Consider the following 57,671-nt stretch of genomic DNA (forward strand, 5'->3'; position numbering starts at 1 on the left):
TGATTGAACTAGTTGCTTATACTCAAAATAGATCCAAACCTAACCAGCTATAAAAATTACCGAATAGAGTGTTAGAAGCCTTTACTCTTCTTTTAGATAAGAAAATATTTAATTGCAGTCGTTCACCTCTTTCAGTTTTTTTCTTGTCATTAAACCACAAATAATGCAGTTCACTATGCATATTAATTGATGAGTTTATTTACTTAAATTCTATTATTTTATTTTTAATATATTGCTCCAAAGTGGTCTGAGTAAGTGCTGGAAAGCTATCTGTTAGCAAGAGTATTACGTTTTAGTAAGAGAGATTGACGAAGTCCGATATCTGAGAATATAGGGCTAGTTTTTATCTGAATTCATTCTCTTTTTGCCAGGTTATGAATTTAATTCATAGAGTAATGATAATAATCAATTTCAAAAGAGAAGATAAAATCGGTAAGTTAATTACAAGAGGTTGAAAGGACTATTAGTTAGTCCATAGAAACTAAGTCGCTATTACATTTAGCATGGTGATTATATGACCTAAATTATAGTTGAATAAACTGAATTCTATAACAAGTTATATATTTTACATTGACGTAACATATTATTAGACAAGGAGTTAACATGAAATTTATTAAAAAAAATGCAGCGATGGCTATATTGACTAGTGGGCTCTTAATGAGTGCGACAAGCTCTGCTGAAGAAGTATTACACATGTATAATTGGTCTGATTATATCGCTGAAGATACCTTAGCAAATTTCCAAAAAAGACCGGTATTCGTGTTATTTATGATGTATTTGATAGTAATGAACTATTAGAATCAAAGCTTTTATCCGGTCGTTCCGGCTATGACCTCGTTGTTCCTTCGCAGAGCTTTTTAGCTAAGCAGATTCAAGCGGGTGTTTTTATGAAGTTAGATCGCAGCAAATTAACCAATTATGGTAATTTGGATGCGCAATTAATGAAGCAATTACAAGCTTCTGATCCTGGTAATGAACATGCTGTCCCTTATTTATGGGGAACCAACGGTATTGGTTATAACATTGATAAAGTAAAAGCGGTACTAGGTGAAGATGCGCCCGTCGATTCATTAGATCTTATTTTTAATCCAAAATATGCAGAAAAACTATCACAATGCGGTTTGGCTGTCTTAGATACCCCCGATGAAATGATCCCTCAAGCGCTTCTTTACTTAGGCTTAAATCCGTTAAGTAAATCTCCTGCCGATTATAAAAAAGCAGGTGAGTTATTCGCTAAGATTCGCCCATATATTACCTATTTTCACTCGTCTAGATACATTACTGACTTAGCTAATGGTGATATTTGTGTCGCTTATGGTTTCTCGGGTGATGTTTTCCAAGCTGCCGCTCGTGCAGAAGAGGCTGGTAATGGCGTTCACGTGACCTATTCTATCCCCAAAGAAGGGGCTAACTTGTGGTTTGATATGTTAGCGATTCCTGCCGATGCAACGAACAAAGAAAATGCGCTGACTTTTATTAACTATTTATTACGTCCAGAGGTTATCGCTGGAATAACAAACTATGTTGCATATGCCAATGCCAATACTGCATCGCAAAAAATAGTTGATAAAGAGATCATTGAAAATCCTGCTATTTATCCTTCACAAGAGACTTTGAATAGCCTTTATATACAAGATGTTCGCCCTCTTAAAGCACAACGCGCATTAACACGCGAGTGGACTAAGATAGTTTCGGGTAAGTAAGTCAAAAAATAGAGGCAATATAGTTATTTGCCTCTTATTTGCATAACGTAAGATTTAGATGCCGGCTAAAAGTTTGCTAAAGGAGAAGGCATATGTACCCCAATATTGAAATGGAAAAACCTCAGAGAGTACACGAGGTGGAGAAAACTAAAAATGTTACTCCGGAAATATTGTTAGAGATTAAACAGGTCAGCAAAAAATTTGATGATGTCAGAGCCGTAGATGATGTGTCATTAACTATTAACAAAGGTGAAATTTTTGCCTTATTAGGTGGTTCTGGCTCTGGTAAATCGACGTTGTTACGAATGTTAGCTGGTTTTGAAAAGCCGACAGAGGGGCGCATTTTTCTTGATGGAGTTGATATTACCGATATTGAACCATACAAACGTCCTATTAATATGATGTTTCAATCTTATGCTTTATTCCCACACATGACCGTAGAACAGAATATTGATTTTGGTTTAAAGCAGGACAACATCGGCAAAGCTGAGCGTAAAGAAATTGTCGATGAAATGTTGAAGCTTGTCCATATGCAAGCGTATGCGAAACGTAAACCAGGACAGCTTTCTGGAGGGCAACGACAACGTGTTGCTTTAGCTCGTTCCTTAGCTAAAAAACCCAAATTATTGCTACTAGATGAGCCGATGGGGGCATTAGATAAGCAGCTTCGTACACAAATGCAATTAGAGGTCGTAGAAATTCTTGAGCGTGTAGGGGTAACTTGTGTGATGGTGACGCATGACCAAGAGGAAGCGATGACTATGTCGGATCGAATCGCGATTATGAAAAATGGTCGTATCATTCAAACGGGATCGCCAACAGATATTTATGAAAGCCCTAAGAGCCGAGATATAGCAGAGTTTATAGGCACAGTAAATTTATTTGAGTCACAAATCGTTGCCGATGAGGTCGACCATGTGATTGTTCAAGCTGAGAATATAAGTCAGCCATTTTATATCGGGCAAGGGGTAACCACGAGGGCTAAAGATAAGCGTGTTTGGTTGGCCATTCGCCCAGAAAAAATGGTTATTAGGCGAGAAAAACCGACCGCTAAATATAATTGGGTAGTAGGTGTTGTCGATGATATTGCTTATTTAGGGGGAATATCTATTTACTACATTAAGATTGAAAGTGGACAAATAGTGCAGTGTATTTTTACCAATCGTCAGCGTCGATTTGAGCCGCCTACATGGAATGATAGTTTATATATAAGCTGGGAGCCCACTGCGGGTGTGGTATTAACATCATGAAATATATTACTGGTTATCTCAAAGGGAAGTATATGACCATTGGCATTCCCTATATGTGGTTACTCTTATTCTTTGCAATCCCTTTTACCATAGTCTTGAAAATTAGTTTTTCTAGTGCAGCCATTGCGATTCCGCCTTACGAACCGATCTATTCCTATGTCGATGAAACTTTTCAAATTTTATTGAACTTGGGAAATTATCTGCTGTTGCTCGATGACGCAATGTATTACCAGTCTTATTTAAATTCTTTACAAATGGCCTTTTTTTCGACTTTAGGTTGTATTTTAATCGGTTATCCGATGGCCTATGCCATTGCTAGAGCGCCGGCTTCGAATCAAGGCGTGTTATTGTTATTAGTTATGTTACCGTCATGGACATCCTTTTTAATTCGTGTCTATGCCTGGATGGGGTTGCTGAGTAACAATGGCATCATCAATAATTTCTTAATGTGGTTAGGCATCATTTCTGAACCCATTGCGATGCTGAATACTAATTTTGCTGTGTATGTCGGTATTATTTATACCTATCTCCCTTTTATGGTTTTGCCTCTTTATTCAACGTTAGTTAAGCTTGATATGAGTCTGTTAGAAGCCGCTGCTGATTTAGGTTCACGTAATATTAATAGCTTTTGGAAAATAACCTTACCGCTTTCAAAATCTGGTGTTATTGCTGGCTCAATGTTGGTATTTATTCCCGTTGTTGGCGAGTTTGTTATTCCTGAATTGTTAGGGGGGCCAGATACATTGATGATAGGTAAGGTGTTATGGAAAGAGTTCTTTAACAATAGAGATTGGCCTGTTGCATCTGCTTTAGCGATTGTCATGCTAGCCATATTAGCGATACCAATAATTTTATTTAATCGTTATCAAGCACGTGAAATGGAGAAGTGAATATGAAAAAGTTATCCTTTTCTAATGCAATGCTATGGCTTGGCATGGCATTCCTTTATCTACCGATGTTAATAATGATCATTTACTCTTTTAATGGCTCAAAGTTAGTCACCGTGTGGGGGGGATTCTCTGTTAAATGGTATGGCGAGTTAGTAAAAGATCAGCAACTCCTTGATGCCGTTTTTACCAGTTTGCAAATTGCTTTTTTTAGTGCCTTCACTGCGGTTTTTCTAGGTACATTAGCTGCATTTGTTATGGCTCGTTTTAAGCAATCATTTGCAAAGTTAACTCTATCTAATATGATAACGGCCCCATTAGTTATGCCTGAAGTGGTCACGGGTTTATCACTTATGTTGCTATTTGTAGCTATGTTTGATTTGTTGGGCTGGCCCGCAGAACGAGGCGTGATAACTATTTGGATTGCGCATTCCACGTTTTGTGCTGCCTATGTAACAGTTGTTGTATCGGCACGATTACAGGAATTAGATCGCTCAATTGAAGAGGCTGCTTTAGATTTAGGTGCGACACCTTTGGTGACCTTTATCTTTATTACTTTACCGATGATTCTTCCTTCATTAATTACTGGCTGGTTTCTTTCTTTTAGTCTTTCTCTTGATGATTTAGTTATCGCTAGCTTTGTTTCGGGACCAGGCTCCACCACATTACCTATGACGGTTTTTTCCTCGGTACGTATGGGTGTTTCACCTAAAATAAATGCCTTAGCTGGTATTATGATAATGATCGTATCATTGCTTGCTTTATTATTCTGGTATTTAAGTCGTCGCAAAGAGAAGCTCGATAGGATGCAAGTGAACATGGTTTAACTCATCGATATAATGCTTTGCTTAAAAAAGAGATTTATAGATCTCTTTTTTATTGAATAAGTAAACGGAAAACAGCCTATAAAATTGCTGATGCATATGAGTTTTTTAGTTAGTAAATTCTGCTTTTATTATGCAACGGCAGATAGGTTAATTTAGTTGTAATATCGCGCCATATGTCTACAACACCAATTGATTGTTTGCAAGGGACTATTTCTGACTGCTTCCGTTTCACGGAAGCGCTCGTTCGGCTCACACAACAATATGTAAATGCAGTGTCCTATCCTCTATCTACTCTATTTTATTTCATTAGATCAAATACTTAATCCTAATAGCATTCGATTTAGTGTTATTAGTCTTGGTAATTGATTTAAATTCATCTTTGTAGCCTTTTATGAATTCAGCTCATGTATTCATGACTATAATCCATTTCAAAACATAGTATAAAACAGATAACGTTAAAGGACTTTAAAATTGAGGGGGTAATAAATGGATTATTCGAAAAGAGATATCAATGAAGCTTCATTAGAAGCAAATAAGATGGTGAGCCTAATCACCAAAAATGAACAGGATATTAATCAAGAAGAGCGTATTTGGATAGCGCAAAGTACCTATGAAAATTTTGAGAATCATATCAATAAGGGATTTCTTGAATATCGTAAGTCTGTGACTGAAACAGAGGGGATTGCATTAACAGATTGGACAGGACAAGGCTCTATCCTAAAAGATGTTCTCGGTCGAGAATTTATCGATATGCTAGGCGGTTATGGTCTTTACTCTCCAGGTATTAAACATCCTAAAATTGTTGCAGCAGCTAAAGCTCAGCTTGAACGTAGTCCTCAATATAGCCAAGAAATGCTAGATCCATTGCGTGCTCATTTAGCTAAGGTTATTGCCAAATTGACACCTGGAGATATTCAATACGGTTTTTTTGCTAACTCAGGTACAGAAGCTGTTGATGGTGCGATGAAGCTCGCTAAAATGTATACCGGAAAAAAAGGCTTCATTTCTACTTTGAAAGCTTTTCATGGTAAGTCTTTGGGTGCATTGTCTCTTTTAGGAAAAGCGGTATACAGAGAGCCCCTTGGGCGACTTCTTGATGGTGTTAGACATGTTCCATTTGGTGATGCAGATGCTGTCGAAGCACAGCTAAAAGCTGCAGAAGAGGTAGGAGATGGGATTGCTGCGGTTATTGCAGAGCCAATCCAGGGTGAAGCTGGAGCAATTGTTCCTCCTGATGACTATTGGCCAAAATTACGTCAGATCTGTGATAAATATGATGTGTTGCTTATTGCCGATGAAGTACAGACTGGTTTTGGGCGTACAGGTAAAATTTTTGGTGTCGATCATTGGGATGTGACGCCAGATATCATGTGCTTTGGTAAAGCGCTTGGTGGCGGTGTGATTGCCATGTCAGGATTTTTCGCCAGTGCAAAACTATGGAAAGTATTAGAGCCAAATCCATTTATGCATACGACAACGACAGGTGGTAACCCGATTGCCTGTGCTGCTGCGCTTGCCCAAATATCTGTATTACTTGAAGAAGATTTAGCCGGTCAAGCTGCTGAAAAAGGTACATATATCAAGCAGAAACTGGCAAAAATACAAGAATTGTATCCTGAAGTATTAACTGATGTAACAGGCAGAGGTTTGTTGTTAGGTATGGTTTTTGCCAACGATGAAGTTGGTTTTGAAGTGGTTTCAGGTCTGTTCAAGCGTGGAATTTTAATTGCTGGAACGCTGAATAACTCAAGAGTCGTACGTATTGAACCCGCATTAAATGTACCATATCCATTGATAGATAAATTCTTGGTTGAATTGGAAGACGTTATCAAATCTCTTTGATATGCCGAGCAAAATAGATAGCACGATATTATCTAGCGTTATTGAAATAGATAGAAATGGTACTGGCAATAAGATGAGTCTTTATGAGGAATAGATGATGAAATATAAATTATGGATCAACGGTAAGGCTTGTGATGCCGTTAATGGCGAAATATTAGCAGTAGAAAATCCAGCAACGGGTGAAATTATTGATTCAGTACCAGATGCGGGTAAAGAGGATGTTGATTTAGCTGTTGCTGCTGCAAAAAGCGCTTTTGATGATGGTCGATGGTCTAAAAAAACACCTGCAGAGCGGTCTGCTGTTTTATCTAAAATGGCAGATATCATTGAAGCGCGCAGTGATGAAATCGCACGCATAGAATCAGAAGATACAGGTAAGCCCTTTGACTTTGTTAGCTTGGGTGGAGATATTCCTTTTGCCGTTGATAACTTGCGTTTTTTTGCCGCCGCAGCACGTGATATTAAAGGCTCCGCGAGCGGTGAATATGCACAAGGATATACCTCTATTTTACGTAACGAACCTTGTGGTGTTACGGTTGGTATTGCTCCTTGGAATTACCCATTGTTAATGGCGATATGGAAAATTGGTCCAGCGTTAGCTGCGGGTTGTACTTCGATTATAAAGCCTGCTCCGATTACACCTCGTACTACGCTATTACTCGGTGAGATTGCAAAAGAAGCGGGTTTACCTGATGGCGTATTGAATATTTTAAGTGGTGGTGCTACACCGGGGGAAGCGTTAACTGCGCATCCAGACGTACAGATGGTCAGTCTTACCGGCTCTAGTCGCACAGGTAAAGCGATCATGAAATCTGCTGCTGATACTTTAAAACGAGTCCACTTAGAGCTTGGTGGCAAGGCTCCATTAATTATTTTTGATGATGCAGATATTGATCTTGCGGCTGAAAAAGCTGTTTTTGGTGGCTTTTTAAATTCCGGGCAGGATTGTACTGCTGCAACACGAATATTGATTCATGAGTCTGTTTACGATCAAGCTGTTGCTACATTAGTCAAAGCAACAGAGGCCCTTAAAGTTGGCGATCCTTTTGATCAAGAAACGGTGATAGGTTCGATGATTTCAAAAATACAGCAACAAACGGTGGCAGGGTTTGTTGACCGTGCTCGAGCAGCTGGCGCTAAGATACTTACTGGCGGTAAGGTGCTTGATAAATCAGGTTATTATTACCCACCTACACTTATTGCTAATGTTGAACAAGACTCGGAAGTTGTTCAAGAAGAGATCTTTGGTCCTGTATTAACAATCCAATCTTTCGCTAATGATGAAGAAGCGCTTAAAATGGCAAATGACGTTAAATATGGTTTGGCTTCATCTGTTTTTACTAAAAATTTAAGCAGAGCGATGCGTTTTTCTCGTGATCTTACGTTTGGTACTGTGTGGATAAATGATCATTTACCATTAACCTCGGAAACCCCACATGGTGGTTTTAAACAGTCTGGTTTTGGTAAAGATCTTTCTGCAGAGGCTATTTCTGATTACTTAGTCACAAAACACGTTATGGTCGCACTATAATAGCAACCCGCATAAATATCTACTCTATCTTGTGGCATTTAATTGTAATAGCCGGCAATTATACCAATCGGAGTAAATAGCTGATTTATTTTGCTGGTTAAAATAACTTACTTTTTTGTTGTAAGTTTCGTAAAACGAGCAACCATTTACGAAACTTACGTCTCAAATTAAGCCATTTTTCCTGCGCAAAATTTAGATCACATACTTAATCCGATTGTTATTACGATTGAATGCACCTTGCTCTCCCTCATTTTTCCTCAACAAGCCCTGACCATAATGTTATGTGGATCGGTATAACATAAATATTGTGAATAAGTATTGACTACATATTTATAAATTTATCAGGTGTTATGGTGCCGATAGCATCTTAGAAGTAATGCGCTAGTAGCTTGTCTTTAAAAACCTTTTATTAAATATATTCTACGGTGTTACTGATCGGTTATTGTAAAAAAACTTCAATGAAATCAGTTGTCATTTCAATAGGGGATTTGTAAAAAAAACACCTAACGGGTTGTTAAATTTGGTAATAATTTCGCATCAACAAAATCAACTTGCGTTAGGTGTATAAGCATATTGAATTATTTATTCGGCGTTAGAATGGTTGGCTTTGGTCTGTGCAATTGTTCTGGATAATCTAAATTGTAATGTAAACCTCGGCTTTCTTTACGTTGTATCGCACTCTTGATGATGATCTCAGCCACCTGAACAAGATTCCTCAATTCAAGTAGGCTATTGCCTACTTTAAAATTACTGTAATAATCATCAATTTCTTGTTGTAATAATTGCACTCGATGTAATGCTCGTTGTAAACGCTTATCTGTACGGACTATGCCAACATAATCCCACATAAATAAACGTAATTCATGCCAGTTATGCTGAATAACAACCTCTTCATCGGAGTTTGTTACTTGGCTATCATCCCAATCAGGAATGTCGGCAAATTTTCTCTCTTTATAAAAAGGTAAGTGGTTGATAATATCTTTAGCACAAGCGTGGGCATAAACCACACATTCTAGTAGGGAGTTAGATGCTAAACGATTCGCGCCGTGCAATCCGGTATAGCTCACTTCTCCGATAGCGTAAAGTCCATCAATATCGGTCTGTCCGTGGTGGTCGATCATTACTCCTCCACAACTATAATGTGCAGCAGGAACGATAGGGATAGGTTGGTGAGCGATATCAATCCCAAGCGCTAAACAACGCCGATAAATAGTCGGAAAATGTTTCACGAGAAACTCTTTCGATTTATGGCTGATATCCAAATACATACAATCAGCACCAAGACGTTTCATTTCATAATCAATCGCACGAGCCACTATATCTCGTGGTGCAAGTTCACCTCTGTCATCAAAATCAAACATAAAACGGGAGCCATCAGGTCGCACAAGATGCGCCCCCTCTCCGCGCAATGCTTCGGTTAACAGAAAGTTTTTTGCATCAGCATGGAATAAACAGGTAGGGTGAAATTGGTTAAATTCCATGTTGGCTATACGACAGCCACTACGCCAAGCGAGTGCAATACCATCGCCACTTGATACATCGGGATTACTTGTATATTGGTATACTTTACTGGCGCCGCCAGTTGCGAGTGTTACAAAATGTGCTTTTATGGTTTCGACACGTTCTTCATTGCGATTCCAAACATAGGCACCAAGTATACGGTTCGCGGGTAAATTTAATTTTCGACTTGTGATTAAATCAATCGCATTATAACCTTCTAATAAGGTTATGTTTGCATGTTTTTGCACCGCTTCGAGTAAAGTTGTTTCAATTTCTTTTCCGGTTGCATCTGCTGCATGTAAAATACGACGATGCGAATGGCCCCCTTCGCGGGTAAGATGATATTGAGTTTTCCCATGGTCATCTACTTCAGTATCGAAATTAACCCCTGTGTCAATTAGCCACTGCATACTTTCTTTGGCATGACTAAGTGTAAAGCGAACCGCATCTTCATCGCATAAGCCAGCACCGGCAATGAGGGTATCTTGAACATGTGATTCAATATTATCTGAATCTGAAAACACTGCTGCAACACCGCCTTGAGCATATAGCGTTGAGCCTTCAGATAGTTTACCCTTACTAAGCACCTTTATTTTTGCAAAAGGAGCAAGTTTTAAGGCAAGAGAAAGTCCAGCTGCGCCAGCGCCAATAATTAAGACGTCACACTCTTGTTGATGTTCAGTTATTGATTTACTTTCAGTCATGACACTATATGCTCTGTTATTAATGTATATAATTGATTAAAAATTCATTATATACATAAGCGACTTGATAATAAATGTGAAGTTCATCGGAAATATAAGCTCTTTCTATATTTTCGGGAACTTTTTCTATTATTCAAAGTCTTAACTGTGAACGCCACAAGGCTCACCATGATTATAGGTAGAAAAGCTCAATGAATGAGCGTGATTTAGATTTTCAATTAATTCAGCGTATTCAAAATGGGGAGCAGCAAGCTTTTACATTGTTGGTGAAAAAGTACCAGAATAGGGTCGCCAACATTTTGACTCGTTATATTCGTAATAGCGGTGATATTGCTGATGTAACACAGGAAGTGTTTATAAAGGTATATCACTCATTAGAGACGTTTAGAGGGGATAGTGCGTTTTATACTTGGCTATATCGTATTACAGTAAACACAGCTAAAAATTATTTGACGAGCCAAAGTCGTCGGCCATCGTCATTAGATATCGATACACAGACCTTCGAAAATGAAGGGTATGATGGAGGGGAGGCGTTAAGAGAGCCTGATGATCCTGAGTCGATACTACATGCACAGGAAATAAAACATGTTATTTTAAATACAATTGAACAATTGCCTGATGAATTAAAGAGCGCAATAACGTTAAGAGAGCTCGATGGGATGAGCTATGAAGAAATTGCTAGCATTGAAAATTGCCCTATTGGTACTGTCCGTTCCAGAATATTTAGGGCTCGAGAGTATATCGATAAGCAATTACAACCTTTATTAGAAAATTAGTTGGGAAGATAATGAAAGAAAATAATGAACAATTGTCAGCCATGATTGATAATGAAGCTATTGATAATAAATTAATAGACGAGCTTCTTTTGGGTGAGCAACAGCAAGCTCTTTTTTCTCGCTATCATCTAATGGGTGATGTAATACGAGGTGGTGATGACGCTTTTATCAATATTGACGTCAGCGATAAAGTGATGGCTGAAATCAACACAATTCCTTCTGTTTCGTTTGCTAAAACTAATGTTGAATCAATCTCTCCGCAAACAAAGAAGAGTAATGTGCTCTCTTTTGGTAAACGTTTTGCTCAGTATGCGATTGCAGCCTCAGTAGCTGGTGTTGTTTTACTTACAAGCTTTATCAGCTCTCAACCACAATTTAGTGATAATGGTAATGGTATAGAAGTCTTAAATACCATTCCATTTGGTGGCGGAGCTGCTCCTGTTAGTTTGCAAACTAAATATAAGTACTCTCAGGAAGAGATAAAAAAATATAATGAGCGACTCGATGCTTTATTACAAGATCATCAATTACAATTGCAAACTCAACCTTAACTATAAGCATATAAGTAAGAATTGGTGAGTGACATAAGGCAAATAATGAAGTTACGGCGTTTTATTTCAATTTATCTTGCAATTTTTTTTGTTATTAGCCATACCGTGAAGGCTGATGAGTTGCCAGAGGTCGATAGTGCGAAAACTCAAAAAGAAGAGCTAACGGCTATAGAGTATTTGCAACTCATGCAAAAAGCATATAAAGAGGGCAATTATGAAATTATCTATGTTAATAGTGTAAATAATAAAATTGAACCTAAGCAGCTTATACATGGTGTGGTTGATGGACAAGAAATTGCGTATTTTCGTTTTTTAAATGGTGCAATGAGGGAGTCCTTACAATATTCACAAAAAATAAGTTATTTCGAACAGGGTTCCCCATCATACACGTTACAATCGAAGCATAATCGTAGTGTATTTGCTAGTATTGCCAATTATGATTATGAAAAAGGCAAAAATAGTTATGATTATCTGATATTAGGCAAAGGAAGAATTGCAGGTAAACAAGCCGTTGCTATTCGTATGATTAGCAAAGATGAATACAGATATAGCTATATAGTCTGGTTAGATGTTGAGACATTTTTACCATTACGTTTAGATACAATCAATAACGCGAATATAATATTAGATCAAGTAATGGTTGTTTCGTTGTTAACATCAGATACAGTGAATCCCTGGTTAGAAAAATTAAGTCATCAGGAATTACCACAATTATTGGAATTACCAGTGGTAGCACAAGCAGAGCTATCTCAATGGGATTTAAATTGGCTCCCAACTGGTTTTGATATCATTAAAAGCGATCGACATAAACTCATTATGCATGAAAATGAGCCTGTATCGTATTTTATGCTAAGTGATGGAATAGTTAATGTTTCTATTTATATATCAGCTAAGCAAATCAATTTAGATGGTAAAAAACAAATAGTTAAACGTGGAGCTACTATTTTATATACCTATCAACAAGATGATTATGAAGTAAATGTAGTTGGAGAAATTCCAGTGGTAACTGCAAATAAACTCATTAAGTCAATTTCAAGGAAGCATTGATGGTTAAAGAAACAGCTCGAATAATTGCAGTTGAAGAGCATCAAACAGGTAAAGTGGCCATTTTAGAGTGTGTATCTAAATCAGCCTGCTCGGCTTGTAGCAACAAAAGCAGTTGTGGGGTCGGGGCAGTTTCAAAAGCATTTACAGATAAAACGCACCGATTTACAGTGCCATATGCAAGCGGCATGAAAATTGATGAATATATTGATTTAGAAATAAATGGACGTGATTTAATAAGTAGTGCCATTTATGTTTATTTATTACCAATCGTATGCTTCATTGCAGCAGCATTGATCGCACAATTTTTTTTCCCTACGGATGAAGGAAAGGTGATACTAAGTGCATTTTTAAGTGCAGCCACTGTTTTTATGGTTATCAAACTAGTATCTCCATTTATTTTTACAGAGAAAAAAATGAATAACGTAATAGAAGCAAAAATAAAGCAAGGTGATTAAAACTATTAATATGGATAAGTATCCGATTGCCATGTTGGTTAAATAATAGATAATAGCGCGGCATTCAATCGCAATGCCATGCTATTATTCAATCATGCACATTGCACTTCTTTGCTTTTTTCCTCGTTAGTTATGACCACAATATCATGAGTATTGTGCGAATTAGTATAACAAACGCTCATCTTGATTGGTAATCATACAAACGGTTGCTTGTTTTGAATAATCTCTCAAAAAACGCTTGCCAATGTGATCGAAACCCCTATAATGCGCATCCACGGAAACGGGCTGGCAACTGCGCCAACAGTGATTCCTAAAACAATTTAAGGTGCTTTTTAATGACTCATCGAGTTGATTAAAAAGAAATTAAAATCTTGACATTGTTTGCAGGTGGCGTAATATGCGCACCTCGCCGCAAGGCAGCTCTTTAACAATTTAATCAAACAATCTGTGTGGGCACTTATTGTTGATGTGATTTCAAATAATCAAAAAGTAACGTTTCTGCTTGCAGAAAGTTACACCTAACTTGTTTAGGTAACATCAATAGAAGTGACACACGAATTAATTCATTAATTCAGAATAACAAAAAGAACGTAAGTTCTTTAGTTTTAGTCAGTAATATTGAGTCGTATCGAAAGATACAAATTAAACTTTAAATTGAAGAGTTTGATCATGGCTCAGATTGAACGCTGGCGGCAGGCTTAACACATGCAAGTCGAACGGTAACAGAGAATAGCTTGCTATTTTGCTGACGAGTGGCGGACGGGTGAGTAATGCTTGGGAATTTACCTTGTTGTGGGGGACAACAGTTGGAAACGACTGCTAATACCGCATAATGTCTTTTGACCAAAGGTGGCCTCTATTTATAAGCTATCGCGACAAGATGAGCCCAAGTGGGATTAGCTAGTTGGTAGGGTAAAGGCCTACCAAGGCGACGATCCCTAGCTGGTCTTAGAGGATGACCAGCCACACTGGAACTGAGACACGGTCCAGACTCCTACGGGAGGCAGCAGTGGGGAATATTGCACAATGGGGGAAACCCTGATGCAGCCATGCCGCGTGTGTGAAGAAGGCTTTCGGGTTGTAAAGCACTTTCAGCGAGGAGGAAAGGGTGCAGGTTAATACCCTGTATCTGTGACGTTACTCGCAGAAGAAGCACCGGGCTAACTCCGTGCCAGCAGCCGCGGTAATACGGAGGGTGCGAGCGTTAATCGGAATTACTGGGCGTAAAGCGCGCGTAGGTGGTTAATTAAGTCAGATGTGAAAGCCCAGGGCTCAACCTTGGAACTGCATTTGAAACTGGTTAACTAGAGTTTTGTAGAGGGTGGTAGAATTTCAGGTGTAGCGGTGAAATGCGTAGAGATCTGAAGGAATACCAGTGGCGAAGGCGGCCACCTGGACAGAGACTGACACTGAGGCGCGAAGGCGTGGGGAGCAAACGGGATTAGATACCCCGGTAGTCCACGCAGTAAACGATGTCTATTAGAAGTTTGTGGCTATATGCCGTGGGTTTCAAAGCTAACGCATTAAATAGACCGCCTGGGGAGTACGGCCGCAAGGTTAAAACTCAAATGAATTGACGGGGGCCCGCACAAGCGGTGGAGCATGTGGTTTAATTCGATGCAACGCGAAGAACCTTACCATCCCTTGACATCCAGAGAATCACCAAGAGATTGATGAGTGCCTTCGGGAGCTCTGAGACAGGTGCTGCATGGCTGTCGTCAGCTCGTGTTGTGAAATGTTGGGTTAAGTCCCGCAACGAGCGCAACCCCTATCCTTATTTGCCAGCGGGTCAAGCCGGGAACTCTAGGGAGACTGCCGGTGATAAACCGGAGGAAGGTGGGGACGACGTCAAGTCATCATGGCCCTTACGGGATGGGCTACACACGTGCTACAATGGCAAATACAAAGGGTTGCTAACCTGCGAGGGTATGCGAATCTCATAAAGTTTGTCGTAGTCCGGATCGGAGTCTGCAACTCGACTCCGTGAAGTTGGAATCGCTAGTAATCGTGGATCAGAATGCCACGGTGAATACGTTCCCGGGCCTTGTACACACCGCCCGTCACACCATGGGAGTGGGCTGCACCAGAAGTCATTAGCTTAACCTTCGGGATGGCGATGACCACGGTGTGGTTCATGACTGGGGTGAAGTCGTAACAAGGTAGCCCTAGGGGAACCTGGGGCTGGATCACCTCCTTACGTAAAGAAATTCACAATAATGAGTGCTCACACAGATTGTTTGATTAGACTGAAGAAGTGCAGAAGTTCTATGTCCCCATCGTCTAGAGGCCTAGGACACCGCCCTTTCACGGCGGTAACAGGGGTTCAAATCCCCTTGGGGATACCACTACGATAAAAAAGATATTCAATCTTTTTAACCATCCATTGGTAGGAACTGAGTTTACGTTTTAAGTGAAAGTCACTTTATAAACATTAAGTTTTAATGCTTATAAAGTGTTTTTTAACACTGCTCTTTAACAATTAGGAAAGCTGATAAAGTTCTGTTTGAACGTATCGATATAGATATCAATATGTTTAAACGAAACGAAATTGTTCTCAATGATTAATTTATTAATCATTGTAATCAAGCAAAAATAAAAAGTTCATTTTTCACGTAGTGAAATGTGAACAGTACGTATCTACTCAATCATATGATTGATAGGTGCACGAAAAACGAATGTTGTTTTTTGTATTGTAAAATATGAGAAATCGCAAGCGTCTTGGAAACGACATACAAAACAAAAATCAGTATTAAGTAGTGATGCCAAATGGTGTTGCCCACTCAGACATTGACAAAAAGACGTCAATCTCTTGTTGGGAACAACACCTAAAACGCGTCACTGCGTGACACTTTTTAGGTGTTGTATGGTTAAGTGAATAAGCGTGCACGGTGGATGCCTAGGCAATTAGAGGCGATGAAGGACGTGGTAATCTGCGATAAGTCCAGGGGAGTTGATAACAAGCGTTATATCCTGGAATTTCCGAATGGGGCAACCCGGCACTTAGTGTCATCGTTAAGTGAATACATAGCTTAACGAAGCGAACGAGGGGAACTGAAACATCTAAGTACCCTTAGGAAAAGAAATCAACCGAGATTCCGAAAGTAGCGGCGAGCGAAATTGGAACAGCCCTTAAGCTGTTTAGAAGTTAGTAGAATGGTCTGGAAAGTCCGACGATACAGGGTGATAGTCCCGTATATGACAACTTCTTTGCAGTGAAAACGAGTAAGACGGGACACGAGAAATCCTGTTTGAATATGGGGGGACCATCCTCCAAGGCTAAATACTCCTAATTGACCGATAGTGAACCAGTACCGTGAGGGAAAGGCGAAAAGAACCCCTGTGAGGGGAGTGAAATAGAACCTGAAACCGTGTACGTACAAGCAGTAGGAGCCGACTTAGTTCGGTGACTGCGTACCTTTTGTATAATGGGTCAACGACTTAATTTCAGTAGCAAGGTTAACCGTATAGGGGAGCCGTAGGGAAACCGAGTCTTAACTGGGCGAATAGTTGCTGGGATTAGACCCGAAACTTGGTAATCTAGCCATGAGCAGGTTGAAGGTTGAGTAACATCAACTGGAGGACCGAACCCACTAATGTTGAAAAATTAGGGGATGACTTGTGGCTGGGGGTGAAAGGCCAATCAAACCAAGAGATAGCTGGTTCTCCTCGAAAGCTATTTAGGTAGCGCCTCGTGTATCACTGTTGGGGGTAGAGCACTGTTTGGGCTAGGGGGTCATCCCGACTTACCAACCCCATGCAAACTCCGAATACCAACAAGTGCAATCACGGGAGACACACGGCGGGTGCTAACGTCCGTCGTGGAAAGGGAAACAACCCAGACCGCCAGCTAAGGTCCCAAAGTATATGTTAAGTGGGAAACGATGTGGGAAGGCTTAGACAGCTAGGAAGTTGGCTTAGAAGCAGCCATCTTTTAAAGAAAGCGTAATAGCTCACTAGTCGAGTCGGCCTGCGCGGAAGATTTAACGGGGCTAAACATATCACCGAAGCTGCGGATGCTTATTTATAGGCATGGTAGAGGAGCGTTCTGTAAGCCGTCGAAGGGAAAGCTGTAAGGCATCCTGGAGGTATCAGAAGTGCGAATGTTGACATGAGTAACGATAAGGGGGGTGAAAAACCTCCCCGCCGGAAGACCAAGGGTTCCTGTCCAACGTTAATCGGGGCAGGGTGAGTCGACCCCTAAGGCGAGGCCGAAAGGCGTAGTCGATGGGAAACGGGTTAATATTCCCGTACCCTTATATTTTGCGATGGGAGGACGGAGAAGGCTAGGTGGGCCTGGCGATGGTTGTCCAGGTTTAAGTATGTAGGTGGAAGACTTAGGTAAATCCGGGTTTTCTTAACACTGAGATACGATGTCGAGTCACTAAGGTGATGAAGTCATTGATGCCATGCTTCCAGGAAAAGTCTCTAAGCTTCAGAAATATAAGGATCGTACCCCAAACCGACACAGGTGGTCAGGTAGAGAATACCAAGGCGCTTGAGAGAACTCGGGTGAAGGAACTAGGCAAAATGGTACCGTAACTTCGGGAGAAGGTACGCCGCTGACGGTGAAGTCCCTTGCGGATGGAGCTATTGGCGGCCGAAGATACCAGATGGCTGCAACTGTTTATTAAAAACACAGCACTGTGCTAAATCGCAAGATGACGTATACGGTGTGACGCCTGCCCGGTGCCGGAAGGTTAATTGATGGGGTTAGACTTAGGTCGAAGCTCTTGATCGAAGCCCCGGTAAACGGCGGCCGTAACTATAACGGTCCTAAGGTAGCGAAATTCCTTGTCGGGTAAGTTCCGACCTGCACGAATGGCGTAATGATGGCCATGCTGTCTCCACCCGAGACTCAGTGAAGTTGAAATCGCTGTGAAGATGCAGTGTACCCGCGGCTAGACGGAAAGACCCCGTGAACCTTTACTACAGCTTAGCAGTGAACTTAGAGCCTACATGTGTAGGATAGGTGGGAGGCTATGAAGCGTTGTCGCCAGATGACGTGGAGCCGACCTTGAAATACCACCCTTGTATGTTTTGAGTTCTAACCATGGCCCCTGAATCGGGGTTTGGGACATTGTTTGGTGGGTAGTTTGACTGGGGCGGTCTCCTCCCAAAGAGTAACGGAGGAGTACGAAGGTTGGCTAATCACGGTCGGACATCGTGAGGTTAGTACAATGGTATAAGCCAGCTTAACTGCGAGACAGACACGTCGAGCAGGTACGAAAGTAGGTCATAGTGATCCGGTGGTTCTGAATGGAAGGGCCATCGCTCAACGGATAAAAGGTACTCCGGGGATAACAGGCTGATACCGCCCAAGAGTTCATATCGACGGCGGTGTTTGGCACCTCGATGTCGGCTCATCACATCCTGGGGCTGAAGTCGGTCCCAAGGGTATGGCTGTTCGCCATTTAAAGTGGTACGCGAGCTGGGTTTAGAACGTCGTGAGACAGTTCGGTCCCTATCTGCCGTGGGCGTTTGAGAATTGAGAGGAGCTGCTCCTAGTACGAGAGGACCGGAGTGGACGAACCGCTGGTGTTTGGGTTGTCATGCCAATGGCATTGCCCAGTAGCTACGTTCGGAATCGATAACCGCTGAAAGCATCTAAGCGGGAAGCGAGCCTCAAGATGAGTTCTCACTGGGACTTTAAGTCCCCTGAAGGGCCGTTGGAGACTACAACGTTGATAGGCAAGGTGTGTAAGTGCGGTAACGTATTGAGCTAACTTGTACTAATTACCCGTGAGGCTTAACCATACAACACCTAAGACGTGTTGATGTAACCAAGAAAAAGTACGTTTGCGACAATATATTTTACAACTTGCAAGATTAAAGAATAATAGACAGCTTTTCTAATTAACTTTTTGTCTAGCAACCATAGCGCTGTGGTCCCACCTGATCCCATTCCGAACTCAGAAGTGAAACGCAGCTGCGCCGATGGTAGTGTGGGGTCTCCCCATGTGAGAGTAGGTCATTGCTAGACGCCTATTTAGAAGAAGCCCTGATAGAAATATCAGGGCTTTTTTGCTTTTTAGAGACGATAAAAGTGGCCCATCAACGTCAAGTAAGGACTAACGGACCTTACTCTCCTTCCCATTCCGAACTCAGAAGTGAAACGCAGCTGCGCCGATGGTACTTAGTTGCATTGAAGTCTCTTGAACCTCGTTCAAGGGACTTCAATGCAAAAGGGTCTCCCCATGTGAGAGTAGTGCGAGTATCGCGATAGCGATGTGTCACGAGCTTCGGTGTTCTGCGCCGACCTTCCATCGCCAAGCGCTTAAACGAAAAATCCCTGTTGACGATGTCAGCAGGGATTTTTTCGTTTAAGCGCTTGATGATGACCACTTGAACATGGGGATTATAAAAGGCATGCCGAAGGCATTTCCTTTCATGTTAGGGCTGCGAATTTGGCGTTAGCCAAGGTCTATGAGCGGGCTAAGCGTGCTCTGGTTGTTTGCCGACAGGTAAGTGTCACGAGCAGTGTTCACTCATCGCTCAAGTAAAAAAGCCCACTATGTGGGCTTTTTGTTATTAAGGGTATATTACAACTTGCATCTATTCTTCGAAAAGCTCTTTGATATTTGCAAAATCACTTTTACCATTTTTGATCTCATCAATCGATAAGCCCGTTACTTCATGTGGAAACACTAACCACTCTTCTGATTCATGGATATAGTAATCAGGTACGATTGATACTGCTTTATTCTTGGGTTTGTAATATGGCGTTGCGATGCGTACATCTTTTGGCATATTTAAGCGCATAAGTTCATTGAGTTTTTCTGTAAGAGCAACGACACTGCGACCAGAATCAAATACATCATCAACGATTAGTAAACCATCATCCGCATTAGCATTTTCTATTATGTAGTGTAAACCATGTACTTTAATTGTTTTGCTCTGTTTACCAATTCCATAGTATGAAGAAGTTCGTACTGCAATGTGGTCTGTTTCAACTTTTTTATAATCAAAGTATTCTTGGACAGCGATGCCTATAGGTGCGCCTCCACGCCAAATTCCAACAATAAATTGTGGGCGGAAGCCGCTTTCGTAAACTTGTGCGGCAAGACGAAATGAGTCTTCTAGTAGTTGCTGAGCAGTGATAAATACTTTGTCAGACATTTTGTAACCTCTTCTAGTTAATTTAGGCGGAATTTTAGACTAACCTGTTAAAATAACAATCTTAAAGATACTTTTTTATTGTTCTTTAAAAGTAAACTATTTACCAATTTGTGGTCCATCGATAAGCTTGTGAGCAGGATAATATTGCACATTATTATCCTGAAACACGGCAATATAAATTTTAAACTCACCTTTTATAGTCATACTACTTCTATATACATGTCAGGAGGAAGAAAAGCCCCTGACAAAGTATATTGAGGTAGTGTGGCATGCATTTTAGAAATATGAGCACGACCATTTTTATTAATGTAAAGAATGAGCAGAGTAAGTTAGCAACTATAATTTATTCTATTGTAGTTGTAGCAAAAGTTTTAATTTACTTTATTACCATTATCTTTGCCTACTTTATAGCTTTCTAGATTATTGAGAGTTGTTTGCGCAATGCTTGCCAATGCCTCATGTGTTAAAAATGCTTGATGCCCCGTAAATATCACGTTATGACAAGCCGATAGGCGTCTAAATGTATCATCGCCAATAATTTCATCGGAATGGTCACCAAAAAAGAGTCTATCTTCTTCTTCGTATACGTCTAAACCTAAGCTACCAATACGCCCGCTTTTTAGTGCCAAAATCGCCTCTTCTGCATTAAGTAATGCACCGCGACTTGTATTAATAATCATCACACCATCTTTCATTTGCGCAAAGGATTTACTACATAGTATATGATGATTTTGTTCAGTAAGAGGGCAATGTAGAGTAATAATATCACTTTCTTTAAAGAGTGTTTCTGCTGTTACATACTCAGCTCCTAATGCAATAGCTTGTTCTGATGGGTAGGGGTCAAAAGCGAGTATTTTACAACCAAAACCTTTTAGTATATTCATGGTTGCAATACCGATTTTACCCGTACCAATAACGCCAACTGTCTTGCCATGCATATTGAAGCCAACTAAACCTTCTAAGGAAAAATTTGCATCGCGGGTACGTTGGTAAGCTTTATGAGTTCTGCGATTAAGCGTTAACATTAATGCGATAGCATGTTCTGCAACAGCTTCCGGTGAGTATGCGGGAACACGCATCACTGTTTGTTGCAAATTTTTGGCGGTATCAAGGTCGACATTATTAAAACCTGCACAACGCATCAGGATTAATTTTACACCGATCTCTGCTAGTGCTGTTAGTACGGGAGCGGATAAATCATCATTAACAAAAGCACAAACGGCGTCATAACCAGAGGCAAGTTGACAGGTGTGGATATTGAGTTGGGTATCGAAATATTTTATCTCTGCATCAGTCTGTTCTATATGTAGGTTAAATGAGTTGATGTCATAACTGCGTGAACTGAACATGGCTATTTTCATTGTAAGCTCCAATTTTATAAGTATATTAGCCCCATGTTACCTTAATATGCTTGGTCAGGCACTAGCTCGTATACCTGAGCAAGGCACAACGTAAGGTTATTGCTCTTGCTGATTTTCTGACTTTGCATCTTGAAGTATCATGGGTATAACATCTTATAAACATTTTTGTTTCAATGAGCAATCCATTGCTATATAAGCCGCAATTATGGAAACTTACGGCTTCGGTTCACTTAGTTGTTATAGACAACAGGTCTCTTTCAGTTGTGGTCCAGCAGCAACTAACGCTTGCCCTTCGCTTTTATCGGTATAACGCGCAAAGTTTTCAATAAATAGTGTGGCTAGCTGCTCAGCTTTACTTTCCCATTCCGCCTCACTAGCATAGGTATCTCGCGGATCTAATATGTTGCTATCTACGTTTGGTAAAGCTAATGGCACTTCCAGATTAAAATAAGGGATTTGCTTGGTGTTGGCTTGCTCAATTGAACCGTCTAATATGGCATTGATTATGCCGCGTGTGTCTTGAATTGATATACGTTTACCTGATCCATTCCAACCAGTATTCACTAAATATGCTTCTGCACCACACGCTTCCATCCGTTTTACTAGTTGTTCAGAATATTGAGTGGGGTGTAATGTAAGAAAAGCAGCACCAAAACAGGCTGAAAATGTTGGTGTTGGTTTCGTAATGCCTCGCTCAGTACCGGCAAGTTTGGCTGTAAATCCTGAAAGGAAATGGTACTGCGTTTGTGCTTTAGTCAGTTTCGCTACTGGTGGTAAGACGCCAAATGCATCGGCGGTTAAAAAGATAACTTTTTGTGCGTGCCCACCCTTTGAAATGGGTTTGACGATATTTGTAATGTGATTGATTGGATATGAGACTCGTGCATTTTCTGTTTTGCTGGCATCATCGTAATCGACCACACCGTCCTCATCTATCACCACATTTTCCAATAGCGCATTACGTTTGATTGCATTATAGATATCGGGCTCAGCTTCTGGGCTTAATCGGATTGTTTTCGCATAGCAGCCACCTTCAAAGTTAAATACGCCTTCATCGTCCCAACCATGTTCATCATCACCTATTAAAGCGCGCTTTGAATCGGTTGAAAGGGTTGTTTTACCGGTTCCTGATAAGCCGAAGAAAATCGCGGTATCACCAGCTTCCCCCATATTCGCCGAGCAATGCATCGATGCCATGCCATTAATCGGTAACAGATAATTCATCACTGAAAATAGCCCTTTTTTCATCTCACCACCATACCAGGTACCACCGATGACTTGAATTTTTTCAGTGAGATTAAAGGCCACAAAGTTCTCTGAATTCAGGCCCTGTAGTTGCCACTGCGAATTAGTGGTTTTAGCGCCATTGATAACAACAAAATCCGGTTCAAAATCGATAAGTTCTTCTGCTGTTGGGCGAATAAACATATTTGTTACAAAATGCGCTTGCCATGCAACTTCCATGATAAATCGTACTTTTAAACGTGAATTTTCGTTGGCACCACAAAAAGCATCAACAACGAATAGGCGTTTATTACAAAGGTCTTCTGTAACGATTTTTTTTAAATAATTCCAAGTTAATTGATCAATTGCTTTATTGTCATTTTTGCCTTGATCGCTCCACCAAATAGTGTCGCGAGTTGTATCGTCTTTAACGATATATTTATCCTTTGGAGAGCGACCTGTGAATATGCCTGTATCGACTGCGACAGCCCCGCTTTGAGTAATGATTCCTTTCTCAAAACCTTCTAAGTTAGGGCTCATCTCTTCGGTGAATAGTGTTTCATAGCTTGGGTTGTATACAATTTCTGATACACCCGTGATGCCATATTTACTTAACGCATTGCTAGATAAAATTGCCGCTTTTGTCATATTCAGTTCCTCTTAAATGATTAATAATTTTTAAAGATCCTACATAATGCCAATATTTAGAGTAGGGGATTAATAAAATCACATCGGAGATCTAGTTCAAATAATCGAAGTAAAGGTATAAAATATGTCATTGCTGTGCGCATTGTCATGAAATTTATTGCTGGTTGCTATTATGTTAACCAAGAGATTATGCTAATAACTAGGCGGTATAGGTACACTTGCGTGTACCTGATTGTGGCACTAATGTTCGGTATTGTGTTGATCGTTTAGCAATATTTGTAAGTCATTTAGTTCAAAATGGTAATCGCTGCCGCAGTATTCACAGTGCATATCAATGGCGCCATTTTCATGTAACATCTCGCGTATCTCTTCTGGCGCAATAGAAGCAAGCGATGATAAACAACGTTCCTGTGAACAGTTACATTTAAAAGAGATACTGTCAGGTTCAAATAAGCGCACTTTTTCTTCATGGTATAAACGATATAGTAGCGCTTCATTGTTTAAGTTAAATAACTCTTCGGCTGTTATTGTTGCTGCTAATGTTGTGACATGCTGGAATTGTGCTTGGTGATTTTCATCCACCGCAGGTAGTGTTTGAATTAATAGTCCGGCAGCTTTTGTTTCATCAGTATTGCTTGCATGGAGAATAATACAGGTTGGTAATTGTTCAGATTGTTTAAAGTACGCTTCTAGGCAACTACTAAGCGAATCATTATTAAGCTCTACAATGCCTTGATAGCGTTCGCCATTATCCGGTGTAATTGTTATCACCAAATGGCCTTTACCCACTAATTCTTTAAAGGAAAGACCTGTCGTTTCACCTTCAACTCGTGCTGCACCGCGTAACTGTAAATCTTTATTGCCATTCACCACTGCAAACTTTAAGGGGCCATCGCCTTGTATTTGTACTGCGATTACACCTTCAAATTTTAATGTTGCCGTCAATAGGCTGGTTGCAATTGCAAGCTCACCAATAATGTTTTCTACTTCTGCGCCGTAGTGGTGGTTTTTGATTATTTCATGGAAGCTATTATCTGCATGGGCAATTTCGCCGCGAATTTGGTAATCATCAAAAATGAATCGTTGTAATTGATCACTCATATCTTTATCTCTCTGCTCTATTTAATTTAATCGTAATTTGCGCTATTACGCTGTGTTTTTGCCTGTATTAACTCTCTACGCTCTTTCTTGTTTGGTTTACGATCCGGATGAGGGGCATTTTGTAAACTTAGTTTACGTAGTGTTTGGTATTGTTCTCGTTTGCTGATACTTTCTTGAGTTTCATTATACAGCGTCTCCGCAATAGGGGCACCGCAGCGCTGCTCAGATAAAACCTCAATGCGGACTTGTTTGATTATATCGCCCTGACGAATAGATAGAATTGCACCTATTTCGACTATTTTACTCGCTTTACTGCGTTGACCGTTATAATGAACTTTACCACCTTGAACCATTTCTCGGGCGATACTACGTGTCTTATAAAAACGAGCAGCCCATAACCATTTATCTAAGCGAATCTTTTTATCTGTCATTTTCACTCTTCTTTTTATGCGTTTGAATTAAGTTTGATATTTTGATGAAGACAAACGATGTTTATTTATGACAACATGGTAGCGAGTATAGCAAATTGCCTTGCCAAACCCGCAGTAAATATCGAATCAAATGTTTTGCTTGGGTTGTTTTTGATTCGTGTTTTTTCTTTAATGTCAATCCTCAAGGGGGTTTATTGTTCACTCACGAGCGATATAGCGCAGAATTGTAACTCTATACTTGTCGCAATTAGATGGCTATTGTAGCATGCTCAAATACTTCGTTAATATGCTTACTGAGTTTAGTGGCATATTGAACTAAAATTAAGCAGGCAGCATGGTCGTTCCATTATCAATTATATTACAAAAGGCATTTAAGCCCGTACTGATTATTTTATCTGCATTGATTGCGTATCAAATTGCGCTATTAACATGGTCGCTATTGCCACAAAAAGAGCCGCAATCGCAATGGATTGCGCCGCTGGTAACAAGCGCAACTGTGGATAATAAAGTTTCAACCGTTCAACTACAAGGGCTGCACCTTTTTGGTAAGGTGGCGATTGCAGAAGAAAAGATCAAACCTACAGAAGAAGTCCGGGATGCGCCTAAAACCAAGTTAAATTTAACATTAGTCGGCGTGGTTTCAGCCAGTAACCCATTATATTCCAGTGCAATTATTGTTTATCAGAATGCACAAGATAGTTATTTTATTGACTCTATTATTGAGGGGACGAAAGCTAAAATTTCTAAGATACATCAAGACCGGGTTTTGCTTGATGTTGATGGCGAATTACAAACGTTAATGTTAGATGGCGTCGAAATGTTAGAGCAAAAACAGCAAGAGCATGGGGCCGTGGTATCTGCGCCTTCTGCTAAAATTTCCAGTAATCGTAGTAAGTCTGAAGTGAAAACGATTTCCATCGATAGGGAGGCTCTGCTAAAGATCCTGGGAAAATAACAGACTATATTCAAATATCTCCCGTTCGTGAAGATAATGAAATTAAAGGGTACCGTGTTTCTCCTGGTAAAGACAAAGATTTATTTGAAGAAGCTGGTTTACAAAGTGGCGATCTTGCAGTTGAAGTAAATGGTGTTGATTTAACGGATATGCAAGAAGCTTTGGGGCTAATGAAAATGCTTCCTACAATGAGTGAAATCACCCTAACAGTAGAAAGAGGGGGCGAGTTGCATGAAATATATTTCACTGTTCCATAGTTATGCCCATATAACCTCAAGCTGCATTGTCAGATGCTAGTTCAGATAGCAGAGCAAGACGTAATATGGGTATATGAAATAATATTGATCTGTCGCATTATGAATAATCATTCAGATTCATCACAGAAAATCATGGAGTGTTAGTTAATATGATGTTTTTAAGGATAAAAAAGCAGTTAAGCAAACTTCTGCAAATTAGTTTGTGTGCTTTTATGATTCACGGCTTGGTGAGTGAATCGGTATTAGCAACAGAATATTCTGCGAGCTTTAAAAATGCTGATATTAAAGAATTTATTAATATCGTTGGTAAAAATTTAAATAAGACGATTATCTTAGATCCTGCGGTACGAGGTAATATCAATGTACGTAGTTATGATCTATTGAACGAACAGCAATATTATCACTTTTTCTTAAATGTGTTAGAAGTGTATGGTTTTGCCGTTGTAACTATGCCAAACAATATTATCAAAGTTATCAAATCAAAGGATGCGAAAACATCGGCCATTCCCGTTGTTGATGACGGTATGCTTAGTGGCGATGAGATGGTGACGCGTGTTGTACCTGTTCTTAATGTTTCCGTGCGTGAGTTAGCCCCTTTGTTGCGTCAACTTAACGATAATGCCGGTGGTGGTAATGTTGTGCATTATGATCCCTCTAATATAATTATGCTCACTGGCCGTGCTGCAGTGGTCAATCGTTTAGTGAAAATCATTCAGCGGGTTGATAAAGCGGGCGACCAAGAAGTTGATATTGTTAGGTTAAAATACGCCAGTGCATTAGAAATGGTAAAAACAATTACCGCCATTCAAAAGCCTGCAGCGGGTTCGAAAAGTAACACGCCGAGTATTTTAGAGCCGCGCTTAGTGGCTGATGAACGAACCAACTCACTGATAATAAGCGGAACCCCAAACTCGGACACGCATTGTGGCATTGGTTAAATCGCTCGATGAAGAGTTGAAAAATGACGGTAATACGCGTGTTTTTTATCTCAAATACGCGAAAGCCAAAGAGGTGGTTGATGTATTAAAAGGGGTAAGTAAAAACCTTGAAAAGGCAACGGGACAATCGAATAGTAAAACTGGAACGGATTTGAGTATTGAATCTCATGAAGGCACCAATGCCATTGTTGTCTCTGCGCAACCTGCATTAATGGCATCCTTGGGGAGCATTATTCGTCAACTTGATATTCGCCGTGCACAGGTTTTAGTTGAGGCGATTATTGTGGAAGTCTCGGAGGCTGACGGTATCAAGCTTAGTACACAATTTGCGACGAGTTCTGGTGGCACATCATTTAATGACAATGGCGTGAGTACAGGCGAAGTGATTGCTGCAATCAATGATGATAGTAGTGATAATGAGGCTGCACTAAACGTACTCAACAAACTATCAGGTGGAATCATCGGCATTACCGGTTCTGATTGGGGGGTTTTATTGCAGGCTATCAGTACGAGTAGCAACTCTAACATTCTTGCAACACCGAGCCTGACAACCTTAGATAACCAAGAAGCGAGCTTTATTGTTGGTGATGAAGTACCTGTTCTTACTGGCTCTGCTGCTAGTTCAAACAATGATAATCCATTCCAAACCATTGAACGTAAAGAGATTGGTGTAAAACTGAATGTAACACCGCAAATCAATGAAGGTGATGCAGTGCAAATGGTGATTGAGCAAGAGGTTTCAAACATCAAAGGGCAAACCTCGGTCGATGTTATATTCGCAACACGAGCCGTAAAAACAACGGTGCTCGCTAAATCAGGGGAAACGGTCATTATTGGTGGTTTAATAAATGAATCCGTTAATGAAACTGTTGATAAAGTACCATTACTGGGTGATATCCCCTACTTGGGGCAACTATTTCGTTCAACTAAAAGTAGTACCGAGAAACGTAACTTAATGATCTTTATACGTGCAACGATTATACGTGATGATCAAACGATGAATAATTTGAGTACTCGTAAATATAGTCTAATCCGTGAAGTGCAAATGGGGGAGCGAGATCGCGGTATTAATTTAATGCCAAACAGCTTAGCGCCAGTATTACCTGCGTGGGGGAAAGTCATGAAATTAATATTGAGAGTTTTATGAATAAAGAAGGTTTACGTAAAGTTAAAAAAGAGCTACAAGAAATGGACAGGTCGGCGCAGGAAGATAAGTAATGGATGAGCTGAATGTAAATGCACCAGTGACTGATGAAGAGGCGGTTGAGTTTACACCTCGAGGGCAGTTACCTTTTACTTTCTCTAAAAAGTATGGGTTAGTAATGGGATTTTCAGACCATGCAACGGAGCTTTGTTATAAACTTCTTCCTAGCGCGGATCTATTATTAGAAGTGCGTCGTGTCATTGGGCATCCGTTTACCTTAAAAAAAGTGGATAATGAACACTTTGAAAGTTTAGTGACCATTGCCTATCAGTCTTCTTCATCGGAAGCACAGCAATTAATGGAAGACATTGGTAGCGATGACTTTTTTACCCTGGCGGAGGAGTTGCCTAAGGATGAAGATCTTTTAGAGACGGAAGATGATGCCCCCATCATTAAATTGATCAATGCGATGTTGGGGGAGGCGATTAAAGAGGAAGCCTCAGACATTCATATAGAAACCTTTGAAAATTCACTGGTTATTCGTTTTCGTATCGATGGTGTATTACGTGAGATTTTAAAACCGCAGCGTAAACTCGCTGCATTATTAGTGTCGCGTATTAAAGTAATGGCGAAGCTTGATATTGCAGAAAAACGTGTCCCTCAAGATGGTCGTATTTCACTTCGAATCGGTGGGCGAGCAGTAGATGTACGTGTATCAACGATGCCTGCAAGCCATGGTGAACGTGTGGTGCTACGTCTATTGGATAAAAATGCGATAAAATTAGACCTTGCTACACTGGGTATGACCAACAAAAATCATAAACTACTACAAGAGCTTATCCACAAACCCCATGGTATTGTTTTAGTCACTGGGCCAACGGGGTCGGGTAAAAGTACGACTTTATATGCCGGATTATTAGAAATCAACTCTAAAGATCGCAACATTCTCACCGTAGAAGATCCAATTGAATACGCTATTAGTGGTATTGGACAAACACAGGTAAACAGCAAAGTCGATATGACCTTTGCGCGAGGTTTGCGTGCCATTTTACGTCAGGATCCTGATGTGGTAATGATAGGTGAAATTCGTGATCTAGAAACTGCGGAAATAGCAGTACAGGCAAGTTTAACAGGGCATCTCGTTTTTTCAACATTACATACGAATAGTGCCGTTGGTGCGGTAACGCGTTTGCGAGATATGGGAGTCGAGCCATTTTTGCTCTCATCGAGTCTGTTGGGAGTGCTCGCACAACGTTTAGTGCGTCGTCTATGCTCAAGCTGTAAAGTGCCGCATAATTGCACCGATAGAGAGAAACAGATCTTAGGCCTTGGCGAAAATGAGCAAGCAGTTGTTTATCGCCCGGTTGGATGTCCGCAGTGCAATCAAACAGGTTACAAAGGAAGAACGGGAATACATGAACTGTTAGTCGTTGACGATAATGTTAGAGAATTAATTCATACGGGAGCTGGTGAGCAGGCCGTTGAAAAAGTGATTCGTCAGCATACGGCGAGTATTCGAGATGATGGTTTAGCTAAAGTATTGCGTGGTGAAACGACCCTTGAAGAGATTTTACGTGTGACCAGAGGAGATTAGCGTGGCGACTTTCTCTTATAAAGCAATTGATGCACGGGGAAAACCCAAAAAAGGGACATTAGAAGCGGATTCAGCGCGTTTGCTTCGTCAACAATTACGTCAGTCAGGTTTAACCCCTTTGACGGTTGAAGCTGTTGCAAATAAAAGCTCCAAAAATTCAACATCATTATTTAGTAGTAAAATTAAAACTGCTGATTTGGCATTAATCACTCGTCAACTATCTACATTAGTTGCTTCCGCTATTCCCATTGAAGAGTGTTTGTATGCGGTTGCAGAGCAATGTGACAAGCCGAAAATAAAAGCCATGTTAGCCGCGGTTCGTGGTGGTGTTATTGAGGGGCATAATTTAGCAGATAGTATGCGCGCTTTTCCGCTTATTTTTGATGATTTATTTTGTGCTATGGTTGCCGCTGGCGAAAAATCGGGGCACCTTGATAAGGTCTTAGAGCGTTTGGCGGATTACGCCGAGCAACGCCAAGAGATGAAAAGCAAAATGATGCAGGCTTTAATTTATCCTACAGTATTAACCTTAGTGGCCATTTCAGTAGTGGCTATTTTGCTAACCTCCGTGGTACCTCAAGTTGTCGGACAGTTTGAACATATGGGCGCGGATTTACCGGCTTCTACACGATTTTTAATCGCCAGTAGCGATTTATTAAGTGCCTATGGCCTCTATTTGGTGTTATTTATTATTGTGGCTCTGTTTGCCTTTAAGCAATGGTTAAAGAAACCCGCTAATCAACTTCTATTTGATAAGAAACTGCTTACCATTCCTGTTATTGGAAATGTTGCCAATGAACTCAATACAGCCCGCTTTGCGCGCACTTTGAGTATTTTAAATAGCAGTGCTGTACCGCTTCTTGAAGCATTAACCATTGCCGGACAGGTATTAAGTAACCTTTATATTCGCCAACAAGTCGGTGAAGCAAGTGAACGAGTGCGAGAGGGGGTTAGTCTTGGGCGGGCATTAGAAAGTACTAAGCTATTCCCTCCGATGATGTTACATATGATAAGCAGTGGCGAACGTAGTGGGGAATTGGGTAATATGCTGGAACGCTCAGCGGATAACCAAGATAAACAGTTCTCGGCACAGGTAACCATTGCATTAGGGGTGTTTGAACCCGCATTAGTTATCTCAATGGCAGGCGTTGTTTTGTTTATTGTTGCCGCTATTTTACAACCTATTTTAGAGCTTAATAATATCGTTGCTGGTTAACATCAAGGTGATATGCTTAAGTGTCTCAAACAAGAAAAATTTATAATTAGAAACTTAAGGGGAATATAATGAAAAGTTCACTGCAAAAAGGTTTTACCTTACTAGAAATCATGGTGGTAATTGTTATTTTAGGTGTATTAGCTTCAATGGTTGTGCCGAACTTAATGGGCAATAAAGATAAAGCTGATCGCCAAAAAGTAATCTCAGATGTTATTGCTTTAGAGAACGCCTTGGATATGTATCGATTAGATAACAGTGTTTATCCAACGACAGAGCAAGGGTTAGAAGCATTGCGAGAAAAACCAACTAGTTCTCCTGAGCCACGTAACTATCGTGAAGATGGTTATATCAAACGTTTACCACAGGATCCATGGGGTAATGATTACATCTTAAATAGCCCTGGTGAAAACGGTAAAATTGATATTTTATCCGTTGGGCCTGATGGTGAAGAGGGGACTGATGATGATATTGGTAACTGGAATCTTGATGGTAAAGAATAGACTGTAACTCAGTGTTTATTGGTGTGAATAAGAAGAATAACCAGCAAGGCTTCACGTTACTCGAAGTGATGCTGGTTTTATTACTAATGGGAATGATATCGGTTGGCGTTGTCATGACCATACCGAGTAATTTAACTTCAGAACAGAGCGTCCAATGGCAAGCACAACGTTTTAGTACCCTATTACAGTTTGCTGAAGATGAAGCGATGATTTCCGGTGTCGAATTGGGTTTGTTGTTTACGGATAATAATCGCTATCAATTTGCTTTCTATGATTATCAAAGCAAAAAGTGGTTACCGATTGTAAGTAAACAGATCCAGAGCATTTTTTCTCTGCCTGAATCGATAGAGATTGAGTATGCCTTATCGGGATCCGTTTGGGATGAAGTGGAAACGCAAGATAACGATGATTTTATAGACGATACATATCTAGTCGATGTTGATATAGGAGAGCCGAGCGTCGTTTCCTTGAATCCTCAGGTTTATGTTATGTCTAGTGGTGAGGTTACCCCCTTTACATTGACTTTTTCTGCCTACGATGGAGAGCATAAAAAAGAGACGTTAACTGTTTCAGTTAGCATGAGTGGTGCGATTACTTTTTCCGAGTTAGTCAAGCCATGAAAAAAGTAAATCGAGGAATGACCTTACTAGAAGTGATGCTCGCCCTAGTGATTTTGGCAACGGCAGGTTTAGCGGTGATGAAATCGGCTTCGGAATCATTAAATAACCAAGCCTATCTTCAGGATAAAACCTTTGCACTGTGGGCTGCAAGCAACTATTTAGTCGAGCTTAAATTACAAAAAAAATGGCCCTCAAGTAGTTGGCAATCCGATACGCAAGAGCTTGCCGATTGCACTTGGTATATCCGTTATCAGGGTGTACAAACTGGTGATAGCAATTTTATTGCTTTAGATATCGAGGCGAGTGAAAAATTAGATGGCCCCGTATTAGCAGATATTAGGACTTACCTTGCAAAATAAGCGACATATTTTATCTCGCAGAGTAAATCAAGGCTTTACATTACTCGAGGTCTTAATTGCTATTGCCATTTTTGCACTGTTAAGTCTAACCGCATACCAAGTGCTGAAAGGCGTGATTGAAAGCGGACAAATTAGCAAAGAACACAGCGATTCATTAACACAATTGCAACGGGCAATGTTAATTATTGAGCAGGATTTTAGTCAGATAGTGGCTCGCACTTCCCGAGATGATGGAAATATAGAGGAGACGTTATATGTCATTCGAGCTGCTAAATCGTTATTTGAATCCGATGATCAAGGTATCGAATTCAATCGTTTAGGGTGGCAGAATCCGCTGGGGTTATTGCCCCGTTCAAATATTTTACGCGTACGCTATCGCTTGCAAGAGGGGCAATTACAACGTTTATACTTTCTTCATCCCGATATCGTTGCAGGACAGGAGCCGGAAGTACAAGTTTTATTAGAGGATATTGAAACACTTAGCTTTCGTTTTTGGCTCTCTGGTTGGCAAAACAGTTGGAATGATAGTAAGAAGCTACCCCAAGGGATCGAAATTAGCTTTACTAGCAAGCATTACGGGGAACTTCACCGAACATTTATTATCGCAGCTGGGGAGGTGTTGTGATCATGACGGCTGTTGGTAAGGGAAAGCAAAATGGCATTGCGTTGATTACCGTCTTGTTGATTTTAGCGATAATGGTGACCATCGCAGCAACAATGACAGGTCGCTTAACATTAAGTTTGAAACGCACCGAAGGGCTCGCTTTTTCACAAAAAGCCTACTGGTATGGGCAATCCGCCATTAGCTTAGGGACGATGATTTTAAATCAAGATATTGGTGACAGTGACGTTATTAGTCTCGATCAAATTTGGGCGACGCCCGGTATGATATTTCCACTTGAAAACGGTAATTTTGCTGGAGAAATTAAAGATTTACGTAGCTGTTTCAATATTAATTCACTTGCAGAACAGGATAAAAACAACATCACTGCTTTAGGAGTGCGCCAGTTTCAATCATTATTAGAGGCGATTGGCTTAAATGATTATAGTGCCGAGATGATAGCTCAATCAACACGTGATTGGATTGATAGTGATGATCAAGCGAGTGCTTTACAGGGGGCGGAGGATAGTCATTATCAAGGACTTGCCGTTCCACTTTTGGCGGCTAATAATTTTATGGTCGACCTTACTGAGCTTCGCTCTGTACAGGGGGTGAGTAAAAATATCTATGAAAAAATTGCACCTTATTTATGCGCAATTCCAGCAAATGAACAAAATATAAATGTGAATACGGTTAGTCTTGACCATCCTGAAATTTTATATGCGCTATTTAAACCAGATCATGATTTTACCATTTCTGATTTTAAGCAGCTCTTAGAAGATAGACCAATCAGTGGCTGGAATAATATTAGTGATTTTTTCGCGATGGATCTATTTAATGGGGTTGCCATCTCTGAAAAACAAAAAGGTCAACTTTCAGTTTCCAGTGATTTTTTTCAACTGAATGGGGTGGTTGAATATGAAGAGCGACTTTTGGCGATTAAAATTTTATTTCAGATGAAAGATAAAAAAGCAAACGTGATCCGTTACCAGTCCGGCGGCTTTAGTGGGGGTAATATTAGTGATTAAGGCAAGTGTAATTAAAAGAGATGGAGATTGTCAGTGACGGAACGATTAATTATTCGCTTAGCAAGTACAGCTTCGCAAAAAAATCATTGGCTAATATGGTCTGACAGTGAAAATGAGATTATTGCCTCTGGGCAAGTCGACACCGCTAAGCAGCTAGATTTATTAACGGAGAAAGCACAACAGCGCAAAGTTATCTGTTTATTACCAAGCGTTGATGTGTATATCAAGGACATTAAGATTAATGGTACTTTTAATCGTCAAATGCAGCAGGCGTTGCCCTATATTGTTGAAGAAGAATTGGCGACAGATGTTGAGCGTTTGCATTTTTCCGTGCTCGCGAAGCAAACGGATTTAGTCACCGTTGCTATCTGTAATAAACGCAAAATAGAGGATTGGTTAAGTTGGTTATCCGCCGCGCAAATTAATTGCCAACAATTTATTCCTGAGGGGTTAGCATTGCCGATTGGTAATGACCAAACATGGCAAGCGCTGCAATTAGATGATCAATGGTTAATACGAGAGGACCCATATCACGCATGGGCTTGTGACAGCAGTATGCTTGAGATCCTTTTAGAGAGTAAATGCCAAGCAGCAAGTCAACAAATTACCAGTTATAGCCCTCGACCTGAAATAACATTAGCAGAGTGGCTTGAGGCTCCGCCGATGTTACCCATGGAACTGCTTGTAAATGGAACTTTAAACAATAAGATTAATTTGCTCAGTGGGGAATTCTCACCTAAAAAGCCACCGAATAAACATTTAAAAAAATGGCGAATAGCAGCCATTATGGCAGGATTTTTATTTGTCTTGGTGGCGACGAATCGTTATTTGCACTATCTACACATAGAAAAACAGATACAAAATGTGAAGCAGCAGGTTGAAGTGGTCTACCAAAAAGCATTCCCTTTACAAAATAAATTGCAATATACCCGTATCAAGAAAAAAATTAAGAGCATGCTTAATGAAACTCAGGGTGGCAGTGACGATTCTCAATTCTTACTCATGCTTAATGAATTGGTGCCAGCATTTGCTGCAAATTCAGAGCTTCAAACCAATAGTTTGAAGTTTGATGCGAGTAAAAATGAGCTTCATTTACAAATATCAGCGAATAATTTCCAAGCATTCGAAAAATTTAGTAACTCATTGCCGAAACATTTTGATGTTCAGCAGGGCGCATTAAATAGTAGCAAAGATCGTGTTAGCGGTTTGCTGACCATAAGGAAAAAATAATGTTAGAAAGATTTCAAGCATGGTGGCAGAGCATTTCTCAACGCGAACAACAATTATCATTGTTAAGTGCCGTGTTTTTACTCGTTGCCATGGTCTATTGGGGCGGGTGGCAGCCATTAAATAAACAATTAGATGAAAGTGAAATGCAGTTGCAGCGTACCCAGCAGACACTACGTTGGGTGGAAGACAAGTCCTCGGAATTAGTGCAAGCAGGGATGGGTGAAAGCAGTAAGCCCCTGCGTAAAGCAAGTTTAAGCAATGTGCTTAATGTGAGCGCTAAGCAATATGGCATTGAATTTTCGCGTATAGTAAATAAAAAGGATGAAGTCGAAGTGTGGATTGATGATGTAGCATTTGATCGCTTCATTGCTTGGCTAACTGAGTTAAATAACCGCTATGGGGTAGTCGTTATGAAAAGCGATGTCACCAGTTTGGATGATTCAGGTAAAGTTAAAATCAACCGTTTATTAGTAAGTTATTAGGGCAAGCAAAGAGACGTTTCCATCTATGAAAATTAAACTTATTTTATTATTTATTTTTTTCTATGTACTTTCCCTATTGCTAACTCTCCCAGCGGCAACGGTTGCGAATTTTATTCCGACCAATGCAAACGTGACGGTTGATAATGCACAGGGGGCGATTTGGCATGGTAAAGCGAAGCAAATTTTAGTACAAAAAAAATATAAGCTAGAAAATGTAAAATGGCAGTTTGACTGGGCTGCGTTACTTAAACTGCAGGTGAAAGTCGCGCTACAATTTTATAACCCAAATGGTGTCTCTGGCGAGGGAATGATTGGTTGGGGTGTTGGTGGATTGTTTGCTGAAAATCTAATGGTAGATTTAACCGCCCCTGAATTGCTTTCATATATCTCCTTACCTGTTCCAGTGGATATTAATGGTTCGATCTCTTTATTGATTAATCATGCCACACAAGGTAATGCCTATTGTGAGCAACTTGATGGCTATCTGATTTGGCGAGATGCCAATATAATTAGCAAGGCAGGCAATGTTGATCTGCAAACGGTAGATGTCAATTTAAGCTGTGTTGATGGCAATATTAATGCAGATTTAAAACAACTGTCAAAACAGATGAATAGCTCGCTGAACTTTTTATTACAGGAGGGGAACGCTTACCATTTGCAAGGTTCAATAAAAGAGTCACCATCCGTTGCCCCTGCTATTAAAAATGCTTTATCTTGGCTTGGCGGTAAAAATAGTGAAGGTGCAACCATTATTAACTTTAAGGGCAAGTTGTAATACCAATTCGGATAATACTATGGTCATAGCTTGTTGAGGAAAAATGATGGAGAACAAGGCGCATGATTGAGTAATAGCGCGCTATTACGATTGAATGCAACGCTGTTATCTATTATTTTACTGGTTAAAATAACTTACTTTTTTGTTGTAAGTTTCGCAAAGGTAACAACCATTTGCGTCAACTTTCGCCTCAAATTAAGCCATTTTTCTGCGCAAAATTTAGATAACATATTTAATCCGATTGGTATAAATTATTTTTGCATGAAAAATAATGAGACTTCAATTGTATGCCTCGCATCTCGCTACGCTTGTTCTTATTGACTTTGCTTCTTGAAGTATCATGGGTATAGATATACACTGTTATTATTTACAGTTCATAGGTGATTTATGAAAGAGCTAACTAAACGTCAGAGCGAAGTTTTGGCGGTTATTAAAGATTGTATCAATAAAACGGGTATGCCTCCGACGCGTGTTGAATTAGCTAAAATGCTGGGATTTCGCAGTGCAAATGCCGCAGAAGAGCATCTCAAAGCCCTCGCTCGTAAAGGGGCTATTGAAATATTATCGGGAACTTCTCGGGGTATTCGCATTTTAGGCGAAGATAAAGCCGACCCCACCGAGTACGAACAGGGATTACCTTTAATCGGTCTAGTTGCCGCGGGTGAACCTATTCTTGCACAGGAGCACGTTGAAGCGCATTACAATGTAGATCCTTCTTTGTTTCATCCTCAGGCCAATTTCCTGTTGCGGGTACAAGGTGAGAGTATGAAAGACATTGGCATTATGGATGGTGATCTACTGGCTGTGCATAAAACGCAAGATATTAAAAATGGCCAAGTCGTCGTTGCCCGGGTGGAAGACGATGTTACTGTAAAGCGTTTTTATCGTGAAGGAGATCAAGTGCTATTAAAAGCGGAAAATAGCTTATTTGATCCCATTAAAGTAGATTTACAATATCAGCCGTTTGCAATCGAAGGTATCGCTGTAGGCGTGATCCGTAATAGTGACTGGATGTAGAAAATGAAATTAGGGATGATTTTTTTTGTAGCGGTTTTGTTGATTGCTAGCTGTATTGCTGGTGGTCTTCAAAGTTATTTAATAACGACATCTAATGCAGATGTTGAGTTGCAGGAAAAAGGAAAACGAGTTCCTCCCTTTTCATTTACTGCTTCATCGGGTGGATTTTTTTCTAATAACGAGTTAGCGGATAAATGGACGCTTTTTTTTATCGGTTATACTTTTTGTCCCGACATTTGTCCGACAACATTAGCAGACCTCGATCGTATCTATCCTAAATTGGTCGAAGCGCAAGGTAGTCAGACTCAAATTGTTTTTATTTCCGTTGATCCCAATCGCGATAAAGCGGCCCACCTCGCTGATTATATTCATTATTTTAATCCGAACTTTATCGCATTAAGTAGCACTCATGAACAACTTATCCCCTTTACACAAGCGCTTGGTTTAGTCTATAGCATAGTTGATGAAGGATATGAAGGTCCCTTTTATTTGATTGACCATAGTGCTTCTTTGGTACTTATTAACCCCAATGGCGAGCATCATGCGACCTTTAAGGCGGGGGTGAATGAGCAAGGGATTGCGCACGTTGATATGGATGCAATGGTTGACCATATTCATCGCTTTCAGCAACAGTGGTAGTCACCTTTTTACATAACGAATAACAAAGTAAATGTCTTTATTTGATTTTTCGATACATAAAAAAATATTCGCTATCGCTCTGCCGATGATGCTTTCAAATATTAGTGTGCCACTGCTTGGACTGGTGGATACTATGGTTATAGGGCATCTGCCTGAATCATATTATTTGGCGGGGGTTGCTGTCGGCTCCATGATTGTTACGCTGCTGTTTTGGATATTAGTATTTTTACGAATGTCGACGACAGGTTTAGTTGCACAGGCCTATGGGGCAAATGATTTTTCACTTATTTTACGTTTATTAATGCAATCAATAGCCATCGCATTACTATTAGCGATGGTAATTCTATTATTACAGTTTCCCATTGCTGAACTTGCTTTTTATTTTGTTGATGGCAGTGAGCAAGTGCTGCGCTATGCGCGCCAATATTTTGATATCCGAGTTTGGAGTGCGCCTGCGGCATTAGTTAATATGGTGCTATTGGGGTGGTTATTAGGCATGCAGAATGCGAAAGTCCCCATGTTTTTATTGATTGTTACCAACCTGGTTAATATGCTGCTAAGTGTCTTATTCGTTGTCGTTTTTAAATGGCAAGTCGCAGGGGTTGCCTGGGCATCATTAAGTGCTGATTATATCGCCTTAATGTGTGGTTGTTATTTTGTTTTTAAGCGACTTAGACCGCACTACCAAAAGGGAGATCTTACAAAATCCTACCATCTATTAATGCAATTCACCTCCTTAAAACGCTTTATCACATTAAACATGGATATATTTATTCGCACACTATGTTTGCAGATAACCTTTGCCTTTATGACGATGCAAGGGGTGAAGTTAGGTGATGATATTGTCTCTGCGAATGCTGTTTTAATGCAATTTTTACTAATCATCTCATTTTCTATGGATGGCTTGGCCTATGCCGTAGAGGCATTGATAGGCAAAAGTATTGGTCAGCGTAATTTATCGTCATTAAAACAGAGTATCAATGCGACCTTATTTTGGGCCTTTCTATTTTGTCTCATTCAATTTGTTGCTTTTTATAGCTATGGTGATTGGATTATTGCGCAAATAACATCCATTAAACATGTGCAAGATGAAGCAAATCACTACTTGCCATGGTTGATTATTGTTCCAATAACGGCGATGTTAGGATTTGTTTTTGATGGTGTCTTCATCGGTATGACACGCGCTAAAGAGATGCGCAATAGCATGATATTTTCCTTGGTCGTAGTATATTTCCCCTTTTGGTTGCTTTTTTCAGGGCAAGGTAATCACGCGCTTTGGATCGCGATGAATGCTTTTATGTTATCGCGAGGGGTAAGCTTGTTGTGGATATATAGACGTATTGATAGGCAGGGAAGGCTTTTGCTTCCCACCTAAATTTATTTGTTGAGAGATTTAGTCCAAAAAATAGCACTTCCATAAGCGGGATCTAATTGATAACCTGAAAAGCCTTGTTTTTCATAGGCTTTCTTTGCTATCTCGTTTCCTTCTAGTACTTCTAAAGTAATTTTGCAGCAATCTCGAGAATGGGCAATGCGCTCTATTTCAGAAAAAAGCAGTGAGGTTAACCCTTGACCGCGAAAATCATTATGCACTACGACATCATGGATATTAAATAGCGGTTTGCAGGCAAATGTTGAAAATCCTTCGATAGCTGTTAATAGTGCCGCGGGCGTTTTATCCTTAAAGACTAAAACAATAAAAATATCAGACCGTTTTAATAGTGCAGCAACCAGATTCTGTTTGGCAAAATCAGATAAATCTTCACCGCCACCCATAGGATCAGAGGCATAGTGAGACATCAGTGTTAAATAAGCTTGTGCATGGTCAGCATTGCTCAAATCAGCTTGCATAGTGGTAAACATTGACAATCCTTTACTAATAAATAGGTTAAATAGTTTTTCATAATATCATTAAATTTAAAGCTTTGTTGTATTGGTCATATTGAGTTAGACTTCTAGATGTCTAAAACTATTACATCTATTCTGTGGAGGTTATATGCCTATTCGTATTCCTGATGATCTGCCTGCGGCGGGCATTTTAAAGTCTGAAAATATTTTTACTATGTCTGAATCACGTGCAAGTCACCAGAATATTCGTCCATTGCGTGTGCTGATTTTAAATTTGATGCCAAAGAAAATTGAAACCGAAACACAGTTGATGCGTTTGCTCTCGAACACACCATTACAGGTTAATATCGAGCTTATTCGTGTCGATGCGCGCGCATCAAGAAATACACCGACAGAGCATTTAAATAAATTTTATAGTGATTTTGAGCGAGTCAAAAATCAGAAATGGGATGGTTTTATTATCACAGGTGCGCCCTTGGGTAGCGTTCCCTTTGAAGAGGTTTACTACTGGGATAAATTTAAAGAGATAGTTGAATGGTCTCGCCATAATGTAACCTCAACCATGTTTTTATGTTGGGCGGCACAAGCTGCACTTAACTATTTATATAATTTAGAAAAAGTAACGCGTAAAACAAAGCTTTCTGGTATTTATCAACATACGACTTATAACCATCACCATCCTTTAGTACGAGGATTTGACGACCAGTTTTGGGCGCCATTATCACGTGTTGCTGAATTTGATTCGGAGTATATTTCAGATCATACTGATTTAACGATATTTGCTGATGCCCCCGGTGCTGGTGTCTATTTAGCGGCGAGTCCAAAATGTCAGCAAGTGTTTATTACAGGCCATCCAGAATATGATGCCAATACCTTAAATAATGAATATTTACGAGATCTGGATGAGGGATTGAACCCTAATTTACCCGTTAATTATTACCCTAATGATGACGAAAATGAATTACCACGGGCGACTTGGAGAAGTCATGGTAATTTACTTTATAGCAACTGGTTAAATTACTGTGTTTATCAAGTGACCCCTTACGATTTTGGTAAACACAATAGCGATTAAATTAATTGTGATCTTGCTTTGGAAATTTTAATTAAAGTTACTTGAAATAGTAGCAATAGAGAAAATCAAGACTACACTTACAATGTTAGAGTAGAGGAAAAAAGAGTACCTTTAGCGCAACAAGCGTGAGAGTTTGTTGATTATCTTAAAACAGTTTTGGAGGGATTATTATTACTTCATATCGTTTTTTGGTGAGATTGTTATCCAATCAGGAGTTGCGTTAGGTAGCTCGTAGGCCTGAGGGCAATAGGATAAAATCTTTTATTTTGACGCTTTTATAACAGTGATAAGGTGGAAAGTAAGAGTAGAACGCTAGTTGTAGATTTTTTCATAAATAGGGAGGAATTAAATATTATTACTTCGTATCAGTTTATTAAAGATGGTAATCAAATCAGGAGCTTGTGATTAACAACAGCTCATTGCCAGAATGGCGCCTAGGTTAACCGTCTTTTACAACGTGATAGTCGATGGCATGTTAAGTTTATTTTTTATTATCTGTTTAGGTTGTTAAAGCTCTTTTTGATTGAAAGTCTGTTTCTTAATAAGCCGTTGTTGTTTGTATTTTAGGTTTATACAGATAATGGAGTAGCAAGCTGATGGATGGCGGAAGAGTCAGTCCGATGATATTAAATAATATTTATAGTCATGACATTACAATGCTCTTTTAAGTTAAAAGCGAGCCCCTGCGGTTCGCTTTTTTTATGTTGATAGAAAATAACTCATAGAACTATTTTGTTAATACCAATTGGATTAAGTATGTGATCTAAATTTTGCGCAGGAAAAATGGCTTAATTTGAGGCGTAAGTTGATGTAAATGGTTGCTCCCTTTACGAAACTTACAACAAAAAAGTAAGTTATTTTAACTAGAAAAATAGATCAGCCATTTACTCCGGCGGGTATAACCATTTGATTTTATGTTGTAAATTATCTCCGTTATCTCTTTCGATAAATATAACCGTATTTCCCCACAATTAATTCTTCGGTTTTTGGCTTGATGTTGCTGCCACTCTGTATTACTTCTAATAATTTATTCATTATTTATAACAAAAAATTTCAATTAGTTATTACTTTTATGGCGTAAATCCAGACGGCTTTTATGTTAACATGCTGTTCAATTATTGTTGTTGCAGGGAAATATATGTCAATTAGTGATCGCAGTGCGCTTATAAAAGCGCAATTACAAAAACAGATTCTTCTTATTGATGGTGGCATGGGCACCATGATCCAAGATTATAAATTTGCAGAAGAAGATTATCGTGGTGAACGCTTTGCTGATTGGCCCTGTGATGTTAAGGGAAATAACGATCTTCTCGTCTTGTCGCAACCTGATGTAATTGCAGACATTCACCGACAATATCTTGATGCCGGTGCAGATATTTTGGAAACAAACACCTTTAATGCTACGACGATTGCGATGGCTGATTATGAGATGGAATCTCTTTCGGCTGAAATTAATCGTGAAGCCGCACGTATCGCTCGCCAAGTGGCAGACCAAAAAACAGCAGAAACGCCAGAGCGGCCGCGCTTTGTCGCTGGCGTACTTGGGCCTACAAATCGCACTTGTTCTATCTCTCCCGATGTTAATGACCCCGGTTTTCGTAATGTTAGCTTTGATGAGTTAGTCGTTGCTTATACTGAATCGACACTGGCGTTAATTGAGGGGGGGTGTGATCTGCTGTTAGTGGAAACCATTTTTGATACCCTTAATGCCAAAGCGGCTGTTTTTGCGATTAGTGGTGTTTTTGAAAAGATAGGTTATAAATTACCAGTAATGATCTCTGGGACGATTACCGATGCCTCTGGACGCACGCTTTCTGGGCAAACGACAGAAGCTTTTTACAACTCATTACGTCATATTGAACCTCTCTCATTTGGCTTGAATTGCGCTTTAGGGCCCGATGAATTGCGCCAGTATGTGCAAGAAATGTCTCGCATCTCAGAAACCTACGTGTCGGCACACCCTAATGCAGGTTTACCTAATGCCTTCGGTGAATATGATTTAGAAGCTGATGAAATGGCTGAGCATATTAAAGAGTGGGCTGAAAGTGGTTTTTTAAATCTAGTCGGTGGTTGTTGTGGTACGACTCCTGCGCATATTAAAGCAATGGCTGATGCGGTTGCAGGTGTCAAGCCTCGCGAAATTCCTGAAATTGAAGTTGCTTGTCGTTTAAGTGGTTTAGAAGCATTAACCATTAAAAAGAGTTCATTATTTCAAAATGTGGGTGAACGGACCAATGTGACCGGTTCGGCACGTTTTAAGCGTTTAATCAAAGATGAACTCTATGATGAAGCGTTAGAGGTTGCGCTACAGCAAGTGGTTGCGGGTGCTGATATTATTGATATCAACATGGATGAAGCGATGCTTGATTCATTGTATGCGATGCAGCGTTTCCTTAATTTATGTGCTTCTGAGCCAGATATTTCTCGTGTACCCATTATGGTCGATTCGTCAAAATGGGAAATATTAGAAGCGGGTTTAAAGTGTGTGCAAGGTAAAGGAATTGTCAACTCCATTAGTATGAAAGAGGGGGTTGATAAGTTTATCGAACAGGCAACATTGATACGTCGTTATGGTTTTGCTGTGATTGTCATGGCCTTTGATGAAGTGGGGCAGGCCGATACGCGTGCTCGTAAATTTGAAATTTGTCAGCGCTCCTATGATATTTTGGTGAATCAAGTTGGTTTCCCGCCTGAAGATATTATTTTCGATCCTAATATATTCGCCGTAGCGACTGGGATTGAAGAACATAATAATTATGCCGTTGATTTTATCGAAGCGGTTAAGGATATTAAAGATAACCTGCCCCATGCGATGATTTCCGGTGGTGTTTCGAATGTCTCTTTCTCATTCCGTGGTAATAATCCGGTGCGTGAGGCTATTCATGCCGTCTTCCTTTACTACTGTTGTAAAAACGGGATGGATATGGGGATCGTTAATGCTGAGCAGTTAGCAATTTATGATGATATTCCCAAAGAGTTAAAAGATGCCGTTGAAGCAGTGGTGCTTAATACTAGCCCCGATGCTACCGATGCACTACTCGACATTGCTGAAAAATATCGAGATTCCGGTGTCGAAAAAGTGGACGATGGCAAGGCGTTAGAGTGGCGTACACTCCCTGTTAATGAACGTATTGCCCATGCCCTAGTCAAAGGGATCACTGAATTCATCGAACAAGATACCGAAGAAGCTCGTCTCTCGTTTGCTATGCCGATTGAGGTTATTGAAGGTCCTTTGATGGATGGCATGAATATTGTGGGGGATTTATTCGGTGCGGGTAAAATGTTCCTCCCTCAGGTTGTTAAATCCGCTCGCGTAATGAAACAAGCGGTTGCCTACCTCAATCCCTATATTGAATTGACTAAACAGGCTGGAGAGAGTAACGGTAAAATAGTCATGGCAACGGTCAAAGGCGATGTCCACGATATTGGTAAAAATATTGTGGGGGTTATTTTGCAGTGTAATAACTATGAGATCATTGACTTGGGTGTGATGGTGCCGACGGACAAAATAATCAAAACGGCGATCGCGGAAAATGCCGATATTATTGGATTGTCGGGCTTGATCACTCCTTCTCTTGATGAAATGGTTTATGTTGCCAAAGAGATGCAACGTCAAGGATTAACATTACCTCTACTCATTGGTGGTGCAACAACTTCCAAAGCCCATACCGCAGTGAAAATAGAGCAAAATTATGACCACCCTGTTGTCTATGTTTCGAATGCTTCGCGAGCAGTAGGGGTATGTCAAAAGCTATTAACGCCGAAACATAAAGAAGAGTTTGTTGCCAAATTAGATGAAGATTATCGCCGTGTACGCGAGCAGCATGCAAATAAACGGCCACGTAGTGCGCCTATTTCACTACAACGCGCGCGTGCCAATAGCGCTAAAATTGATTGGGCAAATTACCAACCACCTGTACCGAATAAACTTGGTGTACAAGTGATCACTAAAATGCCGATCGCGGTACTGCGTGACTATATTGACTGGACACCTTTCTTTATGACTTGGGGCTTAGCGGGAAAATATCCGCGTATTCTACAGGATGACGTTGTTGGTGAAGAGGCTACGCGTCTGTTTAACGATGCGTTAGCGATGTTAGATACTATTGCACAACAAGGTGAGATTTCTGCGAGTGGTATTGTTGGTATTTTTCCTGCCAATAGTAATGGTGACAGTATTGAAATATATAGTGATGAATCGCGTCGTGAAATATTACAGGTGAGTCATCAATTACGTCAACAAAACGAGAAAAAACCGCCTTTTGTTAATCACTGTTTAGCTGACTATATTGCGCCAAAATCATCGGGTATCGCCGATTACTTTGCAGCCTTTGCCGTAACCGGGGGGATAGGTGAAAAAGAGGTGGCGAATCGTTATAAAGAAGCACATGACGATTACAATGCAATTTTAGTACAAGCGGTCTGCGATCGCTTAGCCGAAGCATTTGCCGAGTATTTGCATCAAAAAACGCGCAAAGAGTACTGGGGCTTTGCTGCCGATGAGACTTTGCAAAACGATGATTTAATTAGAGAAAAATACCAGGGAATTAGGCCCGCGCCTGGTTACCCTGCTTGCCCTGAACACAGTGAAAAGCAGGTTATTTGGGATCTGCTTGATGTTGAGGAGCAGATCGGTATGCAGTTAACCTCCAGTTATGCGATGTATCCGGGAGCGGCTGTATCTGGGTGGATATTCTCGCATCCAGAGAGTAAATATTTTGCAGTTGCACAAATCCAGCAGGATCAACTTGAAGATTATGCGACTCGTAAAGGTTGGGATTTGGCGACCGCTGAACGTTGGCTTGGTCCTAATTTATCGTAAAGATTAAACTTCGATTTAGCTACGCTTACTTATCGACAGTAAGCGTAGCTTTGTTGTTATACCCATACTACTTCGTTAATTTCCCTTATCGCCTTTGCTGTTTAATCATTTCTCGACAAATTTTAGAATTATCCTTCCCTTATTGAGTTGACCTCTTTATCATTAACGATCCATTTTTTAGAGTTGAGTAGACAAATGCCCAAGATAACCGCGCAAGATATTTCTACAAGTTTTGGTCGTAATATTATTGACCGTGGCACACGCTATTTTAAAGAGAGCCGAGTGTTATCTTGTGAGTATGATGAAGTATCTAATAAATTAAGTGGTTATGTAAAAGGCAGCTCAGAAACTCCATACCAAACCAGCGCATCGATTAAGCCATCTAACAAAGGTGGTTTCATTATTCATAGTAATTGCACCTGCCCGGTGGGGTGGAATTGTAAACATGCTGTTGCTCTATTGTTGGCCTACCAAGCAGATACGCCCAATTATAATATTGAAAATAGTTACCAAACTTGGTTTGAAGTGCTGCAGCAACAATTACAGAAAAAACAGAAGAAAAGTGACCCCAGTGCCTACGAAGGCTATTTTCGCCTCTCCTTTAATAAAAATAGTTATAACCATAAATTCCAATATTTGCAGGTTGAGTATGGTGCGGCTCGTTTTTTAAAAAGTGAAGATGCGCTGGTTTTTACAGAAAAAGATCTCGTTGCCGTAGCCGAAAATGAATTATGGATGGAGAGTTATAAATGGGTGACTGCCGAAGATGTTAGTATCTTACAGCTGCTGTTGGCGAAAGAAGGTCGCGTCACTAAACTCGCCAAAACAACCATTTTTAATGAGCATGACCAGCTTGCTTTACAAAAAATATTAGCAACAGGACGCTGTTTTTGGGAAGATATTTCCCTTCCTTTAACTAAGGCCGTAAAAAAATCACTTTCATTACAATGGCTTGAAAAGGATGATGAGTTAAAACAACTACAAGTTTCATTACAGGATAGCCTGCATTGGTTACTGATCCCCACGCCTACCCCTTATTTTATTGATACTGATAGTGGAGAAGTCGGTGAAATAGAGAGCGAGTTTGACCGGGACTGGATTTTATCACTTTTACAAACGCCACCTTTAGCCGCGAAACAATGTCAGCATTTTACAGAAAAAGTATCGTTGCGTTTTCCGCAAGCCATTTTTCCAAATCCGATCATTTATCCGACACATACTATTAATGATAAGTTACAGGTGGTCTTTTCTCTGAGCGATAAACAGATCAAAGGTCAGTCACTATTCATTGCCCGTTTAACATTTCATTACGGTGATTTAACGCTTGATCCTGATGTACTCAGTGAGCCTTCGCGTAACCAGTTTATGCTAAACAATGAAATTGTCACAATATCGAGAGACCTTGCTTATGAAACCGAGGCGTTGCGGCAGTTTGATAATTTGTGTTTATTGGATCTGCGGATGTACGATTCCAGTCAACCTGCAACGACCGCCATGCTTGGCATTTTACCTCCAGAATTAGGGGAACTCAGCAGTTTCAGTGGCTATCTTTACTCACCGCCCATAAAGCACGACTAGAGGTACTCGGGTGGCGTTTTGACATTGCACCAGAGTTGGCATTAGAGAGTGAGCAGATTGACAGTATTGATATTGCCGTTGAAGAGCAGGGGCATTGGTTTGACCTTGGGGTATCAATTGAAATAGAAGGTCAACGTATCGAGTTATTGCCGCTATTATTAGAGTGGTTACGTAATAATGAAGATTGGCAACAACATGATCACGATATTCTTTTGGCGCAGGCCAACGGTCGCCCTTTGCGAGTCAAACGAGAATCGATTCAGCCTATTCTCTCTATTTTGCAAGAGCTAGGGGAAGTCAATCATGACACCATTCATCTTCCACAGAGTCAGGCGGCTTTACTAGCACAACTACCGGAAATCAACCGTTGGGTCGGTGGTGAGCATGTTAAGGCGCTGGCGGACAAGTTGAGCAATTTTACGGGTATCAAAGAGGTTGTGCTGCCCGAAGGCTTGCAGGCAACACTGCGAGATTATCAGCTTAGTGGTTTAAATTGGTTGGTATTTTTAAATGAATATGGCTTTTCTGGCGTGCTGGCAGACGATATGGGACTAGGAAAAACTATCCAAACACTAGCCTATCTGCTCTATAAAAAACAGATTCAACAGCTTGAGCAACCTGCATTGGTTATTTGCCCAACGTCACTGGTTGGCAACTGGTTAAATGAGGCGACCAAATTTACGCCTAGTTTGAAGGTGTTGCTTTTGCATGGCGCAGATCGTAAACAATATTTTTCTGCCATTTCGGATTTTGACTTGGTGATAACGACCTATCCCTTAATCGGGCGCGATTTTAGTGAATTAGAGCCATTGCATTTCTCTGATATTATTCTCGATGAAGCGCAAACGATTAAAAATCCATTGGCAAAAATGACCAAAAGTATCAAACAGCTTAACGGCAAGCAGCGACTGTGTTTAACGGGCACACCGATGGAAAATCATTTGGGCGAGCTCTGGTCTCTATTTGACTTTCTAATGCCTGGTTTTCTCGGGACAAATAGTACTTTTAATCGCTTTTATCGCAAAGGGATTGAAGGGGAAGGAAATGTGCAAATACAAAATTGGCTATTGCAAAAAACCCAGCCATTCCTGTTGCGTCGTACTAAAGATGAAGTCGCAAAGGAGTTACCAGCTAAAACGGAAATAGTACATAAAGTTGTCTTACCTAATGACCAGCGCACGCTTTACGAAAGCATCCGTATTACCATGGAAGCTAAAGTACGGGATCTGCTGAAAGAGAAAGGTATGGCACGCAGTCGTATTGAGTTTTTAGATGCTTTATTAAAGTTACGCCAAGCTTGTTGTGACCCGCGCTTAGTGAAGCTTGAACATGCTCAAGGGATTAAGAGTTCCGCTAAATTAGACTTCTTGATGGAAATTGTTCCCGAGATGGTTGAAGAGGGTCGCCGGATTTTGATTTTCTCACAATTTGCCCAAATGTTAGGGTTAATTGAACAATCACTGCAAGAGCGTGGACTCGATTTTGTTAAATTAACCGGACAAACTCGTAATCGCAGTGAAATTATTGATAAGTTTCAAGCTGGTGAAGTACCTATCTTTCTTATCTCCTTAAAAGCGGGGGGGGTGGGGCTGAATCTAACGGCCGCAGATACTGTTATTCACTATGATCCTTGGTGGAACCCTGCTGTTGAAAATCAAGCAACCGATAGGGCTTATCGTATCGGCCAAGATAAACCCGTTTTTGTTTATAAGTTGATTTGTGAGCATACCGTAGAAGAGCGGGTTTTGGCTCTACAAGCACATAAGCAAAAACTCGCTGATAGTATTTATGGTCTTGATAAAGAAGATAAACTTATCCCTGACAATAGCGATGCCCTATTGAAACTATTTGAGCGTTATTGAGCGTCTTCTAGTTTGTCTTGCTTAATCAGCTTTAAAAATAGCGGCGTGACCTCTTTATAGAGAGGATCCATTTTTATCATGCTGCTATTTTTGTTCATTTTGCCGATGCATTTCATGGTCGGACGAAAAATCAATTGATAATATTTGTCGTCTTGCTCGACACAAAACTCATCATCAATATAGAGATGATCGTTTTTCTTAGTGTAGGTATCAAAAATATCGACCAGTGCCTTCATACTGGAGCCAGAGACTTTATGCTGAGCCAAGGTCATTCCCGCAGCGTTAGAGAGAATTATTTCAAAGGGATTGGAGCGATAAGCTAAAACACTATAGATTTTGCGTAATTGTTGTGAAGTTGGTTTACAGGCTGTGTGGATTTTACCATCAATACAAAAGCGAACTAATTGCTCTTTAGCCATAAAAGCTATCATATCGGTATCGATTATGGAGTGCTCTTGGCCAATAAAATCGGGTAACAGTTTTAATACATCAAGGTGATTTTTACGTTTAAAGCAGTTGCTACGATCTAGGTGTAACAAACGACCATCGGGAAGAATATATCCAGCTTCGTTTATATTATTGGTGATACCTAATAAGGCTATCAATTTATCCGTATCATTTTCGGGTATGGTTGCATGGTCATCTGTTGTCATTATCATCTTCTCAGCGGTTAATACTAATGTCTGATAACGGAATAGTACTGCAAGCTAATACATAGCCTTGCTCTATCTCTGTGTCCGTTAACCCCTCTTGATTAAGCGTTGTTACCTCTCCTGCAAGTAATTGTACCTTGCAGCGTCCGCATTTTCCGCCTCGACATGAGTGGGGAATATTAATTCCCGCCTGCTCTGCCTGATCTAATAGTAGTTGCTGATTATCACCATGGGCAACAAAATCGGAGCCTTGAAAATGAATATTGAGCTCTTTTTTGTTATTAACAGCATTATCCTTTAAGGAGCTATAGAAAGGAGCGGCCTGCGTGGCTAATACTTTTACTTCATCGCCTGCGCGAATCATACCGCTATTCAAAGGAATAAGGTTTTGACCGAAGTCGATATCGCCTTGGTGGTAGCGAAATGTGGATAATGTCGCCAATGGTTCATTGTCCGCTGAGTGACCGGTTTTAGGGTCAACATTGGTAAAGGGGCAGCGTGAGCAGGGTTTACTAACCTCAAATTCTACCTCGCCGATTTTAATACGAGCCCAACTATCTTCAACAAAGGGGAAATCCCCTTTCACAACAATATTAGGACGAAAATGTAATGCTGTAACTGGTTTTTGTAAACGAGCATTGAGTTGCTCAACGGAGGCTTGGTTGACCAGTAATAGTGGATAACCATCGGCAAAAGAGACAGAGGTTTCACGGTTTTTTACTAATCGTCTGGTCTGCTCCGAAAAGAACAGTAATTGGCAAGGTTGTTGTAAATATTCAGAAAACCATTGATCGTAACGAACATTACAATGTTGCGCCTGGACATGATCGGACCAAATTTGAGCTCGTTGCATTTTGTCATCAAAGTCATCGGGGGTGATGACTAAGTTTTCCATGTTTGCTGCCGAGACCAGCAATGATTGTCGAGTAAATTGTATGGTTATTTGTGTGAGCTGAGGGTGGGTACGTCCAGTGATAAATTGGCCTTGCAGATCGACTAGCATATAGCGACGATCAAAGCAAAGTCCAGACTCTTCAACCTCTGCTGCAGGTTGACTGATCGCTTTTACCGATTTAATTGGATAAATATAGATGTCAGTGAGAGTCTGCAAGCTTTATTCCTTTGATCAATGAGTTATTGAGTTCGTTCTGCTAAGTAGCCTTTATAGTCTGGAATGCGCGTTTGGTAACTGTTGTTCATATGTATTGAATCTAGGATAAAGTCCGCGGTCGATATATTTGTCGCAACAGGAATATTCCAGACCGTTGCTAAACGGAGTAGGGCTTTCACATCAGGGTCATGTGGGACTGCATTCATTGGATCCCAGAAGAAAATTAACAAATCAATTTCACCTTCTGCTATTTTCGCGCCAAGTTGTTGGTCTCCCCCCATTGGCCCGGAAAATAGGCATTTAATGGGTAAACCTAGCTCTTTAGACAATAGGCTACCTGTTGTGCCAGTTGCATAGAGGTGGTGTGATTTTAGTATATCAATTCGTCTGCCTGACCATGCTAAAAGTTGTGTCTTCATATTATCATGTGCAACCAAGGCAACATTTTTATGCTTGGCAAGTTCGCGTGTTGTGTATTCCATTGTTATTCCTTTAGGGTTCTCAAGTGACATATCATCTGGTATTTGCCATTAAATCTCAAATCTATTTTTAGATTTTTTTACTAAAAAAGTCAGTTAACAGCTAAAGGTCGATGAGGAGGTAGAGAAGGTTTGTGCTAATCTCGATAAAGTCGTACAAAAAAACAGCGTAAAATATGCAGGTTGTTGCTCTTCAATAGATTTTTATTTTACTTTTATTGGGGTTGTATTGTTGTAAATCGACTTAATGCGTACTACGAATTAAGTCGATTTGCAACAATATAAGATCAGATAACGTGCAAAATGTGAGCTATGTAGAGCTTATTTAAGTTAGTGGAAATGTTTACATATAGTGCTGGTAATCGATTGATTCTAGATCATATAATCAAGTGGTACTTTAGTATTACGTATCATTAAAATGAATACTGTCGTGTCTCCAACGCCTTAAGTGAGCTTATTTACGAGCTAAGATAGTGAAGAAGTTATAGATCAATTAGTTTACAGTTATTAATTGGAAGCGATTACTTCTCTGTTATCCTAGTCGGTGCTCAAATATTATCCTTACTAATTGTAGTTGGAATTTAGGAACGAATTACAGAATTTAATGGAACCGATAGTATTTGCTAATACTTAATATCTATACCAATAAACTGATGAATTTTTTATAAATTAGGACCATTCATCCTCAACCATTAGGATCTGTTTTATGACGAACAATACTGATAGACATATTAGTCACCTTACTAAAGATACTTACGCATTAATTCTCGCTGGTGGTCGTGGTAGTCGATTGTTTGAATTAACAGATGAGCGTGCCAAACCTGCCGTCTATTTTGGTGGTAAGTTCCGTATCATCGATTTCCCGTTATCAAACTGTATCAACTCTGGTATTAACCGTGTTGGTGTCGCCACACAATATAAGTCACACTCTTTAATCCGACACATTAATTGTGGTTGGGGAAGTTTCAAAGCAAATTTATCTGAATTTGTGGAGATATTGCCTGCGTCACAACGTTATGGTGATGATTGGTATATGGGTACTGCCGACGCCGTTTATCAAAATATGGATATCATTCTGACTGAGCGCCCTAAGTATATTTTGATTTTATCCGGTGACCATGTTTACCGAATGGATTATGGCCCTCTGATTGCTCAACATGTTGCCAATAATGCCGATATGACAGTGTGCTGTCTTGAAGTGCCAACACAAGAGGCGGCGGGTAGTTTCGGTGTAATGACCGTTAATGATGAAGGGCGAATAGTTGCCTTTGATGAAAAGCCTGCTAATCCGAATGACATACCGAATAAGCCGGGTCAGTGTCTAGCTTCAATGGGTAATTATCTATTTAATACAGACTTTTTATTCGACCATCTATTGAAAGATCGTGAAAATGACGATTCCACGCGTGATTTTGGACATGATATTATTCCGTCTATTATTAAACACAATAATATTTTTGCTTATGCATTTAAAGATCCCGACAGTGATAACCAGCCTTATTGGCGTGATGTGGGTACACTAGATTCCTTTTGGGAAGCTAATATGGAGCTAGTTGCACCAGCCCCTCAGCTTGATTTATACGATACATCTTGGCCTATTTGGACCTATCAACAGCAGTTACCACCGGCAAAATTTATCTTTGATAATGACGAACGTCGTGGTATGGCGGTTGACTCAACGGTATCAGGTGGTTGTATTATCTCTGGTTCAACGGTGCGTAAATCATTGTTATATTCAAGTGTTCATACGCACTCTCATAGTGTCATTGAAGAGTCGGTGATCTTGCATGGCAGCGATGTGGGCGAGTATTGTAAATTAAAACGCGTTATCGTTGATAGTAACTGTAAGATCCCTGCCGGATTGACTATCGGTTACGATAGAGAGCAAGATATAGCGAATGGTTTCCGTGTTACGGATAAAGGTATTACGTTGGTTACTCGCCATATGTTAAAAGCATTAACGAAAAAAACACAATAATATCAAGTTAGCCATTAACCCCATTCATTTTTGTGGGTTGTGAACAGTTGAAATAGAATCAGGGTAACTCTGTTTACCCTGATTTTTTTTTATTAGTTGCTTTTTAAACGATTCCCTAGGCGATAAAAAAGCAGTGCGAAAAAAAGTAAAGCACATCCTAGCACCTTGTTAATCGGCATTGATTCTTCATAAATCAGCACACTTAATAATAAAGTCCAAATGGGTTCAAGTAACATCAGAATAGCCGCATTGGCTGGTGTTGCATGCTTTTGCCCAACGGTTTGCATTAAATAACGTAAACTGGTTGCAAGTAATACACTCAGCGCGAACCATTGCCACGTAATCAGGCTCACCTGCGTGGGTATCGTTTCAAACAATAACGATAATAATATGCCCAATATGCCACCGACAAATAACTGTAAGGTCGTTAGTAACATGGGAGGTAATTTCGAAGAGTACTTACTATTAAAGTTGAAATGCAGGGCTAACCCAAAGGCGGAGATTAAGTACCAAAATTGACTGCGAGAGACCACCCATTGGCCATTCCAAGAGAGTAAAAATAAGCCGATAATAGCGATGGGTAGTGATATCCAAAAGAGGCGGGCAGGTTTAGTGCCAAAAAGAGGCCAAGCGAGTAATGGAACCAAGAGCATGGATAAGCTCATGATAAAAGCGCCTTCTCCTAGTGTATCACTAATGGAGATAGCATATATCCAGCAGAAAATAGCTCCTCCCAGAAGAACGCCAACTCGCATTGCTTTAAAACAATCTGACCAGGAGGCTTCTTTTAATGCTTTAATACAAAATGGGAGTAAACAGAGTGATGCTAACAAAAAACGCATGCCAATAAAGCCAAAGGGGGGTAAACCTTGAATAGCTTGTTTAGAAAATACCCAGCCAGCCGCTGCGAGTAAAGTGGTGGCAACTAAAATCAGTTCAGCTTGTCGATTAGAGTTCATTGATAGACCTATAGGATGGGGAAGTCTGATCCTTATTAACTTTGTAGATAGTCCTTTAGTGAGTTGCAGGCACAATATACTAATGGCGCATAAAAACAAGCCAATATTATCAATAAATAAGCAGAAAAAATGAGAGGCGTTGTAGCTATGGCTGTATTTTTGTTACTGGCTAGCAACAAATATTATCGTTGATATTCACAAAGAGATAGCTGGCGTTATATTTCGTCATGCTAGTTTATGCCTCTGGTGTTTGCAGATAAATTTTAACTCGGTTTTCATAGTTAAGTCGTTTAAAAGCATCTCCCCAGTACTTATTGACTAGGCGATCTATCAAGCCACTTTTTTGGGCGTTTTTTATTGCTAACTCAATAATTTGTTGATATTTCTCACCTGAATTTACACCATTTTTACTGAGGTAGAACTGAAAATCGCGGTTATAAATAAGTACTAATTTACTCTCTATTTGTAAGTCATCATATTCTTCTGCCTCAACAAGTATTTCATTTATCCCCCTTGAAATGTAATTATAATCACGCCCATAGGGGATCATTTTAAAAATAGATTTCCAATTTCCATGCGCCTCTTTATAGAGTAGCTTGTTGGCTTTCCAAACACTGATATCAAACCAATCTTTGCCCATTCCAGCGACAAGCCCCAACTCACGAAATGAATCTAAGTCATCTACTTTGCTGTAAATATTTTGATCGCCATTTTTTATGAGAAGTATACGTTGGCCAATTAAACCCGCCGTTAGCCCAACTTTAATCGGAATGTATTTTTTGTCTTCTTCATCGTGTTCTATTGCCCAATAGATAGATATGAGGCCTTGATCTAAATAACTTTTTATTCTGCGTTGGGGTAATCTCGTACTGATGAGTTGTGGTGTCTGGCCAATTTCTGTAATCGCGGTTTCTAAAAGTTCATGAAAAAATAGATGTAATTGGGGGCTTTCATCGACAATGGGCACATGTAATGTGATTTCGTCGGAATAAGCCTTTGTTATTAAACATGGTAATAACATTATGGAAAAAAATAAGGAATGTATTTTTCTGTAATATAGCTTCAAAATATTTTTACCCGTTAAATAAGGGGCTCGCAGCGTAACATAGATTGTACATTACTGTATTGTAATCTAATTTATGATTTTGTCGTTTGTTCATCTTAAGATATTAGATCTTGATTTGATATTTTAACGAGGCTGAGTTGCGCTTGAATAAAAGAGATGAACGCCTTTAATTTAGCAGATGGGTAGATTAATTGCGGATGAAGTAGATAGATACTTTGCCCATGGATATACTCATTTTCTAATATTTTTTGTAGGCTTCCTGACTGGATCTCTTTATCTACATAATAGTTAGCCACTCGAATGATCCCTTTGCCTGCGATTGCTTGCTGCTTGAGTAAATAATGGTCATTAATTGTTAACCAACCTTTGATCGGAAGTTCGTTTGATTGCAAAGGCCAGCTCTGTGTTTCAACTGCCGATAAACATTCATGTGAAGCGAGCTCGGTTAAATTTTCTGGGATGCCATATTTCGATAAATATTGAGGTGAAGCGCATAAACAGTGTTGGTAGACAAATAACTCTTTTGCGACCATGTTTTGTGGTGGAGACAAGGTTGCACGAAAGGCTAAATCAAAGTCATCTTGGCTTAAATCGTAATTGGTATAACTAGAGTCGATAATAAAATTGATATTTGGATGGATAAGCTTGAACGCATGGCAAATGTCTAAGAGAAAGCGTTCGGTAAACATTTTCGGCGCGGTGATCTTCAATGTGCCTGACAATGCATTATGTTGTTGATGAACATTACGCTCTAAATCCAACATAGTTGCTTTGATTTTTTTACCCTGTTCTAAAATTTTTTCGCCCTCTGGCGTCAGGCGCACTGAACGAGTGGTTCGAACGAGCAAAGGGCATTTGAGTTCTTTTTCTAGTTTTTTTATTTGATCCGATAGATAGCCTCGCGAAATGGATAAATTTTCTGCCGCCTTACTAAAACTAAGTTGCTGTGCCGTCTCAACAAAGAGCATTAAACATTCAATTTTTTTATGTTGCTGCATGGTAACTATCCAAGGAGAAAGAGGGTATTATTTTACGACATAACTAAAAATAACGGTAGATTGTTCTTTATATCTAACAATGTTTTCATTTTTGTCATCTTAAACTTTGTTTATTTACCCATTACAATACCTGACTATTAATATTCCCGTGGAGATGACAATGCAAAACCAACAATCTAAGCTTCCTTTAACGCACTATTTAGCAAACGCGAATTCTATCGCATACGGTTGTATGGGGTTAGGTGGCGAATGGGATCAAAATCCCGTTACACGCGAGAATATTCAACAAGTGCATCAGGTCGTTGATACTGTTTTAGAGGCGGGCATTCATCTCTTCGATCACGCCGATATATACACCTTTGGCAAGGCGGAAAAAGCCTTTGGGCAGGTGCTATTAGAGCGTCCTGATTTACGAGACCGCATTTATATTCAATCTAAGTGTGGCATTCGCTTTGCGGATGAACATGGTCCTAAACGTTATGACTTTTCCAGAGAATGGGTAACGTCTTCGGTTGATAATATTCTCACTCGATTAAATAGCGAATATTTAGATTTGTTAATGCTGCATCGTCCAGATCCCTTAATGGAGTTGGAAGAAATTGCGGACACACTAATAAAGATAAAAAATAGCGGCAAAGTGCGTCACTTTGGTGTCTCGAATATGAACCATCATCAAATCGCTTATCTGCAATCAGCGCTTGATTTTCCTCTCGTTGCCAATCAAATCGAAATTAGTCTGGCTAAATTAGATTGGTTGGAAGATGGCATAATGACTGGCAACCCCGACGGTCGAGACATTAATTTTACTTCGGGCACGTTAGAATATTGCCGTCAACATGGTATGCAGATTCAGTCATGGGGGAGCCTCTGCCAAGGGCTATTTTCGGGTCGAGATGTTTCTAGTCAAGCACAGCATATTCAACAAACAGCTAATTT

45 protein-coding genes, 1 tRNA gene, 3 rRNA genes and 1 pseudogene (1 of these 50 running past the window's edge) are annotated in these 57,671 nt (G+C 40.1%); 37 read left to right on the forward strand and 13 right to left on the reverse strand.

Going from position 1 to position 57,671, the window contains the following annotated elements:
• The first annotated feature begins 603 nt into the window (after window positions 1-603).
• The 6 genes and pseudogenes from AB2N10_RS14820 to AB2N10_RS14845 all read left to right on the forward strand — a co-directional run bounded on the left by AB2N10_RS14820 (window position 604) and on the right by AB2N10_RS14845 (window position 8,040).
• Window positions 604-1,703: pseudogene (locus tag AB2N10_RS14820) on the forward strand (polyamine ABC transporter substrate-binding protein).
• Between the two features lie 110 nt (window positions 1,704-1,813).
• Window positions 1,814-2,953 carry a polyamine ABC transporter ATP-binding protein gene (locus tag AB2N10_RS14825; protein WP_354623470.1) on the forward strand — a complete coding sequence of 380 codons (1,140 nt, stop codon included), beginning with the start codon at window positions 1,814-1,816 and terminating at the stop codon, window positions 2,951-2,953.
• Complete coding sequence (locus AB2N10_RS14830; RefSeq protein WP_354623145.1) at window positions 2,950-3,843, forward strand: ABC transporter permease subunit; 894 nt, start codon at window positions 2,950-2,952, stop codon at window positions 3,841-3,843. Before AB2N10_RS14825 ends, AB2N10_RS14830 begins: the two co-directional genes overlap by 4 nt.
• 2 nt (window positions 3,844-3,845) lie before the next feature.
• Window positions 3,846-4,667, forward strand: coding sequence for an ABC transporter permease subunit (locus AB2N10_RS14835; protein WP_369434028.1), 822 nt, complete (start codon window positions 3,846-3,848; stop codon window positions 4,665-4,667).
• A gap of 486 nt (window positions 4,668-5,153) precedes the next feature.
• Entirely contained in the window at window positions 5,154-6,509 is a 1,356-nt protein-coding gene (locus AB2N10_RS14840) for a putrescine aminotransferase (protein ID WP_369434029.1), read from the forward strand.
• 94 nt (window positions 6,510-6,603) lie between these two features.
• Window positions 6,604-8,040, forward strand: coding sequence for a gamma-aminobutyraldehyde dehydrogenase (locus tag AB2N10_RS14845; RefSeq protein WP_369434030.1), 1,437 nt, complete (start codon window positions 6,604-6,606; stop codon window positions 8,038-8,040).
• Between the two features lie 578 nt (window positions 8,041-8,618).
• Here the strand turns inward: AB2N10_RS14845 and nadB are convergent.
• Window positions 8,619-10,244 (reverse strand): L-aspartate oxidase, encoded by a 1,626-nt coding sequence (gene nadB / locus AB2N10_RS14850; RefSeq protein WP_354623147.1) that lies wholly within the window; start codon window positions 10,242-10,244, stop codon window positions 8,619-8,621.
• A gap of 191 nt (window positions 10,245-10,435) precedes the next feature.
• On the opposite strand from nadB, the gene rpoE reads away from it, so the two are divergent.
• The 8 genes from rpoE to rrf all read left to right on the forward strand — a co-directional run bounded on the left by rpoE (window position 10,436) and on the right by rrf (window position 19,053).
• Entirely contained in the window at window positions 10,436-11,020 is a 585-nt protein-coding gene (gene rpoE / locus AB2N10_RS14855) for an RNA polymerase sigma factor RpoE (RefSeq protein ID WP_369434031.1), read from the forward strand.
• An 11-nt stretch (window positions 11,021-11,031) separates the two neighbouring features.
• A complete protein-coding gene (locus AB2N10_RS14860; protein ID WP_354623148.1) occupies window positions 11,032-11,571 on the forward strand; it encodes an RseA family anti-sigma factor in 540 nt (179 codons plus the stop codon).
• Window positions 11,572-11,616: 45 nt separating this feature from the next.
• Entirely contained in the window at window positions 11,617-12,618 is a 1,002-nt protein-coding gene (locus AB2N10_RS14865; RefSeq protein ID WP_369434032.1) for a MucB/RseB C-terminal domain-containing protein, read from the forward strand.
• The gene (locus AB2N10_RS14870) at window positions 12,618-13,073 is read left to right on the forward strand and encodes a SoxR reducing system RseC family protein (protein ID WP_354623151.1); all 456 of its coding nucleotides are present in this window, start codon (window positions 12,618-12,620) and stop codon (window positions 13,071-13,073) included. Before AB2N10_RS14865 ends, AB2N10_RS14870 begins: the two co-directional genes overlap by 1 nt.
• Window positions 13,074-13,724: 651 nt before the next feature.
• Window positions 13,725-15,270, forward strand: a 16S ribosomal RNA gene (locus AB2N10_RS14875).
• A gap of 72 nt (window positions 15,271-15,342) precedes the next feature.
• Window positions 15,343-15,418: transfer RNA gene (locus AB2N10_RS14880), tRNA-Glu, on the forward strand.
• 520 nt (window positions 15,419-15,938) lie between these two features.
• Window positions 15,939-18,827, forward strand: a 23S ribosomal RNA gene (locus AB2N10_RS14885).
• 110 nt (window positions 18,828-18,937) lie between these two features.
• Window positions 18,938-19,053 (forward strand): 5S ribosomal RNA (rrf, locus tag AB2N10_RS14890).
• The 16S, 23S and 5S rRNA genes sit together here with 1 tRNA gene alongside, the layout of an rRNA operon.
• Window positions 19,054-19,625: 572 nt before the next feature.
• Here rrf and AB2N10_RS14895 read toward each other — a convergent pair.
• The 5 genes from AB2N10_RS14895 to hslR form a co-directional block, all read right to left on the reverse strand.
• Window positions 19,626-20,189, reverse strand: coding sequence for a phosphoribosyltransferase family protein (locus AB2N10_RS14895; RefSeq protein ID WP_354623152.1), 564 nt, complete (start codon window positions 20,187-20,189; stop codon window positions 19,626-19,628).
• A 371-nt stretch (window positions 20,190-20,560) separates the two neighbouring features.
• A complete protein-coding gene (locus tag AB2N10_RS14900; RefSeq protein ID WP_354623153.1) occupies window positions 20,561-21,550 on the reverse strand; it encodes a 2-hydroxyacid dehydrogenase in 990 nt (329 codons plus the stop codon).
• 237 nt (window positions 21,551-21,787) lie between these two features.
• Window positions 21,788-23,422 (reverse strand): phosphoenolpyruvate carboxykinase (ATP), encoded by a 1,635-nt coding sequence (gene pckA / locus AB2N10_RS14905; RefSeq protein WP_369434033.1) that lies wholly within the window; start codon window positions 23,420-23,422, stop codon window positions 21,788-21,790.
• 240 nt (window positions 23,423-23,662) lie between these two features.
• Window positions 23,663-24,523 carry an Hsp33 family molecular chaperone HslO gene (gene hslO, locus AB2N10_RS14910; RefSeq protein ID WP_354623155.1) on the reverse strand — a complete coding sequence of 287 codons (861 nt, stop codon included), beginning with the start codon at window positions 24,521-24,523 and terminating at the stop codon, window positions 23,663-23,665.
• 26 nt (window positions 24,524-24,549) lie between these two features.
• Window positions 24,550-24,954, reverse strand: a complete 405-nt coding sequence (gene hslR / locus AB2N10_RS14915) for a ribosome-associated heat shock protein Hsp15 (RefSeq protein ID WP_354623157.1) — start codon at window positions 24,952-24,954, stop codon at window positions 24,550-24,552.
• A 334-nt stretch (window positions 24,955-25,288) separates the two neighbouring features.
• On the opposite strand from hslR, the gene AB2N10_RS14920 reads away from it, so the two are divergent.
• The 17 genes from AB2N10_RS14920 (at window position 25,289) to AB2N10_RS15000 (ending at window position 39,684) form a co-directional block, all read left to right on the forward strand.
• Window positions 25,289-25,909, forward strand: coding sequence for a type II secretion system protein N (locus AB2N10_RS14920; RefSeq protein WP_369434034.1), 621 nt, complete (start codon window positions 25,289-25,291; stop codon window positions 25,907-25,909).
• A 14-nt stretch (window positions 25,910-25,923) separates the two neighbouring features.
• The gene (locus AB2N10_RS14925) at window positions 25,924-26,166 is read left to right on the forward strand and encodes a PDZ domain-containing protein (RefSeq protein WP_369434679.1); all 243 of its coding nucleotides are present in this window, start codon (window positions 25,924-25,926) and stop codon (window positions 26,164-26,166) included.
• A gap of 149 nt (window positions 26,167-26,315) precedes the next feature.
• Window positions 26,316-27,104, forward strand: a complete 789-nt coding sequence (locus tag AB2N10_RS14930) for a secretin N-terminal domain-containing protein (RefSeq protein ID WP_354623160.1) — start codon at window positions 26,316-26,318, stop codon at window positions 27,102-27,104.
• The gene (locus AB2N10_RS14935; protein WP_354623161.1) at window positions 27,091-28,251 is read left to right on the forward strand and encodes a secretin N-terminal domain-containing protein; all 1,161 of its coding nucleotides are present in this window, start codon (window positions 27,091-27,093) and stop codon (window positions 28,249-28,251) included. Before AB2N10_RS14930 ends, AB2N10_RS14935 begins: the two co-directional genes overlap by 14 nt.
• A 70-nt stretch (window positions 28,252-28,321) precedes the next feature.
• Complete coding sequence (gspE, locus tag AB2N10_RS14940; RefSeq protein ID WP_354623162.1) at window positions 28,322-29,842, forward strand: type II secretion system ATPase GspE; 1,521 nt, start codon at window positions 28,322-28,324, stop codon at window positions 29,840-29,842.
• Window position 29,843: 1 nt separating this feature from the next.
• Window positions 29,844-31,058, forward strand: coding sequence for a type II secretion system inner membrane protein GspF (gspF, locus tag AB2N10_RS14945; protein WP_354623163.1), 1,215 nt, complete (start codon window positions 29,844-29,846; stop codon window positions 31,056-31,058).
• A 68-nt stretch (window positions 31,059-31,126) separates the two neighbouring features.
• Window positions 31,127-31,558, forward strand: a complete 432-nt coding sequence (gene gspG / locus AB2N10_RS14950; RefSeq protein WP_354623164.1) for a type II secretion system major pseudopilin GspG — start codon at window positions 31,127-31,129, stop codon at window positions 31,556-31,558.
• Window positions 31,559-31,581: 23 nt separating this feature from the next.
• Complete coding sequence (gene gspH / locus AB2N10_RS14955) at window positions 31,582-32,178, forward strand: type II secretion system minor pseudopilin GspH (protein WP_354623165.1); 597 nt, start codon at window positions 31,582-31,584, stop codon at window positions 32,176-32,178.
• The gene (gspI, locus tag AB2N10_RS14960; RefSeq protein ID WP_354623166.1) at window positions 32,175-32,537 is read left to right on the forward strand and encodes a type II secretion system minor pseudopilin GspI; all 363 of its coding nucleotides are present in this window, start codon (window positions 32,175-32,177) and stop codon (window positions 32,535-32,537) included. The genes gspH and gspI overlap by 4 nt, the downstream gene beginning before the upstream one ends.
• Window positions 32,527-33,162: a type II secretion system minor pseudopilin GspJ gene (gspJ, locus tag AB2N10_RS14965; protein WP_354623167.1), complete on the forward strand. Its 636-nt coding sequence runs from the start codon at window positions 32,527-32,529 to the stop codon at window positions 33,160-33,162. Before gspI ends, gspJ begins: the two co-directional genes overlap by 11 nt.
• A gap of 2 nt (window positions 33,163-33,164) precedes the next feature.
• Complete coding sequence (gene gspK / locus AB2N10_RS14970; RefSeq protein ID WP_354623471.1) at window positions 33,165-34,166, forward strand: type II secretion system minor pseudopilin GspK; 1,002 nt, start codon at window positions 33,165-33,167, stop codon at window positions 34,164-34,166.
• A 33-nt stretch (window positions 34,167-34,199) separates the two neighbouring features.
• Window positions 34,200-35,396, forward strand: a complete 1,197-nt coding sequence (gene gspL, locus AB2N10_RS14975; protein ID WP_354623168.1) for a type II secretion system protein GspL — start codon at window positions 34,200-34,202, stop codon at window positions 35,394-35,396.
• The gene (locus AB2N10_RS14980; RefSeq protein WP_354623169.1) at window positions 35,396-35,878 is read left to right on the forward strand and encodes a type II secretion system protein M; all 483 of its coding nucleotides are present in this window, start codon (window positions 35,396-35,398) and stop codon (window positions 35,876-35,878) included. The genes gspL and AB2N10_RS14980 overlap by 1 nt, the downstream gene beginning before the upstream one ends.
• Before the next feature lie 25 nt (window positions 35,879-35,903).
• Window positions 35,904-36,653 (forward strand): type II secretion system protein N, encoded by a 750-nt coding sequence (locus AB2N10_RS14985; protein ID WP_354623170.1) that lies wholly within the window; start codon window positions 35,904-35,906, stop codon window positions 36,651-36,653.
• Between the two features lie 387 nt (window positions 36,654-37,040).
• On the forward strand, window positions 37,041-37,670 hold the full coding sequence (gene lexA, locus AB2N10_RS14990; protein WP_369434035.1) for a transcriptional repressor LexA: 630 nt from the start codon (window positions 37,041-37,043) through the stop codon (window positions 37,668-37,670).
• A gap of 3 nt (window positions 37,671-37,673) precedes the next feature.
• Window positions 37,674-38,309: an SCO family protein gene (locus tag AB2N10_RS14995; protein ID WP_354623171.1), complete on the forward strand. Its 636-nt coding sequence runs from the start codon at window positions 37,674-37,676 to the stop codon at window positions 38,307-38,309.
• Between the two features lie 31 nt (window positions 38,310-38,340).
• Entirely contained in the window at window positions 38,341-39,684 is a 1,344-nt protein-coding gene (locus AB2N10_RS15000; RefSeq protein WP_354623172.1) for an MATE family efflux transporter, read from the forward strand.
• A gap of 2 nt (window positions 39,685-39,686) precedes the next feature.
• Here AB2N10_RS15000 and AB2N10_RS15005 read toward each other — a convergent pair whose 3' ends face one another.
• Complete coding sequence (locus AB2N10_RS15005) at window positions 39,687-40,172, reverse strand: GNAT family N-acetyltransferase (RefSeq protein WP_354623173.1); 486 nt, start codon at window positions 40,170-40,172, stop codon at window positions 39,687-39,689.
• Between the two features lie 133 nt (window positions 40,173-40,305).
• Between AB2N10_RS15005 and metA the strand changes: the two genes are divergently transcribed.
• The 4 genes from metA to AB2N10_RS15025 all read left to right on the forward strand — a co-directional run bounded on the left by metA (window position 40,306) and on the right by AB2N10_RS15025 (window position 49,491).
• Window positions 40,306-41,229 (forward strand): homoserine O-succinyltransferase, encoded by a 924-nt coding sequence (metA, locus tag AB2N10_RS15010; protein ID WP_369434036.1) that lies wholly within the window; start codon window positions 40,306-40,308, stop codon window positions 41,227-41,229.
• Between the two features lie 1,138 nt (window positions 41,230-42,367).
• Window positions 42,368-46,051, forward strand: coding sequence for a methionine synthase (gene metH / locus AB2N10_RS15015; protein ID WP_354623174.1), 3,684 nt, complete (start codon window positions 42,368-42,370; stop codon window positions 46,049-46,051).
• A 195-nt stretch (window positions 46,052-46,246) separates the two neighbouring features.
• Window positions 46,247-47,629, forward strand: a complete 1,383-nt coding sequence (locus tag AB2N10_RS15020) for an SWIM zinc finger family protein (RefSeq protein WP_354623175.1) — start codon at window positions 46,247-46,249, stop codon at window positions 47,627-47,629.
• A 437-nt stretch (window positions 47,630-48,066) separates the two neighbouring features.
• Window positions 48,067-49,491: a DEAD/DEAH box helicase gene (locus AB2N10_RS15025; protein WP_369434680.1), complete on the forward strand. Its 1,425-nt coding sequence runs from the start codon at window positions 48,067-48,069 to the stop codon at window positions 49,489-49,491.
• Here AB2N10_RS15025 and AB2N10_RS15030 read toward each other — a convergent pair.
• Genes AB2N10_RS15030 through AB2N10_RS15040 form a run of 3 tightly spaced genes read right to left on the reverse strand, consistent with a single transcriptional unit; the run spans window position 49,485 to window position 51,737 of the window.
• On the reverse strand, window positions 49,485-50,144 hold the full coding sequence (locus AB2N10_RS15030) for a hypothetical protein (protein ID WP_354623176.1): 660 nt from the start codon (window positions 50,142-50,144) through the stop codon (window positions 49,485-49,487). The two genes, AB2N10_RS15025 and AB2N10_RS15030, sit on opposite strands and share 7 nt — an antisense overlap.
• A gap of 10 nt (window positions 50,145-50,154) precedes the next feature.
• Window positions 50,155-51,255 carry a YcbX family protein gene (locus tag AB2N10_RS15035; RefSeq protein WP_369434037.1) on the reverse strand — a complete coding sequence of 367 codons (1,101 nt, stop codon included), beginning with the start codon at window positions 51,253-51,255 and terminating at the stop codon, window positions 50,155-50,157.
• Window positions 51,256-51,278: 23 nt separating this feature from the next.
• Window positions 51,279-51,737 (reverse strand): methylglyoxal synthase, encoded by a 459-nt coding sequence (locus AB2N10_RS15040; RefSeq protein WP_354623179.1) that lies wholly within the window; start codon window positions 51,735-51,737, stop codon window positions 51,279-51,281.
• A 703-nt stretch (window positions 51,738-52,440) separates the two neighbouring features.
• On the opposite strand from AB2N10_RS15040, the gene glgC reads away from it, so the two are divergent.
• A complete protein-coding gene (glgC, locus tag AB2N10_RS15045; protein ID WP_354623180.1) occupies window positions 52,441-53,712 on the forward strand; it encodes a glucose-1-phosphate adenylyltransferase in 1,272 nt (423 codons plus the stop codon).
• A 92-nt stretch (window positions 53,713-53,804) separates the two neighbouring features.
• Here the strand turns inward: glgC and AB2N10_RS15050 are convergent, their stop codons facing one another.
• The 3 genes from AB2N10_RS15050 to AB2N10_RS15060 all read right to left on the reverse strand — a co-directional run bounded on the left by AB2N10_RS15050 (window position 53,805) and on the right by AB2N10_RS15060 (window position 56,735).
• The gene (locus tag AB2N10_RS15050; protein ID WP_354623181.1) at window positions 53,805-54,671 is read right to left on the reverse strand and encodes a DMT family transporter; all 867 of its coding nucleotides are present in this window, start codon (window positions 54,669-54,671) and stop codon (window positions 53,805-53,807) included.
• 235 nt (window positions 54,672-54,906) lie between these two features.
• A complete protein-coding gene (locus AB2N10_RS15055) occupies window positions 54,907-55,692 on the reverse strand; it encodes a hypothetical protein (protein WP_369434038.1) in 786 nt (261 codons plus the stop codon).
• Between the two features lie 140 nt (window positions 55,693-55,832).
• Window positions 55,833-56,735, reverse strand: coding sequence for a LysR substrate-binding domain-containing protein (locus tag AB2N10_RS15060; RefSeq protein ID WP_369434039.1), 903 nt, complete (start codon window positions 56,733-56,735; stop codon window positions 55,833-55,835).
• A 160-nt stretch (window positions 56,736-56,895) separates the two neighbouring features.
• Here AB2N10_RS15060 and AB2N10_RS15065 point away from each other — a divergent pair, with 160 nt between their 5' ends.
• Window positions 56,896-57,671, forward strand: the 5' portion of a protein-coding gene (locus AB2N10_RS15065; protein ID WP_354623184.1) for an aldo/keto reductase. It continues 208 nt past the right edge of the window; only the first 776 of its 984 coding nucleotides appear in the window; it begins with the start codon at window positions 56,896-56,898; the stop codon falls past the right edge of the window.

The organism is Psychromonas sp. MME1, assembly GCF_041080865.1.
GTDB lineage: Bacteria > Pseudomonadota > Gammaproteobacteria > Enterobacterales > Psychromonadaceae > Psychromonas.

What these genes read in the sequence shown, in the direction of transcription:
- AB2N10_RS14825 (WP_354623470.1), top strand. Translation starts at nt 1,814, where the DNA reads ATGGAAAAACCTCAGAGAGTACACGAGGTGGAGAAAACTAAAAATGTT.
- AB2N10_RS14830 (WP_354623145.1), top strand. Translation starts at nt 2,950, where the DNA reads ATGAAATATATTACTGGTTATCTCAAAGGGAAGTATATGACCATTGGC.
- AB2N10_RS14835 (WP_369434028.1), top strand. Translation starts at nt 3,846, where the DNA reads ATGAAAAAGTTATCCTTTTCTAATGCAATGCTATGGCTTGGCATGGCA.
- AB2N10_RS14840 (WP_369434029.1), top strand. Translation starts at nt 5,154, where the DNA reads ATGGATTATTCGAAAAGAGATATCAATGAAGCTTCATTAGAAGCAAAT.
- AB2N10_RS14845 (WP_369434030.1), top strand. Translation starts at nt 6,604, where the DNA reads ATGATGAAATATAAATTATGGATCAACGGTAAGGCTTGTGATGCCGTT.
- nadB (WP_354623147.1), bottom strand. Translation starts at nt 10,244, where the DNA reads ATGACTGAAAGTAAATCAATAACTGAACATCAACAAGAGTGTGACGTC.
- rpoE (WP_369434031.1), top strand. Translation starts at nt 10,436, where the DNA reads ATGAATGAGCGTGATTTAGATTTTCAATTAATTCAGCGTATTCAAAAT.
- AB2N10_RS14860 (WP_354623148.1), top strand. Translation starts at nt 11,032, where the DNA reads ATGAAAGAAAATAATGAACAATTGTCAGCCATGATTGATAATGAAGCT.
- AB2N10_RS14865 (WP_369434032.1), top strand. Translation starts at nt 11,617, where the DNA reads ATGAAGTTACGGCGTTTTATTTCAATTTATCTTGCAATTTTTTTTGTT.
- AB2N10_RS14870 (WP_354623151.1), top strand. Translation starts at nt 12,618, where the DNA reads ATGGTTAAAGAAACAGCTCGAATAATTGCAGTTGAAGAGCATCAAACA.
- AB2N10_RS14895 (WP_354623152.1), bottom strand. Translation starts at nt 20,189, where the DNA reads ATGTCTGACAAAGTATTTATCACTGCTCAGCAACTACTAGAAGACTCA.
- AB2N10_RS14900 (WP_354623153.1), bottom strand. Translation starts at nt 21,550, where the DNA reads ATGAAAATAGCCATGTTCAGTTCACGCAGTTATGACATCAACTCATTT.
- pckA (WP_369434033.1), bottom strand. Translation starts at nt 23,422, where the DNA reads ATGACAAAAGCGGCAATTTTATCTAGCAATGCGTTAAGTAAATATGGC.
- hslO (WP_354623155.1), bottom strand. Translation starts at nt 24,523, where the DNA reads ATGAGTGATCAATTACAACGATTCATTTTTGATGATTACCAAATTCGC.
- hslR (WP_354623157.1), bottom strand. Translation starts at nt 24,954, where the DNA reads ATGACAGATAAAAAGATTCGCTTAGATAAATGGTTATGGGCTGCTCGT.
- AB2N10_RS14920 (WP_369434034.1), top strand. Translation starts at nt 25,289, where the DNA reads ATGGTCGTTCCATTATCAATTATATTACAAAAGGCATTTAAGCCCGTA.
- AB2N10_RS14930 (WP_354623160.1), top strand. Translation starts at nt 26,316, where the DNA reads ATGATGTTTTTAAGGATAAAAAAGCAGTTAAGCAAACTTCTGCAAATT.
- gspE (WP_354623162.1), top strand. Translation starts at nt 28,322, where the DNA reads ATGGATGAGCTGAATGTAAATGCACCAGTGACTGATGAAGAGGCGGTT.
- gspG (WP_354623164.1), top strand. Translation starts at nt 31,127, where the DNA reads ATGAAAAGTTCACTGCAAAAAGGTTTTACCTTACTAGAAATCATGGTG.
- gspI (WP_354623166.1), top strand. Translation starts at nt 32,175, where the DNA reads ATGAAAAAAGTAAATCGAGGAATGACCTTACTAGAAGTGATGCTCGCC.
- gspK (WP_354623471.1), top strand. Translation starts at nt 33,165, where the DNA reads ATGACGGCTGTTGGTAAGGGAAAGCAAAATGGCATTGCGTTGATTACC.
- AB2N10_RS14980 (WP_354623169.1), top strand. Translation starts at nt 35,396, where the DNA reads ATGTTAGAAAGATTTCAAGCATGGTGGCAGAGCATTTCTCAACGCGAA.
- AB2N10_RS14985 (WP_354623170.1), top strand. Translation starts at nt 35,904, where the DNA reads ATGAAAATTAAACTTATTTTATTATTTATTTTTTTCTATGTACTTTCC.
- lexA (WP_369434035.1), top strand. Translation starts at nt 37,041, where the DNA reads ATGAAAGAGCTAACTAAACGTCAGAGCGAAGTTTTGGCGGTTATTAAA.
- AB2N10_RS14995 (WP_354623171.1), top strand. Translation starts at nt 37,674, where the DNA reads ATGAAATTAGGGATGATTTTTTTTGTAGCGGTTTTGTTGATTGCTAGC.
- AB2N10_RS15000 (WP_354623172.1), top strand. Translation starts at nt 38,341, where the DNA reads ATGTCTTTATTTGATTTTTCGATACATAAAAAAATATTCGCTATCGCT.
- AB2N10_RS15005 (WP_354623173.1), bottom strand. Translation starts at nt 40,172, where the DNA reads ATGTTTACCACTATGCAAGCTGATTTGAGCAATGCTGACCATGCACAA.
- metA (WP_369434036.1), top strand. Translation starts at nt 40,306, where the DNA reads ATGCCTATTCGTATTCCTGATGATCTGCCTGCGGCGGGCATTTTAAAG.
- metH (WP_354623174.1), top strand. Translation starts at nt 42,368, where the DNA reads ATGTCAATTAGTGATCGCAGTGCGCTTATAAAAGCGCAATTACAAAAA.
- AB2N10_RS15020 (WP_354623175.1), top strand. Translation starts at nt 46,247, where the DNA reads ATGCCCAAGATAACCGCGCAAGATATTTCTACAAGTTTTGGTCGTAAT.
- AB2N10_RS15030 (WP_354623176.1), bottom strand. Translation starts at nt 50,144, where the DNA reads ATGACAACAGATGACCATGCAACCATACCCGAAAATGATACGGATAAA.
- AB2N10_RS15040 (WP_354623179.1), bottom strand. Translation starts at nt 51,737, where the DNA reads ATGGAATACACAACACGCGAACTTGCCAAGCATAAAAATGTTGCCTTG.
- glgC (WP_354623180.1), top strand. Translation starts at nt 52,441, where the DNA reads ATGACGAACAATACTGATAGACATATTAGTCACCTTACTAAAGATACT.
- AB2N10_RS15050 (WP_354623181.1), bottom strand. Translation starts at nt 54,671, where the DNA reads ATGAACTCTAATCGACAAGCTGAACTGATTTTAGTTGCCACCACTTTA.
- AB2N10_RS15055 (WP_369434038.1), bottom strand. Translation starts at nt 55,692, where the DNA reads ATGTTATTACCATGTTTAATAACAAAGGCTTATTCCGACGAAATCACA.
- AB2N10_RS15060 (WP_369434039.1), bottom strand. Translation starts at nt 56,735, where the DNA reads ATGCAGCAACATAAAAAAATTGAATGTTTAATGCTCTTTGTTGAGACG.